The 57,671-nt window shown below is 37.7% G+C and carries 45 protein-coding genes (2 of these 45 cut by a window edge); 32 read left to right on the top strand and 13 right to left on the bottom strand.

Translation table 11 applies throughout. The features are described from left to right. The 5 genes from K322_RS0103890 to K322_RS18480 form a co-directional block, all read left to right on the top strand. Positions 1-1,185, top strand: partial view of a RagB/SusD family nutrient uptake outer membrane protein gene (locus tag K322_RS0103890; RefSeq protein ID WP_169714129.1) — the 3' portion only. 828 nt of this gene lie to the left of the window's left edge; 1,185 of the gene's 2,013 nt are visible here — the last part of the coding sequence; its start codon lies off the left edge, out of view; it ends in the stop codon at positions 1,183-1,185. 18 nt (positions 1,186-1,203) lie between these two features. Continuing rightward, positions 1,204-1,680, top strand: coding sequence for a DUF5018-related domain-containing protein (locus K322_RS0103885; RefSeq protein WP_051290620.1), 477 nt, complete (start codon positions 1,204-1,206; stop codon positions 1,678-1,680). Between the two features lie 67 nt (positions 1,681-1,747). Next, positions 1,748-2,878 (top strand): glycoside hydrolase family 43 protein, encoded by a 1,131-nt coding sequence (locus K322_RS0103880; protein ID WP_026625705.1) that lies wholly within the window; start codon positions 1,748-1,750, stop codon positions 2,876-2,878. 11 nt (positions 2,879-2,889) lie between these two features. After that, positions 2,890-4,269 carry a family 43 glycosylhydrolase gene (locus K322_RS0103875; protein ID WP_084158505.1) on the top strand — a complete coding sequence of 460 codons (1,380 nt, stop codon included), beginning with the start codon at positions 2,890-2,892 and terminating at the stop codon, positions 4,267-4,269. A gap of 27 nt (positions 4,270-4,296) precedes the next feature. Then, positions 4,297-6,186, top strand: coding sequence for an alpha-L-fucosidase (locus tag K322_RS18480; protein ID WP_051290619.1), 1,890 nt, complete (start codon positions 4,297-4,299; stop codon positions 6,184-6,186). A 959-nt stretch (positions 6,187-7,145) separates the two neighbouring features. Here K322_RS18480 and K322_RS0103865 read toward each other — a convergent pair. Then, positions 7,146-7,556, bottom strand: coding sequence for a Fur family transcriptional regulator (locus K322_RS0103865; protein ID WP_026625703.1), 411 nt, complete (start codon positions 7,554-7,556; stop codon positions 7,146-7,148). Positions 7,557-7,812: 256 nt separating this feature from the next. Here K322_RS0103865 and K322_RS21120 point away from each other — a divergent pair, with 256 nt between their 5' ends. The 3 genes from K322_RS21120 to K322_RS0103850 all read left to right on the top strand — a co-directional run bounded on the left by K322_RS21120 (position 7,813) and on the right by K322_RS0103850 (position 12,010). Next, on the top strand, positions 7,813-8,421 hold the full coding sequence (locus K322_RS21120; RefSeq protein WP_035331251.1) for a TetR/AcrR family transcriptional regulator: 609 nt from the start codon (positions 7,813-7,815) through the stop codon (positions 8,419-8,421). Positions 8,422-8,517: 96 nt separating this feature from the next. Continuing rightward, entirely contained in the window at positions 8,518-10,287 is a 1,770-nt protein-coding gene (locus K322_RS0103855; protein ID WP_026625701.1) for an ABC transporter ATP-binding protein, read from the top strand. Continuing rightward, on the top strand, positions 10,280-12,010 hold the full coding sequence (locus K322_RS0103850; RefSeq protein ID WP_026625700.1) for an ABC transporter ATP-binding protein: 1,731 nt from the start codon (positions 10,280-10,282) through the stop codon (positions 12,008-12,010). The genes K322_RS0103855 and K322_RS0103850 overlap by 8 nt, the downstream gene beginning before the upstream one ends. 48 nt (positions 12,011-12,058) lie before the next feature. Here the strand turns inward: K322_RS0103850 and K322_RS20125 are convergent, their stop codons facing one another. Further along, positions 12,059-13,063 carry a helix-turn-helix domain-containing protein gene (locus K322_RS20125; RefSeq protein ID WP_051290617.1) on the bottom strand — a complete coding sequence of 335 codons (1,005 nt, stop codon included), beginning with the start codon at positions 13,061-13,063 and terminating at the stop codon, positions 12,059-12,061. Positions 13,064-13,170: 107 nt separating this feature from the next. On the opposite strand from K322_RS20125, the gene K322_RS0103840 reads away from it, so the two are divergent. From K322_RS0103840 to K322_RS0103805, 7 genes are all read left to right on the top strand, one after another. Next, positions 13,171-15,324, top strand: coding sequence for a TonB-dependent receptor plug domain-containing protein (locus tag K322_RS0103840; protein WP_026625699.1), 2,154 nt, complete (start codon positions 13,171-13,173; stop codon positions 15,322-15,324). A gap of 28 nt (positions 15,325-15,352) precedes the next feature. Then, complete coding sequence (locus K322_RS0103835; protein ID WP_026625698.1) at positions 15,353-16,600, top strand: hypothetical protein; 1,248 nt, start codon at positions 15,353-15,355, stop codon at positions 16,598-16,600. Positions 16,601-16,845: 245 nt separating this feature from the next. Then, positions 16,846-17,157, top strand: coding sequence for a hypothetical protein (locus tag K322_RS0103830; RefSeq protein WP_157279380.1), 312 nt, complete (start codon positions 16,846-16,848; stop codon positions 17,155-17,157). Continuing rightward, positions 17,154-18,659, top strand: coding sequence for a PepSY-associated TM helix domain-containing protein (locus K322_RS18470; protein ID WP_051290616.1), 1,506 nt, complete (start codon positions 17,154-17,156; stop codon positions 18,657-18,659). The genes K322_RS0103830 and K322_RS18470 overlap by 4 nt, the downstream gene beginning before the upstream one ends. A 619-nt stretch (positions 18,660-19,278) precedes the next feature. Beyond that, positions 19,279-19,653: a hypothetical protein gene (locus K322_RS18460; protein WP_084158504.1), complete on the top strand. Its 375-nt coding sequence runs from the start codon at positions 19,279-19,281 to the stop codon at positions 19,651-19,653. Between the two features lie 164 nt (positions 19,654-19,817). Continuing rightward, entirely contained in the window at positions 19,818-20,165 is a 348-nt protein-coding gene (locus K322_RS18455) for a hypothetical protein (protein WP_051290615.1), read from the top strand. Continuing rightward, positions 20,140-20,715, top strand: a complete 576-nt coding sequence (locus K322_RS0103805) for an RNA polymerase sigma factor (RefSeq protein WP_026625695.1) — start codon at positions 20,140-20,142, stop codon at positions 20,713-20,715. Before K322_RS18455 ends, K322_RS0103805 begins: the two co-directional genes overlap by 26 nt. Positions 20,716-20,744: 29 nt before the next feature. Here K322_RS0103805 and K322_RS0103800 read toward each other — a convergent pair whose 3' ends face one another. The 8 genes from K322_RS0103800 to K322_RS0103760 all read right to left on the bottom strand — a co-directional run bounded on the left by K322_RS0103800 (position 20,745) and on the right by K322_RS0103760 (position 37,329). Beyond that, positions 20,745-21,608: a nitroreductase family protein gene (locus K322_RS0103800; RefSeq protein WP_307986723.1), complete on the bottom strand. Its 864-nt coding sequence runs from the start codon at positions 21,606-21,608 to the stop codon at positions 20,745-20,747. Between the two features lie 149 nt (positions 21,609-21,757). Then, the gene (locus K322_RS0103795; RefSeq protein WP_026625693.1) at positions 21,758-23,641 is read right to left on the bottom strand and encodes an arabinan endo-1,5-alpha-L-arabinosidase; all 1,884 of its coding nucleotides are present in this window, start codon (positions 23,639-23,641) and stop codon (positions 21,758-21,760) included. Between the two features lie 37 nt (positions 23,642-23,678). After that, positions 23,679-25,472, bottom strand: a complete 1,794-nt coding sequence (locus tag K322_RS0103790; RefSeq protein WP_026625692.1) for a RagB/SusD family nutrient uptake outer membrane protein — start codon at positions 25,470-25,472, stop codon at positions 23,679-23,681. Positions 25,473-25,511: 39 nt separating this feature from the next. Next, a complete protein-coding gene (locus K322_RS0103785; protein WP_026625691.1) occupies positions 25,512-28,745 on the bottom strand; it encodes a SusC/RagA family TonB-linked outer membrane protein in 3,234 nt (1,077 codons plus the stop codon). A gap of 18 nt (positions 28,746-28,763) precedes the next feature. Beyond that, a complete protein-coding gene (locus K322_RS0103780; protein ID WP_026625690.1) occupies positions 28,764-30,545 on the bottom strand; it encodes a RagB/SusD family nutrient uptake outer membrane protein in 1,782 nt (593 codons plus the stop codon). A 5-nt stretch (positions 30,546-30,550) separates the two neighbouring features. After that, positions 30,551-33,673, bottom strand: coding sequence for a SusC/RagA family TonB-linked outer membrane protein (locus K322_RS0103775; RefSeq protein WP_026625689.1), 3,123 nt, complete (start codon positions 33,671-33,673; stop codon positions 30,551-30,553). Between the two features lie 21 nt (positions 33,674-33,694). Then, positions 33,695-35,515, bottom strand: a complete 1,821-nt coding sequence (locus tag K322_RS18450; protein ID WP_084158503.1) for a LamG-like jellyroll fold domain-containing protein — start codon at positions 35,513-35,515, stop codon at positions 33,695-33,697. A 269-nt stretch (positions 35,516-35,784) separates the two neighbouring features. Continuing rightward, entirely contained in the window at positions 35,785-37,329 is a 1,545-nt protein-coding gene (locus tag K322_RS0103760; protein ID WP_084158502.1) for an alpha-N-arabinofuranosidase, read from the bottom strand. Between the two features lie 780 nt (positions 37,330-38,109). Between K322_RS0103760 and nifH the strand changes: the two genes are divergently transcribed. From nifH to K322_RS0103690, 14 genes are all read left to right on the top strand, one after another. After that, on the top strand, positions 38,110-38,934 hold the full coding sequence (gene nifH, locus K322_RS0103755; RefSeq protein ID WP_026625686.1) for a nitrogenase iron protein: 825 nt from the start codon (positions 38,110-38,112) through the stop codon (positions 38,932-38,934). Positions 38,935-38,978: 44 nt separating this feature from the next. Then, positions 38,979-39,296, top strand: a complete 318-nt coding sequence (locus K322_RS0103750; protein WP_026625685.1) for a P-II family nitrogen regulator — start codon at positions 38,979-38,981, stop codon at positions 39,294-39,296. A 14-nt stretch (positions 39,297-39,310) separates the two neighbouring features. Further along, complete coding sequence (locus K322_RS0103745) at positions 39,311-39,682, top strand: P-II family nitrogen regulator (RefSeq protein ID WP_026625684.1); 372 nt, start codon at positions 39,311-39,313, stop codon at positions 39,680-39,682. A 29-nt stretch (positions 39,683-39,711) separates the two neighbouring features. Next, a complete protein-coding gene (anfD, locus tag K322_RS0103740) occupies positions 39,712-41,325 on the top strand; it encodes a nitrogenase iron-iron protein, alpha chain (protein ID WP_026625683.1) in 1,614 nt (537 codons plus the stop codon). Positions 41,326-41,348: 23 nt separating this feature from the next. Next, entirely contained in the window at positions 41,349-41,705 is a 357-nt protein-coding gene (anfG, locus tag K322_RS0103735) for a Fe-only nitrogenase subunit delta (protein WP_026625682.1), read from the top strand. Positions 41,706-41,765: 60 nt separating this feature from the next. Beyond that, the gene (gene anfK, locus K322_RS0103730; RefSeq protein WP_026625681.1) at positions 41,766-43,157 is read left to right on the top strand and encodes a Fe-only nitrogenase subunit beta; all 1,392 of its coding nucleotides are present in this window, start codon (positions 41,766-41,768) and stop codon (positions 43,155-43,157) included. A gap of 26 nt (positions 43,158-43,183) precedes the next feature. Continuing rightward, positions 43,184-43,612 carry a HEPN domain-containing protein gene (locus tag K322_RS0103725; RefSeq protein WP_026625680.1) on the top strand — a complete coding sequence of 143 codons (429 nt, stop codon included), beginning with the start codon at positions 43,184-43,186 and terminating at the stop codon, positions 43,610-43,612. A 16-nt stretch (positions 43,613-43,628) separates the two neighbouring features. Next, positions 43,629-44,123, top strand: a complete 495-nt coding sequence (locus tag K322_RS0103720) for a pyridoxamine 5'-phosphate oxidase family protein (RefSeq protein ID WP_026625679.1) — start codon at positions 43,629-43,631, stop codon at positions 44,121-44,123. An 85-nt stretch (positions 44,124-44,208) separates the two neighbouring features. Further along, positions 44,209-44,853, top strand: a complete 645-nt coding sequence (locus K322_RS20115) for a Fe-only nitrogenase accessory AnfO family protein (protein ID WP_026625678.1) — start codon at positions 44,209-44,211, stop codon at positions 44,851-44,853. 79 nt (positions 44,854-44,932) lie between these two features. After that, positions 44,933-46,195, top strand: a complete 1,263-nt coding sequence (gene nifB / locus K322_RS0103710) for a nitrogenase cofactor biosynthesis protein NifB (RefSeq protein ID WP_035331247.1) — start codon at positions 44,933-44,935, stop codon at positions 46,193-46,195. A 99-nt stretch (positions 46,196-46,294) separates the two neighbouring features. After that, positions 46,295-47,476: a homocitrate synthase/isopropylmalate synthase family protein gene (locus K322_RS18440; protein WP_051290613.1), complete on the top strand. Its 1,182-nt coding sequence runs from the start codon at positions 46,295-46,297 to the stop codon at positions 47,474-47,476. Positions 47,477-47,554: 78 nt separating this feature from the next. Further along, on the top strand, positions 47,555-49,117 hold the full coding sequence (locus tag K322_RS0103700; protein ID WP_035331245.1) for a sigma-54 interaction domain-containing protein: 1,563 nt from the start codon (positions 47,555-47,557) through the stop codon (positions 49,115-49,117). 52 nt (positions 49,118-49,169) lie between these two features. Beyond that, positions 49,170-50,078, top strand: coding sequence for a helix-turn-helix domain-containing protein (locus tag K322_RS0103695; RefSeq protein WP_221406993.1), 909 nt, complete (start codon positions 49,170-49,172; stop codon positions 50,076-50,078). A gap of 83 nt (positions 50,079-50,161) precedes the next feature. After that, positions 50,162-51,148 (top strand): aldo/keto reductase, encoded by a 987-nt coding sequence (locus K322_RS0103690; RefSeq protein ID WP_026625674.1) that lies wholly within the window; start codon positions 50,162-50,164, stop codon positions 51,146-51,148. A 47-nt stretch (positions 51,149-51,195) separates the two neighbouring features. Here K322_RS0103690 and K322_RS0103685 read toward each other — a convergent pair whose 3' ends face one another. The 3 genes from K322_RS0103685 to K322_RS0103675 are packed head-to-tail and all read right to left on the bottom strand — an operon-like array spanning position 51,196 to position 54,920. Further along, positions 51,196-53,277 (bottom strand): LTA synthase family protein, encoded by a 2,082-nt coding sequence (locus K322_RS0103685; protein ID WP_246037496.1) that lies wholly within the window; start codon positions 53,275-53,277, stop codon positions 51,196-51,198. Between the two features lie 13 nt (positions 53,278-53,290). Next, the gene (locus K322_RS18435) at positions 53,291-54,169 is read right to left on the bottom strand and encodes a diacylglycerol/lipid kinase family protein (RefSeq protein ID WP_035331281.1); all 879 of its coding nucleotides are present in this window, start codon (positions 54,167-54,169) and stop codon (positions 53,291-53,293) included. A gap of 46 nt (positions 54,170-54,215) precedes the next feature. Then, the gene (locus K322_RS0103675) at positions 54,216-54,920 is read right to left on the bottom strand and encodes a phosphatase PAP2 family protein (protein WP_026625672.1); all 705 of its coding nucleotides are present in this window, start codon (positions 54,918-54,920) and stop codon (positions 54,216-54,218) included. A gap of 415 nt (positions 54,921-55,335) precedes the next feature. On the opposite strand from K322_RS0103675, the gene K322_RS0103670 reads away from it, so the two are divergent. The 3 genes in view from K322_RS0103670 to K322_RS0103660 are tightly spaced (at most 7 nt apart) and all read left to right on the top strand, a layout consistent with a single transcriptional unit that may run on beyond the window. Further along, positions 55,336-55,755, top strand: a complete 420-nt coding sequence (locus tag K322_RS0103670; protein WP_026625671.1) for an EamA family transporter — start codon at positions 55,336-55,338, stop codon at positions 55,753-55,755. Between the two features lie 7 nt (positions 55,756-55,762). Next, entirely contained in the window at positions 55,763-56,437 is a 675-nt protein-coding gene (locus K322_RS0103665; protein ID WP_026625670.1) for a response regulator transcription factor, read from the top strand. Beyond that, on the top strand, positions 56,425-57,671 hold the 5' portion of the coding sequence (locus K322_RS0103660) for a sensor histidine kinase (RefSeq protein ID WP_026625669.1). Its footprint extends 61 nt past the window's final position; only the first 1,247 of its 1,308 coding nucleotides appear in the window; the start codon lies at positions 56,425-56,427; the stop codon falls past the right edge of the window. Before K322_RS0103665 ends, K322_RS0103660 begins: the two co-directional genes overlap by 13 nt.

Below are 57,671 nucleotides of genomic sequence, written 5' to 3'. Positions count from 1 at the left end.
GTTTCCGGTTCAGAGAATTTTCGTAAAATGTGCTGTGACTACGATTATGCTCCAACTTGTCCCGAAAATATATTTAGTATACAGAGAAGCGAGCTATATACAAGAACCGATAGTAAATATGTGCATATACATAGATTGTTGGTAAAAGCATGGACTTCAGCTTTGAATGATGGCGTGACTATTAATACTTCTTTCCAGTCGTTAGACAAAGGGTATAAAATAGTGAATGACGCCCAGGCTCAGATACAACCAGACCCGGCAATGATCGAAAAAGCATATTATATAGTCGATTCGGATGGTAAGGCGAAGCGTTTTGAAGAGTCGAAACTATTTGCTGATAATATTGATATTGTAACAGAAAAAGACCGAAAAGATATAACTCGGACAAAACGGAAGTTGAAAGCTAATTCGTCCTATACCTCTATTTCCGATTTACTTTATAAAAACCGGGATAAACGCTTTTATGCAACTTTTATCTATGATGGCGGAGAGTTTTTAGGAAATACGATCTATTTTCGGACAGGAGGAAATTACCATCGGGATTCGTATACTCCATCATCTCAAGGTCGCGAATTCGGATCTCAAACCGGAATATTATATCAAAAAAAGATCCCTCAATACAGGGATATGCCGAGTAATTCGCCGATTAATGTTACATATCCGATTTTTCGTTTAGGACGCTGTTACTTAAATGCTGCAGAAGCTTATCTCAGTTTAGGTAATGAAACCAAAGCCAAAGAATATATAAACAAAACTAGAGTCCAACATGGAGGGCTTCCGGCGTTAACATCCGAATCAGGCGGAGAACTGAAAATGATTTATCTGGATGAGAGAGCAGCTGAGCTGAATTTAGAAAACGATCGTTACTTTACACTGCTTCGTACTGGACTGTCGTGGGGGACTACAGATCCTGCAACAGGATATCCGACAGGGGCTAAAGGTGGAATTATTCCCGAATTGAATAGAGGAGATAATCCTACGAAGAAACTAGAGATCGAAGTCCCGGGTAATTATATGGTCGAAGCGGATTTTATGAAGCCGAATGCCTATTACTACCGCGAATTGCCTACTCCCCAAAGTGATCATAACTTTATATTCACAGCAAAGAAAAGATATCTGTTACCTGTGCCGCAAAGTGAGCTCGATCAGAATCCTAATTTATGGCAAAATGATAATTGGAAATAATATTTTATAAAGAATAAAATGATGAAGAAATTTTTATACTTAATAATAGGAACATTATTGGGGACTGCATTATTCAGCTCTTGTCTGAACTCGGACATCGATGAATCGGAATACTCTGTCGAATGTGAAGTTTCCAATATAGAATTTGAGCACAGATGGGCTGTTGAATCTAATGTAGAAGGCATATACACCTTATACTTTAAAGGTCTGGATATTACTAAAGTAATCAATACCGAAAAGCTTGAAGTGTTATTGAATATAACTGTACCTGGTACAAGCGGAAATTTTACCTCAGAGATAAGAGATGAGGTAAGTCTTTCTAAAATAGCCTGTATGCTGACTGTATCTCGTGGAGCTAAGGTTACTCCTCTAAATGGTGCCCCGGTTTTAGGTACATTGGGAGACTATTCGGGAAAAACATATACTTATCGTGTGACATCCGCATCTGGCAATTACAAAGATTGGACTATTGTAATAAGCAGTTTTATAAAGTGATAATTTAAATAATAAAGCAGCTCAGGCAGGATCCTAGTCCTGCCTGAGTTATAAATACAAAATTATTATGAATATCAAAATGTATTGCTCTATTTTCTTATTAATCTTTAGTTTAGTCTTAAGGGCACAAGTTATCAAATATATAGATTTTCATCCCGGAAAACTTTGGTTTGACACAAATGCTGACATAATAAATGCTCATGGTGGAGGAATACTCTTTTACGAAGGAACATACTATTGGTTTGGAGAACACAAAGGACAATTCTCTAACAATGCATTGGTGGGAGTTACTTGTTATTCATCAAAAGATCTGTATAACTGGTCATTTGAAAAGATAGCTTTACCTGTCTCGGATAATCCAGACAGCCCCATCGTAAAAGATTGTATTATAGAAAGACCTAAAGTAATTTATAATAAGAAGACAAATAAATTCTTGATGTATTTTCATCTTGAACTGAAAGATCAAGGTTATAATTCAGCTCATGTCGGTATTGCAATAAGTGATACGCCAACCGGGCCATACACACTTGTTCGTAATAGTCGAGTAAACGCCGGGATATGGCCTGAAAACCTTTCATATGATCAGCAAAAAGAAAATGAGGAGGACAAAGAAATATTGAAAAAGGCGTGGACTCCGGAATGGTTACAAGCAGTTGAGACGGGGCTTTTTGTCCGGAAAAATTTTAAAGAAGGTCAGATGAGTCGCGATATGACTTTATTTGTTGACGATAACGATAAGGCATATCACATTTATTCTTCCGAAGACAACGGAGCTCTGCATATAGCAGAACTTACTGATGATTACTTGCAATATACAGGTAAATATATTCGAATATTTCCGGGCAAATACAACGAAGCTCCAGCCGTTTTCAAAAAGGACGGAACATATTGGATGATAACTTCGGGTTGTACAGGTTGGAAACCCAATGAGGCCAGAATGTTCTCTTCTACATCAATATGGGGCCCATGGACTCAGCATAATAGTCCCTGTCAAGGAGATGATTCAGCATTTACATTTCATTCTCAAAGCACATATGTATTACCTGTTGCAGGAGAATCAGACCGGTTTATATTTATGGGAGACCGGTGGAATCCGCAAAATCCAATTGACGGAAGATATATATGGTTACCTGTAAAATTTGAAGATGGATTACCTGTACTGAAATGGAGAGACAAGTGGAACCTACCAGATTATTAATATTTAAAAATATGAGATGTATTTATTTGATATTGCTCGCATCTGTATTTTTTCAGGCTTGCATTAGTGAAACAATTCCGAAAGCGCACATTGAACTTAATAACCCGATTATCCCGGGATATTTTGCCGATCCTTCAATTGTTGAATATGAGGGCAAATTTTTCATATATGCTACAGTTGATCCGTGGGGTGCTGAATTTTTGGGTTGTTGGGTATCTGAGGACTTTCAGAATTGGACTTTTCATAAACTAAATTGGCCGACTAAGGCGGCATGTACATCTGAAAAATCAAACCATAATAATGTGTGGGCTCCCTCTGTTATCAGAAAAGGAAATACTTTTTATATGTATGTTTCAGTAGGATCGGAAGTTTGGTGTGGAAAAGCCGATCATCCTCTGGGGCCATGGAAGAATATCTTAGACAATAAGCCAATGATACTATTCGACACCAGCCTCTATTATCATGTTATAGATGCAGAGGCTTACATTGGCTCCAATGGTAAAGCATATCTCTATTGGGGATCCGGCTGGGAATGGGTTAATGGCCATTGTTTCGTCGCTGAACTCAACGAAGACATGTCTTCAGTCAAAACAGAACCTAAAGAAATAACTCCAAGTCATTACTTCGAAGCTCCTTTTATGGTAAAACACAATGGAAAATATTTTCTAACTTATTCTCAAGGAAAAACCATTGATAAAACCTATGAGGTACGTTATGCAATAGGGGATAATCCATTAGGTCCATTTATTGAAGCCGATAACAGTCCGATACTCAAAACAAATGACAGCCTGCAAGTATATGGTCCCGGACATCATACAATATTCGATTACAAAGAGAAGCATTATATTTTGTATCATCGACATAGCTTGCCGTTTGTTACAGGTACAGCCTTAAGGCAAATTTGTATCAACGAATTAGCGTATGATGACACAACCCTTTTAATTAAGAACATTTCCCCGGCCCTTACTGTATCCTTTCCTAATCTGGTAAAGGAAGAAATAGAATACATCAAACCAAAACTTATTACAGCGAGTAGTGAACAAAACAAATACTTGTCGGTGAAAAATATCATAGATGACAATAATGCAACCCGATGGGAACCTTCTTCGAGAGACAATCTTACTACTATTATATGCAGTTTTGAAGATAATACTCATTTTGGTTCCATGAAGATAAAATTTGAATACCCATGGAAGGATTATTTTATAAAAATAGAATCTTCGACAGATGAAAAAAACTGGAAGCTGGTTTCTGACTATAGCGAATATGGAATATCAGGATCACCTGTTTCTATACCGATAAATGATTCGGCAACCTTTATCAGAATTACTTTTAATAAATGGGATAATAAAAATAAACCTTCTATATGGAAATTATCTTTTATCAAATGACTTATTTAAAACTGAAATTAAAATAATATGACGCAAAAACTAAAACTAAGTGTATTTTTATTGTTTATTTCCATAACAATATCTGCACAAAATCTAACACCTTTCTCCTTTGATGAACCACAGAATTGGGTCGTGAAAAAAGGAAAAGCTGAGGTTGTTGAACAAGGAGCATATAAAGGCAAAGCTTTGAAATTATCGCCTAATACCAATCTTGTTTTATCCTTTCCGGTACAATCGGCTTCCCGTTACAATCTGACGGTCTGGATGCGAACAGAAAGCGGTGCGGATGATATGACTGTACAAACGTCCAACTTAGGCAAAAATAATATAAGTATAACGACAGCTCTCGCTACCTGGACTAAATTTGAACGTATACTTAATATCACAACCAACCAAAACACTGTAGACCTTGGTGTTATATTCGGTAATTCCCAAGGAAATACTTTCGCATGGATCGATGAAGTAAGTATTCAGCGTATAGGTGATTATAAAGAGATTACTTATACAGGCATACCTAATGCCCTGAAAAGGGAAGTTAAATCTGATTTGGGAATAGAAATGCAACCTGACGAGAAAATACAATGGATGCTTGATGATAAAATAGGTATGTTTATTCACTGGGGACTTTATGCCGGACCTGCAAAAGGAGAATGGTATATGGAAAACCAAGGTGTTGATCCCGAAGAATACCGAAAATTAGCTTACCCTATATCTGGAGACTTATATTTCGATGCGAAAGATTTTGATGCTCAGAAGTTGGTGGATTTAGCGAAACGAATCGGAGCCAGATACATGAGTCTGACTACCCAGCATCATGATGGATATGCATTATTTGAAAGTAAATACATAAATGCTTTTACAGCTAAACAGACTCATAATCGTGATTTTGTAAAAGAGTACGTAGAAGCCTGTCGTGAAGGCGGACTGAAAGTCGGTCTTTATAAGACCCTCATCAATTGGCGTTTCCCCGGATACTATGATGTAACCGGAACCGATTGTAAACCCAATAAATTTGGCTATACTACAGCCTCTTGGCATAAAGAAAATGCCCGTTTAATGAAAGAAGAACTTTACTGCCAGACCAAAGAATTAATGACAAAGTACGGAAAAATAGATCAATTATTCTGGGACGGAGGTTGGTTAGGGCAACAGGGATCGGATGCTGATGGAGCATACTTTTGGGAATCGGGAAAATATATGCGAAACGATAATCAATGGCCTGTAAATCCTTATTTTCAGGATGTAGAAGAGAGTACCGACAAGCCCTTAGGTTTGATGGGAATTGTACGTAAATACCAACCTGACATCGTAAGTAATATACGTAGTGGATGGGTCGGCGACTACACTAATGAAGAAGGAGGTGGTGCTGTGAAAGGTGAAATAAGAGGTGGTGTTGTAGAGAAATGTTTTACATTAGCCCCCGGATGGGGATATACAAAGATGGCTGAGGACTCCTCCAAAATTATGTCATTGAGTGCAATTAAGCGGATTTTTGCCGATTGTATAGTGCGTAATATGTGTTTCCTTGTAAATGTTGGGCCTGATAGACATGGCAATATTCCTGAAAATTATGAAAAGCGTCTTTTGGATTTTGGAGATTGGGTTAATAATACATCTGGAGCAGTCTATGGAACACGGGGTGGTCCTTGGCAACCGGTAGATGGGCAGTATGGATTCTGCTATAAGGATAATGTTATTTATGTTTACTTCTTAGGAGAATACACCAGAGATTCATTTACAATGCCTCCGGTCAATAAAGGAATGAAGGTTCTTAAGGCTTATAACGTTTATACGAAAGAAAATATTAATACCAGCCGCAAGGATCAGAATATTATATTAAATGGTATCAATCCTATTCAAGGAGATTTGACTATAATTGCTGTAGAATTGAATAAGAATGTAAGACCCGAAATATAAAGAAAGAATGAAGTTTTTATTGTCTCTATATATGTTACTTCAAGTATGATTGAAGCAGAATAATTTAGGATTCTATTAGGAGGAGAGGTGTCTGTATTGAATTGCGAATGGTGATGATCTTATTAAGAAGATGGTTTTGGGAGGGTATTGAATTGGTTTAGTATACTTCAATAATCTGTACTGTAAAATTCAATAAATCCGATATGCAACGTATAAATCAGTCAAAATTCAATCATTAAAATATATTCTCTTATAGGTATACACTAAAAAAACATGAAGAAACTCCCTAAGATAAACTTTTAGGGAGTCTTTTTCATTCCCACACTTAACTATTATCAGTCATCAAGATGTGGATATTGGAAAGTTAATAGCTACAGATTCCACAAAAAACAAAAAAATGCAGTCGTCTAATTTCTGGTCCTCTATATCTGTCGAAGTTCTTTTTTAATTGGATAATATCCATTTCCGCCACATAGATATTCGGTCTCCAGAGATTATCAGATCTGCTATCAAGTGCAATGATGTTGTTTTCCCTCAACCCGACGAACCACTAACAAGTAAATACTCTTTCCTCTCGCATATAACGTTTGGAGATATAAAGGTATGATCCTTATTATAAAAACATTGAATCTCCTCTACAGCTAAGCTTTTTGCCAGATCTAATAAAATTTTCAACAAATGCAATCATTTTCCATAAATGAAACAATAACACAATTGTATTCATATTGTATTCATATCACATTTGCAACCTGATTTATTTTTAATTAAAAATATGCATTATGGAATCAGTCAAAGAAATATTACTCAAGAATAACTAAAAAGAACTATCAGCTCATATCGCTAATTTGAGTGAATCCAATGTAAAAAAATCAAATAGAGATGAGTATAATCAGGATTTTCCTATTCCTTCTGGAAAAAATTACGTCTTAAGATCCGAATATATTAAATTGTATTCGGATTTATTTTTTAAAACAATCAGGACATATACCCTCAAGCAAAATTTGAGCTGATTCAACTTGATATCCTGAAGGTAAAAGTAGATTTTCATCTAATAGAGAAAAATCTAAACAAGTAACTTTATCACAATGAGTGCAATGAAAATACGGATGTACCTTTGATAAAACAAACTGGCTGCTTAAGGCATATTTTACTGTAGTGTTGTTCAGTACAATATGATGTATCACTTTGGCTTCTTCTAATGTTTTCAGAGAGCGGTAAAAAGTGACACGATCGAATAAGTCTAAAAATACATCTTTGATTTCATTCTCAGTTACGACAGTGTCATCGCTTTCTATCAGTTTATCTATAATACATTTACGACAAACCGTTTTCTTGACGCTATGCTCTTTTAATATTTGTTCTGCATTCATATTTATTCTTTTTACAAAAAAAGCCTCGTATTAACTTGCTGGATGAAGAAGAGATATAACTTATTAGATTTTATGACAGAATATTGGGACGGGAAATATATAGGTTTATTGATTCCTTCCTGAAATTATTATCTGAATGAATTATGTAATATTTCTAGGTATTCAAATAAGTTAAAATACCAAGAAATGGTGATTGTACTATTTCGTTCATAGTTGTTATTTTGGATTCAATTAATGAACATTGTTCTCTATTGAAATGAGGGTATTAAAAGACGATAAATATAGATCTATACTACGAGCCGCCCGAAAGGAGTTTATACTAAGAGGCTTTAAAGATGCATCCATGCGTACTATTGCAAAGGATGCAAATGTAGGATTGAGCAATATTTATAACTATTTCAAGAATAAAGATGAAATATTTCTTGAAATTGTATCACCTGCCAGAGATGATTTGTTTGCTTTTGTAAAAGACAAACATACAGAAAAGTATATAGACTTCAATTTTATGTCTACCCGTGCTTATCAGGAAGAAACTGTGGATGTGTATATACAATTGCTGATAAAGTATAAGGAAGAAATCCGGCTTTTACTTTTTTACTCGCAAGGTTCAACAATGGAAAATTTTAGGGAAACTCTTACCGAGTATCTTACCGACGTTTCGAATAATCACAAAGCAATAGTGAAGAACTATTATCCGCAAGTACAGGAGGTTTCGTCTTTTTTTACTCATACCCTATGTGCATTTATGGTGAGTATTGTAGGTGAAATTGTAACGCACGATATGGAAAAACATAAGATCAGGGAATTTTTCAGAGAATACTTTCGGTTTCAGATTGCCGGATGGCGCGAATTAACAGGAATATAAAGGGAGGCTAACGATGGCCTCCCTTCTTTTTTGAACAAAATAGAACATTGTTCGCTATTGATTAAACTTAACTTAGTAAATATATAATATGATCGTATGAATACATTAAAAAAATTACAACATTACATGGGGAGCCGGAAGATACTTCTTCCTATCTCCATGGTGCTTTCAGCATTCAGTGCATTGGCGGGTATGCTGCCTTTTATTTTTATTTGGCTTATAGCCAAAAATCTTTTGGAAACGAGAGGTATTTCAGGGGAAGATGTGACAATTTATGCATGGTGGGCTGCCGGATCAGCCGCCGGAAGTGTTATTCTATACTTTGCTGCTCTGATGTCATCGCATCTTGCAGCATTCAGAGTAGAGTCTAACATACGGAGTGAAGCTATGCGAAAAGTGATAAAAATGCCACTTGGATTCTTTGATAGCAATACCAGTGGCCGTATCCGAAAGATAATAGATGACAATGCAAGTATTACTCATGGTTTTCTGGCGCATCAGCTGCCAGATCTTGCTGCTACAATAATAATTCCGGTTGTGGCTATTATCTTTATTTTCATTTTCGACTGGCAGCTTGGAATCGCATGTGTGATACCCATTATAATTTCTTTTATGCTTATGACATCTATGATGGGTTGCAAATCCCAGCAATTCATGAAAAGCTATATGACTTCGCTCGAAGAAATGAACACCGAAGCAGTAGAGTATGTAAGAGGAATTCCAGTGGTCAAAGTCTTTCAGCAGACAATTTACTCGTTTAAGAATTTTCATCAGGCAATTATGAGTTACAATCAGATGGTATATAGTTATACTATTATGTGGAAGCATCCGATGTCAATATATACAGTTATTATCAACGGATTTGTTTTCTTTTTGGCGCCGATATCTATTTTATTGATTGGTTATTCAGGTGACTATACTACTATTTTACTCAACTTCTTCTTGTATGTGTTGGTAACTCCTGTTTTTTCTCAAAGTATAATGAAAAGTATGTATTTGGAGCAGGCTTTTGAACAAACGAACGAAGCAATGGAACGACTTGATAACCTGACATCTTTTGCGTCTCTACCTATTTCAGTCAATCCGAAAAAAATGGGAAAATACGATATCGCATTTAATAAAGTTTCATTCACTTATCCCGATGCTAAGCAAACAGCTGTCGATGAGATAAATTTTGTTATCTCCGAAGGCAAAACAGTAGCTTTGGTTGGAGCTTCGGGGAGCGGGAAAACAACCATTGCCCGCCTTATTCCTCGTTTTTGGGATGCGGCTGAAGGTCAAGTATCCATCGGAGGAATCGATGTAAAAGATATTACTCCAGAAGATTTGATGGATAAAATATCTTTTCTGTTTCAGAATACAAAACTTTTCAAAACCACTCTGTTCGACAATATCCGATATGGTAATCCGGATGCTACAATGGATGAGGTAAACCAAGCTGTGGACATGGCTCAATGTCGGGAGATAATAGACAAACAACCTTTAGGACTACAAACGAAAATAGGAGTAGAGGGGACTTACCTGTCAGGAGGAGAGCAGCAACGTATTGTTTTAGCTCGGGCGCTATTGAAAAATGCTCCAATTGTAGTATTGGACGAGGCAATGGCCTTTGCTGATCCTGAGAATGAACACTTGATACATAGGGCATTGAAAGAATTGACAAGAGGAAAAACTGTATTAATAATTGCTCATCGCTTGACCAGCATTGTTGATGCTGATCAGATTCTTGTTATTGATAATGGACAAATAGCAGAGCAAGGCACACATAAAGATTTACTGGATAAACAAGGAATATATTTAAAAATGTGGAACGAATACCAACAATCAGTTCGTTGGACAATAGGAAAGGAAACATACAATGCTTGAAATAATAAAACGACGTTTTGCTCTATCAACCAAAGGGGCTAAAGATTTTTGTAAGGGAGTATTTTTTACGACACTGTTGGATATAGCATTGATGCTGCCTGCTGTATTTACTTTTGTTTTTCTCGAAGATTACCTTCGACCTATACTCAATTCATCGGACAGTGTAATACATGGAATAACTTATTATATTGCAGTAGCTCTTACTTTTATGCTGGTCATGTATATTATAGCTCTTTGGCAATATCAAAGCACTTTTACCTGTGTATACGAAGAGAGTGCTAACCGCCGCATATCATTAGCCGAAAAATTAAGAAAACTTCCATTGGCTTTCTTTGGCGAAAAGAATTTATCAGATCTGACATCGACTATTATGGACGATTGTACAGATTTGGAGCATACATTCTCTCATGCTGTGCCACAACTCTTTGCATCTATAATCAGTATTATACTTATTGCTATCGGAATGTTTTTCTACAATTGGCAATTGTCTTTGGCTCTATTTTGGGTTGTACCATTAGCCTTTGCCATTCTATTTATATCAAAAAAGAAAATGCGAAAAGATTTCCGAGATAGCTATTTGCATAAGCGGAATGTAAGCGAACATATACAAGAAGGCTTGGAAGCGGTTCAGGAAATAAAATCCTACAATAAGGAAGAAGATTATCTCAGAAATTTAAATGAGAAAATCAATAAATATGAGCAGACACAAACAGAAGGCGAATTGATGACAGGAGTACTTGTAAACGGAGCACAAAGCCTATTGAAACTGGGACTAGCCAGTGTTATTATTGTTGGTGCTAAGTTATTGGCAACAGGGGATGTCGATTTGTTTGCGTATCTTATTTTTATGGTAATAGGGTCACGGGTATATGGTCCAGTCTCGGAAGTGTTTAACAATCTGGCAGCTTTGTTTTATCTTGACATCCGCATTAATAGGATGAATGAAATGGAAGCATTGCCGATCCAACAGGGCGTGACAGATTTTAATCCATCCGATTATAATATTGAATTTAAAAATGTAGCTTTCTCTTATGAATCGGGTAAGCTGATATTGAAAGATATTTCTTTCACAGCGCGACAAGGTGAAATTACAGCATTGGTTGGTCCATCGGGTAGCGGCAAAAGCACAGCAGCCAAACTTGCAGCTCGTTTCTGGGACATTCAATCAGGCAAAATATTGCTAGGTAAACAAGATATTAGTCTTGTCGAACCCGAAACTCTATTAAAAAACTATTCAGTAGTTTTTCAAGATGTAGTTCTTTTCAATGCTTCCATAATGGACAATATCCGAATAGGGAGGCGAAGTGCGAGCGATGAAGACGTGATACAAGCAGCAGAGCTTGCCCAATGTGACGAGTTTATCCGAAAAATGCCACAAGGCTATCAAACTGTTATAGGAGAGAATGGAGAAACCTTATCGGGAGGAGAACGTCAGCGAGTATCTATTGCCCGTGCTTTGTTGAAGGATGCACCTGTTGTTTTACTGGATGAGGCTACAGCTTCACTCGACGTTGAGAATGAAACTAAAATACAAACTGCGATTTCATCTTTAGTAAGAAATAAAACGGTATTGATCATTGCTCACCGTATGCGAACCATTGCGAATGCAGATAAAATTGTGGTATTGGACAAAGGCGGTGTTGCTGAAATAGGTACACCCAAAGAATTGAAAGAACAAAATGGAATTTTTGCAAAAATGATAAAGATGCAAATAGAGAAATAGCTTACCATATAACTTAAGGAATTCGGATATTCGTTTTATTGATTAATTTCAAAAAAACTTCTTTAAATCACTAGGCAGGTATCCGAATTTTCGTTTAAATGCAGCTGTAAAATGTGCCGGATTTTTATATCCGATCATAAATGCAATCTCTGAAATTGTGTACTTTTCATCCAGAATAAGAGTTTTACTTCGCTCCATTCGTTGGTCAAACAAATATTTAAATACAGTTGTACCAAAAACCTCCTTGAATCCTTTCTTCAATTTAAAATCATTTATACCGGATAATCGAGCCAATTCAATCAGAGAGCAAGGATCATCAATCTTTTCCATGATAATTTCTCTGGCCTTGTATATCTTATTAATATCATCCTGTGACAATGATGAAATCGTTAAGGTTTTATGCGACATTTCTTTTACCTGTAAAACTACAAGCAAAATCAAATCATTGATTAGTGATTCTATTGCTATTTTTCGTAATACACCTGATAATTTCTGCGATGGAACGATTAATTCTTTCAGAATATTTCTCATCGGTAAACTAATCGTAGAGTTATTAATAAAAACAGTATTTTCTTTTTTCTGTAACTTTTCTCCAAACTCACCCAATACACTAAGGTCATTGTTCAGCAATCTAGTCAAAAAAGCAATAGACAATTCTATTTCGATGCATCTTCTACTTCCATTTTCGGGGAAGAATGAAAGTTTCCCATCTAATTCTTTAAAATAGAAAAAACTATATCGACCATTAAGGGTCTCCAAACAATCTCCATTATTTTGTACATAATGTTTATGCCCATCCAATTCAAAACAAATTTCCAGATGATCGCCATCTTGTTTAACATCCATTTCTATCGGGCCTTTATGCCTCACATCAATATAATCGATAGAAATTCCGTTAATTTTTATCTTTCTGAATATTCCTGATATATTATTTTCATTTAACGAACTGTTATACTCAACAAAAGAGTCTTCTATATGTTCTTTTATACTATAATCGTGCGGAATATTCTCTACTAAATACTCATCTTTATTATTATATTCCCGTTTCATCATTTTATATATTTTATGCAAATATAAAAAATCCGTTTGACGTTATTGATAATCCGTCTGACGATATCCCTCCCGCTTTTTGGAGGCTAACTTTACATACAAAAAAAAGAATGAGATTTCTTTTATTTGCTATGGTTTTTATTGTTACAGGTGGTGTGTATGCCCAAAATGACTCAGTCAAAAATGTCAATCTGAATGAAGTATCAGTAACAAGTGCTTCAAAATCTAAAATAATAGAACAGCAAGCGATTAAGACAACAGTTGTTGATGTTAAATCGGTCAGTGTACAAACAGCTAATCTATCGGAGCTTCTGAACCGGACAGTGGGATTAAGGGTACGACAAACAGGAGGGTTGGGCTCTAGTGTAAACTTAATGATGAATGGATTTGAAGGAAAAGCCATCAAATATTTTAAAGATGGTATTCCGATGGACTATTTAGGATCGGCTTTCAGCTTTTCCCTTGTTCCTATAAATCAAATCGACCGCATTGAAGTCTACAAAGGTGTTTTACCGACTGCTTTGGGTGCCGATGCGCTAGGCGGTGGTGTAAATATAGTAACCCGTCAGGATGGCTCTCCCCGAAATTTAGATATGTCTTATCAGTATGGCTCCTTTAACACCCACCGCATATCTTTGCGAACGTCTGTAACAGATGCTTCCGGTAAATATTTTATCGGAGGAGATTTCTTCTATAATCATTCGGATAACGACTATAAAGTATCTGTACCTATTGTGGATTCGGAAACGGCGGTAAGTCATCGCGAAAAACTGCCATTGTTCCATTATAGCTTTTCGAATGTATACGGTGAATTATTTGGGGGAATTCGTAATCAAAGGTGGGCAGATGAGTTACGTTTCGGTTTAACATATTTCAATATCGACAGAGATAATAACTATGGAGTAACCATGGATACCCCTTTCGGTAAAGTCACAAGTGGAGCGCATTCTGTAGTTCCGACCCTAAGATACCAAAAGAAATTGTTCGATAACCGACTCAAGTTCGACCAGTTTCTAGTATACAATACTTTACACTCAAATTATACCGATACAGTGAAAGGTGTTTACGATTGGTATGGCAATTTCACATCTGTGCCCTCCCGGAATGGAGAAGCAACTAATGATGGCAGCTTAACAAAGCTTCAATACGAAAACTTTATTTCGCGAACAAATGCTTCTTATCGGTTTCATCCATCGCACGAAGCTGAATTAAATATTGTATATTCTCAAATTACACGTACAGGTTCTAATCCGTTTGGCGACACCTATCCCCAATCCGGAGAAGATGTTTTGTCGACTCCTGCAAAATACGAAAAGCTAATCCTGGCTCTGGGCTTAAAATCTTTTTTCATGGAGGGAAAGCTAACTAACAATCTCTTACTAAAATATTTTAGTGCAAAGGGAAAAGGATATAGCGGGTCTTACGGGTCTGCTGAAGAGGGCTGGGATAAACAATCTACGGATCGTTTTGGAATAGGTGAAGCCCTTAAATATTCATTCTCAAATTATTCTTTCGTTCGACTTTCGGCTGAATCAACAGTTCGCTTACCCGAACAGTCTGATTTTTTCGGTGATGGATCTTTTATCGAAGCCAACTTCTTACTTAAGCCCGAACGCAGCTACAACATTAATTTAGGAGCATACTACTCTACTCCATCTTCGTTTACTGCCGATCTGAATTTATTCTATCGTCGGACATACGATCTTATTCTTTTGATCAATACCGGAGTTACGGGAAAGTATCAGAATGTAAATAAAGTAAAAGGACTGGGAATGGAATTCGATGCATCGTATACTTTTTTTCGCCGATTGAAGATCAACGGTAATTTCACTTATCAGGATTTTCGACTTTTCGGACAATCGGACGCTGCTTACGAAGGAGCCAGACTTCGTAATACCCCCTATTTTTTTGCAAATTTAGGCGCAAATATTTTCTTCAATAATGTATTAAGAAAGCAAGACCAGCTATCTGTTTACTGGAACTATGGTTTTGTTCGAGAATATTACCTGAATTATATTCCAAAAGAATATGAACCTGACGGATTTTTAGGCTTATGGGGAAAACCCGGTGTAAATGTCGATGCATTAATAATTCCTGATCAGAACTTACATAGTATAGGATGTACATGGCAATTGAATAGAGCAGGCACTTTAGCTCTAAGTTTTGAAATGAAAAATATTTTTGACGCTGCAATATATGATAACTACCGCATTCAGAATGCAGGACGCAGCGCTCATGTAAAAATAAGTTTTGCTATTAATTAACATTTTATTAATTTAAATAAATTCCATAATGCGTAAAAATTTAAAAATAAACTCATTACTTCTTCTTTTTTTAGCAGGAATATTCTTATCAGCTTGTTCTGATAATGACGACACTCCTGCGATAGAAGAAAACAGTACCAATTATTATGTTTTGCTAACCGGAGATATGACTGCATCTCCTTATGTTGGCTATGCAACCACTTATACAGAAATACCTTCGGGTAGCATTGATAATATCAAAACCGGATCACTGGCTATTCAAACCAATGGAATGAAGAGTGCCAGCAAATGGGTATTTAAACGCTCAAGCTTGGCAAGCCAAAGTAAAGACGATTTGATCAGATATTCTATTGATGCATCAGGAAACCTTGTTGAAGACGCAAGAATTTCTTCGGGACTTAATTCTAATTATTATATTTATAATGATACTCTCGGCTTTTATGTAGATGCCGATAGAAGTCTTTTAAAAATACAAAAATTTAATCCTTCTACAATGGCTCGTACAGGAGATGTAGATCTGAGCGATATTCGTGATACACAATATGGTTATCAGGATGTAGGAACATCTCTTATTACTGCAAAAGAAGGCAAGTTATATGTAGATATTTTCTCTAATACAGGCGAACAAAAAGGGAATTTTTTCACAAACACACCCTTAGGTTTTGTACAATTAGCTGTAGTTGATATTGCTACCGGAAAGTATGAAAAAACAATCCGTCGCGAAGGTATCAGCTATATCGGATATCCAGGAAATGAAAATCAGATGTGGAGTCTGGGAGATGATGGCGCATTGTACTTTTGTTCGCACGGCTTTGGTGCAACCGGAGCTATTAACGGATCGGCAATTGTACGAATCAAAAAAGGATCTAGTGATTTTGATAGTGATTGGATTATTAAAGCTGATGATTATACAAAAGGAACATCTTTTGGCACTGTTTGTGTAAAAGACAATAAATTATATACATTAATGAGCTCTCAGGCACTGGCTTTCACTTCTTTATTAACAGATGTATCGTATAGCTACTATTCGTTTGATAAAGAAAATATTGCTGGAGGTCCGACCAAAATATCAAATATCCCTTTAACAACTTATCCTTTCCAGTGTGCACAAGCTATAACTGCTATTGATGACAAAGTTTACTTTAGAGTTGTAAATAATTCAGATCAAAACGGTTATTATGTTCTGGGTGATAACAACACAGCTACACAAGCCTTCAATGTAGCTTCGGGTGGAGTAGTATGGGGATTTTGTAAACTTGTAGTAAAAGCTGATTAATAGCTGCTATCAGTTTACCATTCTGCATTTTAGCACATCAATATAATGAGGGTATTAAAGGTCTGTAATAATACAGACAACTGTTAATACCCTCATATCATTAACTCAAAGAGTAATTATAAATCATTTATAAAATAACAGACATGCATACAACAACTAAAATAATTTTTTACTGGTTATTAATCGGTATTTGTTTTATTCTACACAATTCGTTACATCAGTTCGAAATTTATTATGGAAAAAGCATGGATATTGTAGACGCCGGTGGTGTTCTTCCTTTGGGCATACATATATTTACAATATTAGTATCAATCTCACCTTTCATCCTATCGGTATTATTCTTGAATTTTTCATCAAAAGTGCTATCATGGAGCGCTTTAGTCTGGAGTATTTTATTCTTGTTACTAAATATTGCTCATATGATAGAGGCTATTGCCGTTGAAAAGCCTTTCAATCTTTCTCAGGTTGTTTTATTATCGTTAATTGTAATTACTAACATTTTGCTTACTCTAACTTTATGGAAGCATGCTAAAATAGCGAAAGAACAGGTAGTATGACTATTAAGGAATGGGCAAGCCACCAAAGTAAATGGTGGGGCAAGTGGCATCTTTATTTAGGATTAATTGCCGGATTGATAGTTTCGGTAGTCGGGATTACGGGTAGTATTCTTGTTTTTCAGGACGAAATCGATCAGAAAATGAATCCTGAGTTATTTACCGTTCAGGCAAACGGAACGTATAAAGACTATGGCGAAATTTTGCCTCTCGTAAAGAAACTTTATCCGGAACTGGGTGCCGAATCAATTATGATTAATAAAGGATCGGAGCATCCAACCTATCGAATTTTGAAGGATGGTTATAAAACAGAGGTATTTATTAACCCATATACAGGGGAAGTGCTTGATTCGCGCCCTCGTTTTGGTCGTTTTCTGGGTTCTGTGATGGATATCCATCGTTCACTGATGATCCCGGGTGTCGGACGTTATATTGTAGGAGCAGCTTCATTAATATTATTAATCTTATCTATTACTGGTATCCGATTATGGCTTCCTAAAAAGATAAAGCAGATAAAATCGTCTCTTACGGTAAAGTTTTCGTCTTCGTTTACTCAACAGAATCGCTCGTGGCACAATATTCTGGGAGTATTTACTTTTCCTGTAGTATCTATGCTTTCATTAAGCGGATGTGTTTTTGTGCTCAATATATTGATTTTACCTCTGATGTTTATGTTTGCAGGAAGTTCGCCTCAAATATTGATGAATATCTTTGGTGCAAAATCGAATTATTCGGTAGAGGCACAATCACTTCCACTCGCTAATATCTTAGATTCTTTTCAGGAGGTTGAACCCAATGCTACAGTCACAGCCATTATTTTTCCGAAGGATTCTACCGGGGCATATTTAATTAATGCGCAAAGTCCTTCGAAAATGGCTGAGGGGCGAAAGGTGCTTTCTACGGTTGATCAATATTCGGGTAAAATACTTTTCAATTCTGAAACTGATTTACCCAATGTGGTTCATGCTTATCTATCGTGGATACAACCTATCCATTATGGTTCGTTTGGAGGAATAATAACTCGCATATCGGCATTAATCGGGGGGTTGATTCCTCTCATATTAACCATCACCGGATTTTTTATTTGGTGGCCGAGATATACCGGTCGAAAAAAATATCTGGAAAAAAACAAAGATAAAGTATTCAAGAAAAATGAGGTACAAGAGCTTCTTAAAGTGAATGTATGGAAATTCTTTTCCGGTCAAATAAAGAAAGGTTTTGTATATGCTCTGTGGATTTTACCCATTACCTTCTTTTCAGGTGGATTGTATGGATTATTGGTTGGAATAGTTTGGCAGCCGGCCTGCTTCGCTGTTATATTTTGCAGCTTTTTAGCCACCATAAATTTCATAGTGGCTCTAATCGTACTCATTTTTAATCTTTTATTTTTAGTACCATTCAAAAAAGGAAAAAGATATATTTTGAAATATTTTGCTTGGTCGCTAGGTATTTTTATTATTTATTTAATCGCTTACTTAATATTCTCCCATATCTGTAAATTTTGATTAGATCTTCCAATGTATTCTTTCAGATAAGTTATACGTTCTATAATCTACTGATGATAATATTATGGGAAGATATGTCGATTGATATGAGCTAATAACATAAAGACACAAAATGAATTATCAGACAAAATAAAATGGGCTTTTGCTTCCGCTATTTTTACTGCAATTTGTTGGATTATAGGAGATATGTATGTTGCCGGATTTGAAGTAAATCCTGACGATTACCCTCTATTTTCGCTAAAATATACAGCAAATGTTGATATTAAGTTTGCAACATTAATGTTAGAAGGATCAACGCAAAGGCTGATGTTCGGTGCATTGATTACTGCTATGACTGCCCCTTTATATTTGCCGGGTATGTGGTTAATGTATCAGTTCTTTAAAGATAAGACCAAATGATATGCCTGGGGAACTTACTTTATATTGGTGGCAAGTATAGTATTATCACCATTAGTACATGCCAATTTCATGGTATTTCGGGTCAGAAAGAAGATCTTATTAATCGTTAAAATATATTTTTTTTGATCACACGTAAAATATTTTTAAGTCTCGGTTGTCTGCATTAATAGAGAGTGCACTCTGATAATTATTTAATAAAAACATTTAAACTTATAATAATATGATAACCAAAGATTTTTTTGGAAAAGGTTTCTTCGGAAACAAACATTTTGATGCTGATGACAGAAAAAAACTTATTGAAGAATGGGAAAAAATGCCGGACAATGAAAAACTAGAAATGGTCAATAAACGGATCACTGCATTCAAAGAAGGTAAAGATTGCGACAGAAATCCTTTTTCGGTTGAACATATTGATGCTCATTGCGAAGAATGGATGAGCAAAACACCTGAAGAAAAAGCAAAATTTGTTGAAGACCTGAAAAGTAAATTCGAAAAACGGCATGCAATGATGAAGGAACACTTTTTCCATCATGGATTCGAATCGGGTTTCGGATTTCACGGAAGAGGACACTTCCAAAATGAATCAGCTGAATAACAACAAATAAAAAAATCGGAAGGTTAGTTAAATTAGCCTTCCGATTTTCTATCAACTCAATAAAACAAGGTCGATCACCTATTTATCTATCAGTAAATAAGTTAATATACATCTTACACTCATTTACTATATATAATCATTAAATACTTTTCATTATTTATAATATGAAAGCTAGATTTCTTAAATTTTCATTAGGAGGAATATTAATTTTAGGAATTGCCGGACTGGTAGTTATGCTGCTGTGGAATTCGCTGATACCTTCTATATTCGGATTGACAGTCATTAATTATTGGCAAGCTTTAGGCTTATGGGTTCTTTCACGTATCCTTTTCGGAGGATTTGGAGGTAGAGGTGGCTTTTTTCATCACAGAGAGAATCCTATTCACAAACGCTGGAGACAAATGACTCCCGAACAGCGAAAAGAGTTTGTAGAAAAAAGAAGACGTTTCGGCATGATGAACAGGCAATTTTTTGATAGAGCAATGTATGAAGAATCAGGAAAAGACCAATAATCAAAATATCAATCAACTAATTTCCGAAAACGAACCTCAGTTAAAAGCTTTTATTCGAAAAAGAGTATCCAACAAAGCCGATGCAGAAGATATCCTTCAGGATGTTTTTCTTCAATTGGTAAAAACTGTAGATGAAACTCTTAATCCGATCGAACAGGTTTCAGCATGGCTATATCAAGTAACACGAAATACAATAATTAACAGAGGTAAGAAAAAAACAGAAGAAGAATTACCAATATATTCTACTAATGAAGGAGAAGAAGTATTACAGGACTTTGCTGAATTTTTATTCAACGAAGAATCCCCATCCCCCGAAACTGAATACATGCGTTCTTTGGTCTGGGATGAGCTTGAACTTGCCTTGTCAGAATTGCCTCCAGAACAAAAGGAAGCCTTTGAACTTATGGAGATAGACGGTTTATCAGCTAAAGAAGTTGCCGAAGCCACCGGTGTTTCAGTAAATACATTGCTGTCTCGTAAGCATTATGCCACTAAACATTTGCGTATACGACTCAAAGAACTCTATAACGAACTTTTATCAGACGAATAAACTTCATCTTTACACTTTGCATCTATATTTCAAGACAAAAAAGTAAGGTCTACCTCTTTACGCTCTGTATATTTCTGAAATTTGAAAGCGGGCATGGATAAAGCCATACCTGCATGTATTTTTCCCTCGATGTTCAATAATTGACTCAGTTTTCTCTTCTTATCAAGATCAATTCCTATACAAACATAACCTGTATAAAATTGGGATACACCTAAGCTTTCAGCCATAAGGGATGCATTCTGATAAGCCAGATTAGCATCCTGCCGTCCAAAGTTACTAGATGCCGGAGTATGAATAAATAAAACTGCTTTTGCATCATGTAATATAGCATCTATACCGCTGCGTTGCTTCGCTATTACAGCATTCAATTTCGGAACAGCACCTTTAGCCTCGGGTGATATAAATCCTAAAATAGGCTTGATAAGAGGGTTTGATATTTTTTTAACCGTAGATTCGAATGTGTTGATTGTAATCTCCGATATTTCTTTCAGTAAATCGGGATTGGTCACAACAGTAAAACACACTTCCTGACCATTGCTAGCGGTAGGAGCAAGATGGGCAGCATCTACAATCCGCCGTAAATATTCTTCGGGTACTGCTGACGAAAGAAATGCCCTGTTAGACCGACGGGCTTTAAGCAACTCCATTAACTGATCGGGATCTGGCAGAATGTCCCTTTTAAGGACATGAACTTTTTGAGCCGGAAATTCAGAATGAATGACAGAGTCTGTCGGACAAGCATCAACACAATGCCCGCAAGCAATACAAGTATGAACGTTTCTCCGTCCGATTTCATCTTTCGGATTTTCTTGCGTCAAAATATAAGCAGGGCATACCCTTACACATTTACCACACTTTATGCAGCTTTCTTTTTCAATATCTATGGTTATCATTTACTGATTCTCCCTTAAATGCAGTTTTTAGTCTTTCAGTTTCCATACAAATATAATAAGAACATTAAATAAAAAGTAAAAGAGCCGGCTTTTTAAAGTCGGCTCTTTTAATAAATATCATTTTTTTTTAGATCAAATACTTAACACTATCATTTACTTTTCTTTCCCCAATATGTTTTATTATTACTTCCATATCCGGCATACACAATGGTGTGAGTGCGGGGTACAGCCTCCCAGTCCACTTCTCTTTGTAAATACAACTCTACACCATTGACAGTCAGCACTTGGGTATCTGCATTATAGCTCCACGAAGCATCCTTCCATGTTCCAAGAGATACTTTATGGTCTGATGTCAGTGTCATCACAGACGATTCTTTTTGCTTGCCATAACTATATGACATATCTATATGCTCCCAATTACCGACCAATTCGTCTTCGGTTATAGCTACTTTCGGAACAGCTCCGTAACGCTCCGGCATAACCAACGGCCATCCGTCTTTCGTCCAACGCATACTTCGCACATGCCCAAGCATGATCGTATTATCAATACTTTCGGGAAGTCTTCCTTGCGATGAATAAAACCAATTACCTTTTCCATCATCAAATATAGCGCAATGCGAGATACCTACCCAACCATCACTGCCCGAAAATTTATAAGGATGTGTTACTACCGGAAGGATATCCCCTCCACCAGTAACATTTACTCCGTCTATACCCAGATAAGGACCGGTAATACTTTTCGAACGGGCTACTCTTGTATTGTAAGGAACACCCAATGCATCGTAAGCCATAAAGAGGTAATAATATCCGGTCTCGACATTGTAAACAACCTCCGGACCTTCACTCGCCTGCCAGCGATTACCAGCCCCACGGGTATATATCAGAGTGCCATATTCTTCGGGTGCCTTGCCCTCTGCCCATGGAACACTTAGTGTCTGTTTGGGCATACCTGTATCCGAATTGAGCTGCATCGCAACAATACCACTATGCCATGATCCATAGATCAGCCAATGTTCTCCTGCCGGAGTTACTATAAAAGACGGATCAATAGCATTCCACTTATAATAAGCATTAGCCCAATCTGTAGATGATATATTAAAATTGAGACCTTTATCCGAAGCGTTAGTTACTATATATCCTTTATCTACCCAGCCGTCATTATTCGAAGGATCGGAGTTTTCCATGAGCCCAATAAACGACCGCTCACCCCATGTGCCTTCACCATTCAATAAGCCGGGACACACAATCGAATAATACATCCGATACAATCCGCTTTTGACTTTACGTACACACGGAGCCCAATAACCGAAATCGCCTTCCCCGGTAGTAGCACTCAAGCCCATTTCTTTTCGTATTTCATTCAATTTCGGAACAACCCAACTGGGTAACGATTTCATAGTTCCGCCAAGATATTCCCAGTTTACAAGATCTTTCGATCTGCGCCCATGGAAATGCCCTCCGGCTGTATGGGCATTTCCATACGAAGCATCGGTCTGATACATATAGTAATATCCGTCATCTGCCAATACCACCGTAGGGTCATGCACATTAGATAAATTCCACTGACTGCGCATACTCCAAGCCGAAATACTCGCATAATTATCAAGATAAGTCGGTGCTTTATATTGAGCCAATTGTTCTTCCAATGTTCCTTGCCCCGTTGCTACTGCTATCTGAGGCGAATAAGCTACTCCTCCATTATATAAAACAACGAATGCACGGATATAATAAGTGGTATTCACAAGCAGACCATCAATAGTGGCAGCAAAGATTTTATCTCCATCAGCTACCACTGTGGCACTGTAAATATCAGGATTTTCGTTAGTACTATAACAAAATCCCCTTTTCGATAGTACTACATCATTTGCAACCTCCAATGTCGCCTTCAATTGTATCGAAGACGAAGTAGTATCGGAAGCTACTGGCGTTTCTATAGTCACCCCTAACTCCCCGAAATTTTTATCATCGTCACTACATGCCGCCGAAAGAACTATGCAGCCAATCAGCAAGCCAAACCATTTATAGAGTTTCATATATTTTCCTTTTAGATTTTTCTCCATTTGACATTATTTACTCAGCTGAAGTAGATAGTTCCCATCCCGGATTCTGTTTCAGATTCGGAGCCTTTTTAACTTCAGTTTCGGGTAAAGGGAAATAATAATTCTTCGGACTGTTAAATGCCCTTGTGGGGTGCTTTTGTGCCGATCCGTATGTATACACTGTAGAAGCATCAGGAGTAATGGTCACCCCATAAATATTATACACCTGTTTGTATCGGGGCAGGCTCTTTTCAGTGCTTACAGTTTGTCCCTGAAACAATTTCCAGCGACGCTCGTCAAAGAATCTATGATCTTCAAAACAAAATTCGATACGACGCTCGTTACGGATACGTTCCCGAAGCTGATCTTTAGTCATTCCCTTGTAAGCAGGCATCCCTACTCGGGCACGAACCTGATTTACATACTGATAAGCCTGATCTGGACCATATGCCTCATTGATAGCCTCGGCAGCATTAAGTAGAATTTCACCATAACGGAATATCGGACAGGCATGATTATAAGTTGAAGGACTCTTAAAGGACATATTATTCAAAAACTTCTTCGTATAATATCCGGTCAATGTTCCTCCATGCAGCTGCTGATAATCTAACCCATCTGGATAAGATATATCTACCTTACGCTGCTCTTCCTGCAAAGGGTCACCCCATGTAGAACCATGATGAAGGATAGTCTGCTCCAAACGGGGATCCCGGTTGGCATAGGGATTCTGATCGTTATAAGTCGGATCCTGATCTATCGGTAGTCCGTTTATGGTCTCATAACTATCCACCAGGTTTTGAGTCGGATTTGTACGTCCTGTAGAACTAGCCGTTCCACTAAATCCGCAAGGAGCAAGAAACAACTCAATCTGATATGTGTTCCAAACCGAACGGGTAAGAATATACTCATCATTATAATACGGAGTTGTAACAAAACACTCGTAATAGTTCTTACTCGAATTATTATCACTGGTCGTATACAATTTATATGGATCACTCTGGCTACTGTTCTTTGTTATAAATGCAAGTGCTGCCGTTGCTGCTTCCTGCCAGTAAGTAACATCATTGTTTGTATTATTCAAAGCCGAAGCTCTATATAATAAGGCTCTGGCTTTAAGAGCATAAGCTGTAGCTCCATTTACCCGTCCCCAATTTTCATCTTCATTGCTATAACGAAACGGCAGCTTATTTATGACCGAATCACATTCATTGGCAATCCATTTCAAGGCATCAGCACAATTTGTACGGGCCATATTCATACCTTCGGTATCACTCGGGTCAAATACAATGGGCTGACCGTTTTCATCATTGCCGATAATAGGCACATCTCCGAACCAGCAAGCAATATCGAAATGAAATATTGCTCGAAGTAGACGAGCTTCTGCTACATAACGCTCATACAGATGATTATCATCTCCTTCTTTCTCGGCATTACCAACCACCGTCTGTCTTGCATTTTTCATAAACTGATTGGCTGCCCGTATAGCTTTAAAATCATTTGGCCAGAAAGTCTTAGAGAAGGGGTGATCGGCAGCCGAATAACTATCGGTCAGCACACTGTGATAATAATGCACATCCCAAAACGACAGCGCATTGTCGGTCATACAATCACGTGATGCTGCTAAAAACTGACCATTAGTATATCCGGCAAAAGCATCCGGAAGATAAGTATAAACATTCGCCAGAAATCCACGTGTATTTTCATAACTGCTGAATACCTGCTCATCTGACAGTGATAGATCGACCTCTTTGTCGAGATAATCATTACACCCGGTACTTGCCCCCAACAACAGTATGGAAGCTATATATATTGCAATCTTTTTCATATTATGTTCCTTGTTTATTCATGAATTAAGGTCTCGATATTAGAAACTGATATTTACACCAAATGAGAATGAGCGGGTTTTAGGATACCACCAACAATAACTCATCGGTTTTTCAGGATCAAGTCCTTTCGGAAGATGGCTCCAGTTGCACAGGTTATATCCGCTAAAGTAGAAACGGCATTTGGTCAGATTAGCCTTAGCGATAAGTTTCTTAGGAAGAGAGTAACCTATTTCGATATTCCTCAACGATAGATAGTCACCGTTTACAATCCAGATATCATTCTGATAAGTACCTGTACTTCGGTCACTATCAATAGAATTGAATCCTCCGTATGTAGGACGGGGATATTTAGCATTAATATTACGTGGGTCGGTAGGATCATCGTTATAATATCCCCATGCCTTAGTAACCTCATGAGTTCCCATATTACTCCATCCCGAATAACTAAGCGAAGGAGAGAGAAATACGGAACGATTGAGATAAGCAGTAAGGATAGCACGTGCATCAAATCCGGCATATTCAAATCCGAAAGTTACAGAAGGGATAAGATCCGGAATTATAGTATAGCTGTCAGGGATCATATCGTTCGAATCTATCTGGCGGTCACCGTTCAAATCTTTAAAGACAGCCGTACCCAATTGTTGAGAACCGTTCGATGCAGTATTGTAAGGATATTTCTCAGGGTGATCTATGGCATCCTGCAAGCTTGTAGCAACCCTATTAGGATCGGCTGCCCATCTATCGAATTTATAAATGTTCCAACCTCCCACTCCATTAGAAAATGAACCTTCGTATAGTTCTGCAACAGAAGTATAATCACGAATACGTCCTCCGGTTTTACGCTGCCAAGATACATTGGGTTCGGTTTCGTCCATCTCTGTTATTTTATTTGTGTTGTAGGTAAGCATGCCCTCTACAAAATAATTGAATTTACCGATATTGCCATGATGTCCTAAAGTCAACTCAAAACCTTTGGATTCTACCTTTCCATAAGAATCCTGAGCAACCGAAACCCCTACTAAACTCGGAATAGTAGAACGATCTACCAGAATATTTGACCGCCATTCTTTAAATGCATCGAATGATCCGTAAAGTTTCTTATTCCAAAAATCAAAATCCAATCCCAAATTCAACATATCCGAGATTTCCCATTTATTATTATAACTACCGGCTAAACTTTCATATACGCCGCTGATACTCGAATTTGAAGTACCAAAGCTATATCCTGTTCCCGAACTGTATGTATTCTGATACGGATATCGATTAGCACCTGTGGTAGATTGTCCAGAATTGCCATAGGATGCTCTAAGTTTGAGCAAGCTTATATTTTTATTCTTCAACCAGGATTCTTCAGATGCAACCCAACCCACAGATGTTCCCCAGAAAGTTCCCCAACGACCATCAGGTGCAAAATTGTCGCATCCCATACGGGATATATTGCCCGAAAATATATACTTATTATCATAAATGTAAGTACCTTGTCCATTATACGACATATAGCGGTTAGACGACTGACCTGTATAATCTGAGTTCTCTATCAGATTGACTGTGTTCTGATATGTACGAAAAAAAGCACGGGCACTTATACTATTTTTTCCGAATGTATGATCGTACGATAATCCAGTATTGAAATTGACATTATAATAATTACTGCGTTCCACAGCAGAAGGATCGGACAATGCTGAAAATGAAGTCATACGTGTCAAGGTAAATCCTGAGGGATCGGTCACATCAGCATTAGCATAATCATAGGAATAAGAGTTAATACTATTGGTTTGTGTGGATTCGAATACATCATAAGAGTCGAAACTAACCATAGCATTTACCTTAATACCAGGGACTAATGCTCCTAAGTCTCCTGTAATATTGACTGTCGAATATAAATTGCGTCGACGATTCTTTTCCTGTCCCGACGAGGCAAGCAAACGTGCCGGATTGTTTGCTGTATTCGAGGAGTATATCTGCCCTCCCGGAGTATAAACGGGTTCCATTGGGTTTGCTTCTACTGCTCCAAAAGTAACTAAGCTGAATACACCGGTAGTCGGCTGAGTTATATTATCAATACGTCCACCCAAATCTAATGACACATTAAGGTACTTATTAACATCTATATCCAGATTCGAACGAAGATTGTAACGATTCAAAGCATGTTGGGTACTGTAACCATCGTTGTACTCTGTCCATTTATCATTCCACATGCCTTCTTGCCTCAGATAAGAAAACGATACATAATACTTAGCACGAGCATTTCCCCCACTAATCTGCATATTGGTTTTATACAAAGGAGCTGTTTCCCGATATAATTCGTCAAACCAGTTTGTATTAAAATATTTATACTGATCGATACCCGTCAGTTTTTCACCAGAAGACACTCTCCGGTACATTTCAATCTGTTTATCAGTATACATCGGTTCTAACCCATCCAAGTATCTAACCTGATTACGGGTCAATGCCATATTATAAGAATTCTGTGTTTCCATTTTATTGCTTAACATCTGGAAACCGACCTCCTGAGTAAAGTCTATCTTTGTTTTTCCAGCCTCACCACGCTTGGTAGTTACCAGAATAACGCCGTTGGCTCCACGCATACCATAAATAGCAGTCGCTGCAGCATCTTTCAGTATGGTAATGCTTTCTATAGGGAATGCATCAAGAAAAGAAAGGTCTCTTTCGACATTATCCACTATAATAAGCGGGCTGCGGGCATTCTTATTCATGGTGCGCAATCCTCTTATATACATAGCTGTTTCCGTCCATCCCGGTTCGCTCGACCATTCGTATGTTTCAACTCCGGTCACGGTGGAGGTCAAAGCATTTTGCAGTACAGTAATCGGGTGTTTCTGAAGCTCCTGCCCTGTTACTACAGAGGTGGACTCAGTCATAAACTTTCGGGGTTTACGACCAAAAGGTACAGGCATAGTATGCAGATATTCGTCCAGATCGGCCTCCATTGTGATTGTAAAATCGCTATCAAACTCGGCTATCCCTGTGGCATTTTTATAACCGATACAACTGACACATAATTCATCATCGGCTTTTACATTTTTCAGAAAGAAGAATCCGTTTTCATCCGAAAGAACAATACGGCTCTGTTCAGCAACATTCACGACAGCTCCGGCAATAGGCTTACCTTCGGCATCCAGAATGCGCCCTTTAAGCACTCCGGCCTCCTGAGCCCAGATATTGGAGCAAGCTAACATCAGAACTCCAACCAACAAATATTTTCCTTTTTGGGGCAATTTGCTTATTATGTTATATATACTTGTATACATATGTATTCTATTTAAGGATTACCAACCCGGATTATTTTCAATACCTGTTTTCCAAACTTCTCCTTCAGGTATAGGATAGAGGTACATCTTTTCGTCAAAAACCCTGCTCTGCGCTATTTTACGAGTAATAGTTCCGTCAGAACTTACATTTACTCCATAAATAGGACGTGCCAAAGCTTCTACTGCCACATTCCAGCGGCGAACATCCCATGCCCTGTGTTCTTCGAATGCAAACTCTATTGTACGCTCTTTATGTATAAAGTTTCTCATATTATCTTTAGAAGACGTGAGATCGTTGCGATTGGCTACACTTCCTGTAATACCTGCACGGAGACGTACCTGATCGAGCAAACCGTAAACTGTGGCATTAGGTCCCTGAGCTTCATTTAGTGCTTCGGCATAATTGAGTAATATTTCAGCATAACGGATAAATGTCCATAAACGGTATGCCGTCTGAGAATGCTCGGCACTTAAAATTGTTTCCGGAATATATTTCCGTACATAATAACCTGTAGGTGTAGCATTGGTATTACCCGTAGGATTATCACGCTGACCGAGAACCACATTTATTGTACCATTTCCCCATGCCACTCCATTATAAAGGACAGATGCCGATAAACGGGGATCGCGGTTTGCCCATGGCTTAGCATCACTGTATCCACTGGCTGTATTAACAACCGGAGTTGAGGTTCCACTGCCATATACCGGAGATCCTGTCGCATCATACTGAGAAAAAGGAGAAGACCCATCAGCCATATCATACATATCTACAAGATTCTGAGAGGGACACAGACCTCCGTTTCCTCCTTCTCCCACCGGAGTATCGTTTTGAATACTGCTCCAACCTACAACCACATCATTGCGGTAAAAAATAACTTCTTTATTATTACCCGAATAAGCAGTTCTTAATAAAGCATTTGTATAAGCTTCGTTCCCTAATGTATTTCCACTTCCGTCAGTTGCTGTAAATAAACTGAAGTTGCTGCCGTAATCATCAATAAAGCCTTTTGCGGCATCAGCAGCCTCCTGCCATGTAATACCCGAATCGGTACTATATCTGGGACTAGCCATATACAACATTATCCGTGAATAAAGGGCACGTGCCATAGGCTGACCTATACGCCCAGCCTGACTTGAGTTCCATGCGTTGGTATAAGAAAGTAAGCCGGGTTCGCACTCTTTCAGTTCTTTCAGAACAAAATCCACCACATACTCTTTCACTGTCGGACGGGTTGTATAATTGCTCAACAGATCACCATCCGGATCAAGGACTTCGGTGACTATAGGAATTGGACCATACCGGAGAAATAATTCCCAATAGAAAAATGCACGCAGAAAACGAGCTTCAGATGTATAATTTAATTTATCTTCTTTGTATTTACTGTCACTCAATGCCGGTTCTTTCGGCACGCTGTCTATACGGCTGATAATCATATTACACTTACGTATTCCACGGTAATAATGTTCCCATGTGCCGGTAAGCTCCGCTGCACCTGCGGATCCATAATAGTTTCCTATATTGAATGAAGACCGTACACCTCCAGTAGAATAACTTGTTTCTGCAAGATCCGTAGCTGCATCCAGCCATGAATTATTTATTCGGCAGGCTCCGTGACGTAAAAAGTTATAAGTATCATAATGAAATTCCACCATCAAATTCCAGTCACTGAACACCTCTTCTTCGGTAAGTTCGTTACTTGGCTGTTTATCCAAAAATCCGCCGAAAGCATCTTCACAGGAAGACATCGTGATACAAGTAATACTAAGGACAGATAGTATATATATAAATGTTTTCTTCATGTTTCTCAGAATTTAATATTTACACCAAAATTCACAGTCTTCATGATTGGATAACGGTTCGAACCGTTACTTTCGGGGTCAGTCAAACCATCCAAATCATCCCAGGTTATCAAATTATTACCATTGAAAAACAAACGGCAATCACTCATACCGACCTTTCGTGCCCAAGCAGACGGCAGACTATAACTCAGTTCTATATTCTTCAGACGGACAAATGCGCCGTTTTTCAAGAAGAAAGAGTTCTGCCTCTGATTATGATCTCCATAGCTATCATAGTGTAATAATGGATATTTAGCATTAGCAAGGTTATATGCTTCACTTTGTGAAGGATCCCAACGATCCAGATGATGTTCTTTCACTTTTCCACCACCGACAAAAGCATACATCGCTTCGGCATCATAGTAACGGCTAACATGGTTCACTCCTTGAAACATTATATTAAAGCCCCAGTTTTTCCAATTAAGCCCCAATGTAAAAGCATATATATTTTCGGGTATATCACTGTTTCCAATATATGTTTCGTCTCTTTCGTCAATAAATCCGTCCTTATTCATATCTCGGTATTTAAGGTCTCCGACCTTGACGCTACCAAAAGTAGAAACAGGCAAATTACCTCCGTCAATATCTGCTTGTGTCACAAAACCTTCTGAAACCAATCCGAAATATTGATTAATAGGGTGTCCTTCTCTTTTTCTGTAATCGGTTTTGGATGCTGGTTCGTCCATATCCAATATTTCATTTCTGGCATGAGAGTAAGTAACTCCGACTGAATAACTGAAGTCTTTGCCAATACGGTCGGCATATTTTAATTCGAGTTCATAACCGCTATTTTTGGTCTTACCTAAATTTCCGGCTGCCATCACAACACCCACCCATTGAGGTCTGGTAAGATATTCGGTTAATATATCGTTGCGTTTTTCATAAAACAAGTCAATATTTCCGTTCAAACGGTTTTTGAACAAACCAAATTCGAGTCCCAGATTATATTTATGAGCCCTTTCCCATGTTACCCCATAGTTAGGATACTGAGCTTCGTATATTCCACTCTGACCTGTGGTTCCGAAATAATAATCATTTGATACCTGCGACCATTTTTCTTCATATAAGAAACGCTGACGCACACCATTTACCTGATATATGTCATTACCAACCTGACCATAAGACGCTCTTATCTTGAGGTTATCAAGCCATTTTTGTGTATCCTTCATAAATGCTTCTTCCGTTATACGCCATCCTAAAGAGAAAGATGGAAAAAATCCGAACCTTTTTCCGCGCATAAAGTTTTCAGATCCATTATAACCGGCATTGAATTCGGCCAGATAACGCCCGTCATATCCATAGGTAACACGTCCGACCAAACCTTGATAACGCTGTGCGAGATCAGATTTGTAACGATAGTCGTTCTGCATATACAACATCATGGCTGTAACATCATGTTTACCAAAAGTTCGTGCATAGTTTAACTGACCTTCCAAATAAAGTTTATAGATAGATTCAAATGTATGCGAGTTAGACAGTTTCGTATCCGTATTAAACTGATTATAAGCATCAATAGATGTATAATTATCCCGATCGTTTAATTCATAAGTGGCAAATCCGGCAGAATAAAGGTTACGATGATAGTTCTCGTAATCGAAAGAAAGCATCGCTTTTCCGCTCAAGCCCTTAGTCAGCCAATCCATTTTATAATCTACTATAAAGTTGGTTTCATTAATTGTATTCACGGCTCGGAAATACCCACCATCGGCTAAAGCCGCTACAATATTTTTCTGGTATTGGGAGCTCCCTCCATAAAGAGTTTTAGTCGTTTCGCCGTTCTGTACAGTGTATGATACCGGAAAAAGCCATCCCGGAGTATGATTCATCTCATAGAATATTTCGCTATATGTATTTGACTCATTGGTATTCGAACCTTTACGTTCTTCAAAACGAGTTCCGAAGTTTACTGAAAACGTAAGATCTTTAGTCAGGAAGAAATCGGTATTCGCACGGAACGAATAACGCCGGTATTTAGGATTAGAGCTGTTGTTATATATATTATTGCTCAAATTACGGACAAGTGATGATTGATCGTAAAATTCTCCCGATGCATAATAACGCATACGCTTTGTTCCACCTCGTATGCTCACATTGTAACGTTGAGCCGGTGCACTTTTCTTCAGAACCTGATCGTACCAATCCACATTCGGATAAAGCATAGCATCAAGACCGCTCAACTCTCCGGCACTGGACTTACGATACATTTCGATATCACTTGCCGAAAATTGAGAAGGTAAACCATCATTAGACAAGGCTTCTTCGAGCAGCTTCACAGATTGATAAGAATTAAGATATGTGTCTTTGCGGGTGGGGCTTTGTATCTGCCAATTAGCTGTCAGGTTTACTTCAGGTTTCTGGTCTTTTCCTCTTTTTGTTGTGATCAGCATAACACCGTTCGCTCCACGCACACCGTATACCGCCGTGGCAGAAGCATCTTTCAGTACCGAAATAGTTTCGATATCATCAGGAGCAATCTGAGAGAAAGGACGTTCTATTCCATCTACCAAAATAAGAGGTTGAGCATCACCTGCAAAAGTCGCACGCCCACGAATATAAATCTGAGTATCATCAGCCCCTGGTGCTCCGGATGTCTGGGAGGTTACAACCCCGCTTATTTTTCCGGCAATAGCTTGAGATACATTTCCGCCGGGAGATTGCAGCAAATCTTTAGAAGTTACTTGAGATATGGCTCCGACTACACTCTCTTTTTTCTGAGCTCCGTAGCCAACTACTACCACTTCACCCAATAAAGCGGCATCTTCTTCCATAATGATTGTAAGAGAAGTTTTCCCTTTAGTACTTACTTCCTGTGATTTGAATCCTATGTATGAAACCTGCAAAACAGGATTGTCGCTACTGACATTGAGTGTGAAATTACCATTAAAGTCGGTGACTGTTCCATTGGTTGTATTTTTCTCTACAATACTGACACCAATAACCGTTTCGCCGGTAACATCTTTCACAACACCTTTCACCTGCTTAGACTGCCCCCATACGTTAGTCCCGATAAAAATCAGAAAAACCACAGGTAACAATCGGAAGAGTAAAGGACTCCCCGATGCCTTTGTTTTTGTTCGTTTGTTTTTCATATATGGTATTTTATGAATAGATTATTCTTCAGTATTAAAAAACGGATAATAAGCAACAGTACGCACATCTAAACTTGCAGCTTCTACTGTGAGGAATGTTCCGATATCTGTTGTTGATACGCCTTCGTAATAGAATGTATAATCGGGAAGTTGTACTCCGGCAGCTGTTGTTATTTTTGCAATTACATCTATTCGATTACTACTTCGCGTTATTATCAGCATACAGTATGCGCCCTTCATCTGTGTTTTATAGGAATCCCAATCGTAACTTGCTGATATATTAGATCCGTTATAATTAGTATCTCCCCAACCGAAAGCATCTGCTCGTAAGACAAAATATTCGGCATATCCGGTTTCTCCCCTATCTTTTCCATTAGTTACAACCAACAACCAATTATGATAATTCTGTGTTGCATTGTTATTATTGTAGAAAGTATATACAAAAGGAGAGGAGGTATTACCCGATATTTTTGAAAGACTTGAAAAATACGACCACCAGCCTGCACTATAATCTGCCGGACCTACTAAATAAGAACCAGTAGTATATGAATCTCCTACATAGGTAACTTTAGGATCGATAGCCAGATATGAACCTTCGCAGGTAAGGAAAGAACCAATCGTAGAAGTCATTTCTCCTTCGTAATAGAAACTATAATTATATACGGTTCCGCTTGTAGATGTTACAACAGCTTTCACATCGACACGGTTATTTGTTCGCTTGATAGTCAGATCAACATATGCACCTTTCATATCATTAGTGAAACTTCCATCATCGAAATTGAAATTATGAGTAATATTGTCTGCCTTATAATTGGCATCTCCCCAACCGTAACCATCGGCACGCAGTACGAAATATTCGGCATATCCGGTTTCTCCCCTATCTTTTCCATTAGTTAGAACCAATACCCAGTTACGGTAATTCGCTGTTCCATCGGTATAATTATAAAAACCATAGTGAGTAGTCTGGCTGCCTGCCATCGTCACCAAGTCGGAAAAAGCACTCCACCATGTGGTAGAATAATCTTCATTGCCTACAATGATATAATCACTCTCCTCTTCGCCGCCGCCTGTTGTTGGTACTTTTATCTGTATATCGGTAATTTGATTACGATAGATTGTCAGATCATCCAGCATCCATTCTTTTGTATCCGTATCCGAACCATACCCGATATACAGACTAGGAACAGACGCCATAAACTGAACAATTTTAGAAAAATCGAAATCTGTAACCTGTTTATCAATTTTTTTCTGCCCATCAACGTATATTGCATAACCATCGTCACGAACCATCATTGCTACATAATGCCATTCGCCGACACTCATCAGTCCTGTTTTGTATCCCGAGGGGTTATTATCCTCATATGTTCCATCTACACCATTATAGCTCAACCAGCCATTAGCCGTGATGAACAGATTCTGCGTACCATTTTCATTCTGAAAAGAAAAAAGCGAACCTTCCAAATCCTGTTCCGAACCTTCTTCGGTTTGAGCTGTCTGTTTTACCCAAAAGGTTAACGATACTCCATTCTGTACAGTTACACTATTTAGCGGATTATCAATACGAGCATATCCTCCATTCAGATGTAGTACCCGGCTAGCGAGTACCTCGTCATCTGTCTGAACAGGAATAGCACCGTTATTGTATGCATATAAGTTAAATACGGTAGGATCAAGATCGTCCTCGAATGAGTAACTAACCAATTTCTCTAGTTTCGGGTAAACCTGATTCCCTGCAGGAGAATCCATCTCACCCCAATCCTGACATGAACTGAGGATAAATGCTATCATACCTATAACAACACTATAGGATAATAGCCTTTGTTTTATTCTAAACAAAATCATAGTTTATTTAATAAAAGGTTGAAGTAACTTGCTGTTATTCTTTTAATGACATAAGGTTTCGATACTTTGTTTTTCTCTTTTTCAAACATAGCATCCTTTAGGATCGTATACATTATATGTCCGGTGTTTTGAAAAACCCTGTAGTATGGCTTATTCTAAATGCGTTTTTTCTGGTATCTTTTGTTTATCTTTTTGGTAATTGGTATTATTTAAGGTCTGCACCCGAAAACAAAGTCAATAATGTTTTCGGGCTGGCTATACTTTTTATTTTAATTAATCTCAACTGTCACAAGTGATTTCGCAGGTATTTTGAAGGTTAGTTTCCCATTTTTGGCAGTTGCTCCGTTGAATTCTTTTAGTGTTACAACATCTTTTTTGTCAAATGTATTATGACTTCCTGTTTCAGGAGCCGTAATTATATTTGCTCCAAGAAGACGAGTATCTTTCATTCCCCTTATATCACATTCAATATCAATATCTTTTTCAGGGTCTATATTCACGAATGAAATATGTACTTTGCCATCTTTATCTTTAGATGAGGAAACCGATATTTCTTTTATACTGCGGTTGAGCCTGCTATATTCACCGCTGTTGACAGTGGTAGGGAGCATTGTTGCATCCTGATGTACTTTATACATATCAAAAACATAGTAGGTAGGAGTCAAAAGCATCTTATCTCCTTCAGTAAGGAAAAGAGCCTGCAGTACATTAACCATTTGTGCTATGTTGGCGATTTTCACACGATCGGCATGGTCATGGAATATATTAAGGATAAGTCCGGCTAAAATAGCATCTCTCAAGGTATTCTGCTGATATAAAAAACCTGGATTAGTACCCTTTTCAACATTATACCATGCACCCCATTCGTCAACAATAAGTCCGATACGTTTACCCGGATCATATATATCCATTATAGAAGAATGACGGGTGATAAGATTATCCATACAAAGTCCGTTTTCGAGTACAGTAAAATAATCATCTTCGGTAAATCCGGTTGCATCGCCCTTATCTTCCCAACGGTGAGTAAAAGTATAGTTGTGTAAAGATACCCCGCTGACTAATCCCAACGGAATATTTTTCATCATGGTAGTCATCCAATGATAATCATCGACATTCGGACCACCCACTATTTTATATAATCTGTTATCTCCGTAATTCTTACAATATGTAGCATACCTGCGATAATGTTCAGCATAAGCTTCAGCAGACATATTACCTCCGCATCCCCAGTTTTCATTTCCTACCCCCCAGAATTTAACCTTCCAAGGTTTTTCACGCCCATTCTTTTTTCTGAGTTCCGACATAGGGCTTTCTCCATCCGAAGTAATATACTCTACCCACTTCGACATTTCTTCAACAGTGCCACTACCTACATTTCCGCATATATAAGGTTCAGTTCCCAGCACTTCGCAAAGATTCAGAAATTCGTGTGTTCCAAAGCTGTTATCTTCAACGACTCCCCCCCAATTGGTGTTTACCATTTTTGCCCTTTGTTCCCGAGGTCCAATACCGTCCATCCAATGATATTCATCGGCAAAACAACCTCCTGGCCAGCGCAAATTTGGAATTCTAATGTGTTTCAGAGCATCTATAATATCTTTACGAACCCCATTTATATTAGGTATAGGTGAATTCTCTCCAACCCAAAGACCTTCATAAATAGAGCGTCCCAAATGTTCTGAAAATTGTCCATAGATATTACGATCGATCTGATATTTCCCTTGATCCGCATTTACAATTACGGTAGTTTTTTGTTGAGCTAAGATCGTGGAACTGATAAATAAAGAGAGGCAAATTGATAATGTCTTCTTCATGATAAAATGATTTATTGGTAGATTCTTAAGGTCTTAGACCTTTTGTTAACTTTCGATGATTACTTGGTAAGGGGTTCTTATTATTTTACTCATCATTTACAATCAAACCGGAACTCTTCCCTTAATTGAATATTTTAGTTTTATTAACAAGATTTCTGACACGGATTTACACGAACAAATATTGTGTAAACTATATGAAATAGAATAAAGAATAAGATTTTCAGAATTGGATATCTATTCCTTCCATATACCCTTTTATTGATTAACAAAAGCAAAAGTAACTTTAGGAGCCTAAATAAAGGTGGACAAATTTCCATTTTAGGTGGACAAACATACCAATAAGTGTAAAAAATAACATTATTATCATATCTAATAGAAAAACCTTAAATATTATAATAAAGATTAATTTTTTCTCTCTGAAGTAAAAAGAATACATTCTAACCTTGACACACTTATACCTAGACAAAAACAAACAGGATAATAACCCCATAAAGGTTACAGATCTGATATAACCAGAGTAAATTATCCCTGAACATACAATAGTTCATTTTGGAACATTTTAACACAACAAAGTACCAATATGTTCATATAACACACTTAAACACAACAATAGAATCATACCTACAGAATAAAAAAACAAGCAAAAAGCACAAACACAAACACCTGATTAAAAACATCTTAAACTACAACCACATTCAACAAACATAACTAACTATTTGCTTATGGCATATTTGTTGGTTCATGAAAGTCAGTAATGGTACAAATTAAAAAACAGAAACTATGAAGAAGATTGCATTTTATGGAAAAGGAGGAATTGGAAAGTCTACGACACAACAAAACACAGCAGCAGCAATGGCATTCTTTCACAATCAAAAAGTATTTATACATGGTTGCGATCCAAAAGCAGATTCTACCCGTATGATTTTGGGAGGGATGAATCAAAAAACGATAATGGACACACTTCGTGATGATGGTGCAGAATTAGTTACTTCCGATAAGGTTATCAGCTCAGGATTCGGAGGAATTCGTTGCTGCGAATCAGGAGGTCCTGAACCTGGTGTAGGTTGTGCCGGACGAGGAGTTATTACAGCAATTGACCTAATGGAACATCAGGGAGCATATACCGAAGATCTCAACTATGTATTTTATGACGTATTGGGAGACGTAGTATGCGGAGGATTTGCGATGCCTATCCGAGACGGAAAAGCTCAGGAAGTATACATTGTATGCTCGGGCGAGATGATGGCTGTATATGCCGCAAATAACATCTGCAAAGGTTTGGTAAAATATGCAAAACAGAGCGGAGTAAGACTTGGCGGACTAGTATGCAACAGCCGTAAAGTAGATAAAGAAAGAGAATTTATCGAAGAATTTGCGGCTGCAATCGGAACTCAAATGATTCATTTCGTTCCTCGTGACAATATTGTTCAAAAAGCTGAATTCAACAAGAAAACAGTGATAGAATATGATGAAAACTGTAACCAGGCTCATGAGTACAGCGAATTAGCAAGAAAAATCATTGCTAATGAAAATTTTGTAATACCAAAACCTTTAACAATGCCTGAGCTGGAATCGATGGTTGTTAAATACGGAATCGCAGAATAACTAATGGGACTACCAATAATCAAAACCGCTAAATACTATTGAATATGAAAATGATTAGAGCAATTGTTCGTCCCGAAACAGCCGACAACGTAACGGAAGGATTAGCAGAATCCGGATACTATTCTATGACTAAAATGCCTGTTTTCGGGCGAGGTAAACAAAAAGGGCTTACAGTTGGCAACACCCATTATGACGAACTTCCGAAAACTCTCATTATCATCGTAGTAGATGATAAATCTGTAGATGAAGTTATAAAGATCATACAATACAAAGCCTATACAGGGAGTGAAGGTGATGGCAAAATATTTATTTCGCCGGTCGAACAGGTTCGCACCGTACGTACTGGATCGAATGAATTATAAGAAAACAGACGCTTATGAAAGAAATAATAGCAATCATCCGTCCCAGTAAAATGAATGCCACAAAAAAGAGTCTCGATGAATTAAATATACCTTCAGTTACAGCTATTCCTGTTTTTGGAAGAGGAAATCAACGAGGACTGAATCCTATTCTGAGTGGTATAGACATCAGTAAAGACGCATTGGTTAAAGGGCATGTAACAGGGATGAAATTTGTGCCAAAACGTATGCTGGTTATTGTGGCCAAAGATGAGGATATGGAGGTTATTGTAAACGCAATTATCAAATCCAATAAAACGGGTTATATCGGCGACGGCAAAATTTTCATCTGCCCTACAGATAATGCTTTAAGAGTACGGACCAAAGAAAGTGGCGACTCGGCTCTATAACCTTAGTATTAATTAATAAAATAAGAATCATGCCATATCATCAATTTAAATGTAGTGAATGTATCCCCGAACGTCTGCAACATGCTGTAGATAAAGGACCCGGGGAACAATTGACAGATGCTCTTCCGTTGGGATATCTGAACACGATTCCCGGAACAATATCCGAAAGAGGATGTGCCTACTGCGGAGCAAAGCATGTAATAGGAACCCCGATGAAAGATGTAATCCACATCAGCCACGGACCGGTCGGCTGCACCTATGATACATGGCAGACCAAAAGATACATCAGCGATGACGGAAACTTTCAGTTGAAATACACATTTGCATCAGATATGAAAGAAGCCCACATCGTTTTCGGTGCAGAAAAAATGCTCAAAAAAAATATCATTGAGGCTTTCAAAGCATTTCCTCATATCAAAAGAATGACTATTTACCAAACCTGTGCATCGGCTCTTATTGGTGATGATATCAATGCCATTGCCGATGAAGTAATGGAGGAAATGCCCGATGTAAAAGTGTTTGTATGCAACTCACCCGGATTTGCGGGTCCAAGTCAGTCAGGAGGTCACCATAAAATAAATCTGGCATGGCTGTCTCAGATGGTAGGTACTGTCGAACCGGAAATCTACAGCAAATATGTAGTCAATTATGTCGGAGAATACAATATTCAAGGTGATCAGGAAATAATGAAAGATTATCTCCACCGGATGGGAATACAGATATTATCGACTTTCACCGGAAACGGACGCTTCGATGATCTGAGAGGTATGCACAAAGCTCAGCTCAATGTATTGGAATGTGCCCGGTCAGCCGAATATATCTGCGATGAACTACGGGTAAGATACGGAATTCCACGTATGGATATAGATGGATTCGGTTTCGAAGCGATCTCTGACTCTTTACTTAAAATCGGATACTTCTTTGGTATAGAAGACAAAGCACGTGAGATTATAGCTGAGGAAACCGCCCGCTGGAAACCCGAACTAGATTGGTATGCCGCTCGACTGAAAGGATTGAAAGTATGTTTGTGGCCGGGGGGATCTAAATTATGGCACTGGGCTCACTCAATTCATAAAGAAATGGGGCTTGAAGTAGTTTCAGTATATACAAAATTCGGACATCAAGGCGATATGGAAAAGGGAATCTCTCGCTGCGAGCCCGGAGCATTAGCCATTGATGACCCTAACGAACTGGAAGGACTTGAAGCCATGTATGAGCTAAAACCTGATATTATTTTCACAGGTAAACGTCCGGGAGAAGTCGCTAAGAAAATACGAGTGCCTTACCTCAATGCTCATGGGTATCATAATGGACCATACAAAGGATACGAAGGATGGGTACGCTTTGCCAGAGATATTTACAATGCTGTATATTCACCTATACACAAGCTATCATTTCTCGACATCAGCAAAGATGAAATCCCGACAGATAAAGGTTTCGAAACGCAGCAACTATTATCTGACACAAAACTTAGTGATGAAGTTAAATCGTCAACTGAGTTAAGACAATGCACCAGCAAATATGACCCGATTCCCGATCTCAGAGAGAAAAATCCATATTTGTTTCCTCATCCCGAAACAGGCGAACTAAGAACAATTCCCATAGAGCAGCTAAGGAAAAACAAAGTTGTAGAAGTTGAATAACAAGTCATAAATAGAAAAAAATTATGGATAAAAAGACAGCTGAAGAGAAAATGGCTCAACTCGAATGGTACATCACAAAGCATTGCCTTTGGCAATACAATTCGCGAGGCTGGGACAGGGAGATACAAAACGAGCGTATTCTCACCAAAAGCCGTCAACTACTCTGCGGAGAAAATGCAAAAGAAGACGATTCTTATGCGGACAGGTATTACTGGAGCGAAGCCATGACTTTGGTCGAAGCATTCAAACGATATTTTCCGTGGCTAGAAGAAACCAGTAATGAAGACATTACTCTGATTATGCAATTACTTAAAGAGCAAATGGATTATACAATGATCAAAGGTTCACTGAATACAGAACTGGTAAAAGAGCAATATTAAGATACAGTAAGCCTTCAGTAGTAAGTATCTTAATTAAAAAAACTATAAAAGAAAAAAGGTATGAGTTGTGAATTAAAACCGAAAGACCGGGTTGGAGTAATCAATCCGATATTTACCTGTCAGCCGGCAGGAGCCCAATTTGCCAGTATCGGCATCAAAGATTGTATCGGAATTGTACATGGAGGTCAAGGCTGTGTTATGTTTGTCCGCCTTATTTTTTCACAGCATTTCAAAGAAAGTTTCGAATTGGCATCTTCATCTCTACACGAAGACGCTGCTGTATTCGGGGCTCTGCATCGAGTGGAACAAGGTGTAGATGTGCTTTTGATGCGCTATCCCCATGTAAAAGTTATCCCTATCATCACAACCTGCTCTACCGAAATTATAGGAGATGATATAGACGGTGTGGTATTGAAGCTGAACAACGGACTGTTGAAAGAAAAATATGCAGACAGAGAAGTGCACTTAATACCCATACATACACCCAGTTTCGTTGGAAGTATGATAAGCGGATACGATATAGCCGTAAAGGATTTTGTATCGTATTTTGCAAAAAAAGAAGATCATACAAACGGTAAGATCAATCTTATCACAGGCTGGGTAGATCCGGGAGATGTTACAGAACTAAAATCGTTGTTATCCGAAATGGATGTACAGGCTACAGTACTTTTTGAAATAGAAACGTTCGATTCGCCCCTTATGCCCGATGGCAATCATGTTTCACATGGCGAAACTACAATCAAAGATCTGCGTAGTACAGCAAATGCAATAGGCACTATTGCTTTAAATAAATACGAAGGTGCCAAAGCAGCCAAATACCTCGAACAGGAGTTTGATGTTCCATCCATTATCGGGCCAACACCCATTGGTATACGCAATACGGATACTTTTCTTCAGAATGTAAAGAAAATGACCGGAAAACCCATACCCGAATCACTTGTCAGAAAAAGAGGTATCGCTATTGATGCCATCGCCGATGTTTCTCATATGTTTTTGGCAGGAAAGAAAGTAGCTATATATGGCAGTGCCGATTTAGTTATAGGCTTAGCCGAATTTTGTATTGATCTTGAAATGGAACCTGTTCTTCTTCTTTTGGGCGACGATAACAGCGGATACAAAGATGATCCCCGTATCAAAGCATTGATAGAAGGAGTAACCTTTAATATGGAAATAATAACTAACGCTGACTTTTGGGAACTTGAAAACCGCATAAAAAACGAAGGTTTGGAATTAGACCTTATTCTGGGACATTCTAAAGGTCGATATATCGCCATAGACAACAATATTCCAATGGTTAGAGTTGGATTTCCGGTCTATGACCGAGCCGGACACTTCCGTCATCCTGTAGTAGGATACGCCGGAGCAACATGGCTGGCGGAGCAAATGGCAAATGCGATATTTACTGATATGGAATACAAACACAATAAAGAATGGGTGCTGAATGTATGGTAACCCTCCTATCGAAAAAATCATAAGCTATGATAAATGTCGAGTATGATTACAGTGTAGAATCTCTTTTCGAAAACGATTACAGGGATGCTCAGGCATATCACAAGCGGGCTTTGCAGTTTCGTGACAGTGGTCAGGCTTTCAGTTTGGTATTCAACATAGCATCTGTCGCTCTTGAAAGATATCTGGTTGCCATATGCGAATTATATGGAGAAGAACCGATGAACCACAACTTTATCTCTCTTATGATGGCTGTGGATAAACTGATCGACACTCCGAAAGAATTCAGCAAAGAAGTAAAGTCACTTGATCAGATATTCGGAATCTGTTTTCTCGAAGATTACTTTCACGGAACACCTACCCAAGAAGATGCAGAGAAAACTTTACGGTTATGCGACGAGGCCGGTAATCTTTTCGACAAAGAAAAAATCAAAGAGGTTAAAGAATCATTGATGTAAACAAAAATAAACAATTATGGAAGGAACTACAGCTGCACATCCGCATGGAACAATGAGGCGGAAAGAAAGGGAAATTACAGATAGAAAAGAGATTGACCAAATAATCTCTTTGGGCAAAGTCATGCACCTTGCCCTATCTGATAATAATTTACCATTTCTCATCCCCGTTTTCTATGCTTACGATGGCACTTCACTCTATTTTCATTCGGCCAAAGCAGGAACTAAGATTGATATCCTGAAAAGGAACAACAATGTATGCTTCGAGATATCTGTTGATAACGGAATAGTGGAAAGCGATATGGCATGCGACTTCGAAGCGAAACACCGCACAATCATAGGATTCGGCAAAGCTCAATTTGTTGAATCCGAAGATGATAAAATTGCTGTTCTGGATAGAATTGTATCTCAATTTACTGACAAAAAATTTGAGTATCCGAAAGGGAATCTCCATGCCACAGCCGTTATTCGTATAGATATCGAATCCATTAAAGGCAAAAAACACGGAGTTTAACTCAGGTCGTATCTATGTACTGACTCACGATGTAAATTCGGGGATGTCTTTGAATACGTTTTCTCTCACCTAACAGGAAAGAACTATGAAAATAGCAGCATTTGTGGATGCGGAAGGAAATACCTTACCATTCGATTCGAGCGGAATGATTTACATATATGAAATGAAAAACAGCGGGCAATGGCTCTGTGTATGTAAAGTACCTTTATATATAAACCGGAATATGAACCTGGTGGATATAAGGAAGAGTATTTATACTATAGCATCGGATTTGGCAGGATGTAAAGCATTCATTATCAAACTAAGTATGGGTATCTTTAATACCATATTCGAAGAAGAACTGCACATCCGTGTTTTTTCGGCTACAGGTTCTCCGCTTGCAGTTCTCGATCAGGTAAGAGAACTGGTCAGGACAGAAATTATCGAAGCTATAAAAAAGGCGGAACTTTGCAAACAGCAAAACAACGAGACCAGCCCAATAGCAGTAGGAGATTTATCAAAAGGCTGTTATCTGATAAATTTAGTGAAGGTACAAGAGAAAAATGAATCTATGAATTCGAAGGATATCCTGCTGCCGTTTTTTCAGAATAATAAATTTGTGGAACTTGAGATTATCTGCCTGCATACACCTAAATGGATAGAACGCGAGTTAGGCAATTTCAACTACAAAGTAAAAACCGAAATACGGAAAGACGGATTCTGCCATGCTTTCGTATATCCTGCCGGCTAATTTGTTACAGTACATGCTGTAATTAAAACCTAATTATACAACAAAAGCCTGGATACAAAACATTAAAATCAGACGAAAAATGAAAGACTTATCATTACATCCATGCTTTAATGAAGGAGCCAAGCACAAGTATGCACGGGTACATCTGCCTGTAGCTCCTAAATGCAATATACAATGCAATTACTGCAATCGCCGGTTCGATTGCTGCAATGAAAGCAGACCGGGAGTTACAAGTTCGGTTCTACTGCCCTTCCAGGCATCTCTTTATTTCAAAGACTTAAAACAGAAATTAGAAAACCTGAGTGTAGTCGGTATAGCAGGTCCAGGTGACCCATTTGCCAACCCGAACGAAACATTGACTACAATAGAATTGATAGCAAAAGAATTTCCTGATATGATATTCTGCCTTTCGAGCAACGGACTCGATCTGGCTCCTCATATCGATCGCATAGCCAGGCTTAATGTTTCACATGTTACTATCACGATCAACTCCTTAAATATCGAAACATTAGCTAAAATATATTCATGGATACGCTATGGGAACAAATACTACAAAGGATCAGGAGCAGCCCAACTATTATTGAATAAGCAATTGTTCTGCATCCGTAAATTAAAAGAAAAAGGGATTATCGTCAAGATAAATACTGTTGTCATACCCAGAATAAATGATCAGGATATTGAAGAACTCGCCCAAAAAGTTGCTGAAATGGGTGCAGATACAATGAACTGCATTCCGATGTATCCTACTGCGGGAACTGCATTTGAAAACATAGAAGAACCTTCGAGGGAAATGATGTCCCGAATCAGAACACAAATATCAAAATATATAAAACCAATGAAACATTGTGCACGCTGTCGTGCAGATGCCGCAGGACTTCTAGGACAAGATAACACAGCGGCAATGGATATGGTAAAGCAATATTCGACCTTAGCTGTGGATAAAGGCGGATATAAACCTTATGTTGCAGCAGCGACAAGTAACGGGCATCTGGTAGACTTGCATATAGGCGAAGCTGAAGAGTTATCTATATACGAAAAAACCAAGAATGGATATCGGTTTATTGAAAAAAGAAAAACTCCTGTGTCAGGAGACTGCTCCAATAAATGGATCGAACTATGTAACAGTGTATTAACCGACTGTCAGGCTATACTGGTTAGCGGATCAGGTAAAAAGCCGACAAGTACATTACAAAGCAACGGTATACGGGTTATTCAGATGAAAGGATTGATCGATACCGGACTTGATACTGTTTATAATCAGAGACCTCTTATCCCCATATACAAAGCAGGCCCTTTTGTATGTGGTGCAACCTGTAACGGAGACCAAAAAGGTTGCGGATAAATACAGAAAGAAAAGCGGAGACAAGAAAACAAATGAGAACAAAAGTTATACAGATGTATATCTTTTGTCCTTTAATCCTAGCAAAGAAAGGAGATAATAATGCGAGAACCTATATTACTGGATACAACACTAAGAGATGGTGAACAAACTCCGGGTGTGTATTTTACAAACAAAGAAAAACTTTATATCGCATCGGAATTGAGTGATATGGGAATCGAAATTATCGAAGCTGGTATACCTTCGATGGGTGAAGAAGAACGAAAAAATCTGAAAGCTCTAAAGAAACTGAACCTAAGCGCCGAGATTTTATCATGGAACCGACTTTTGCCCGAAGACATTACAGCATCATTCAAGGCAGGTATACAAACCATTCATATATCGGTTCCGACAAGTGATATAATGATAGAAAAAAAAATGGGTAAAAATAAAGATTGGATAATTCCTCAAATGGAAAAAGTATTCGATCTGACACTGAAAGAAGGAGCAGTTATATCTTTCGGTGCTGAAGACGCATCCCGCACAGACCCTGTTTTTCTAAAGAAAATATTTACTACGGCACAACAGCTGGGAGCCAAACGTGTCCGCTTTGCCGATACATTAGGTATAATGACTCCCTTACAGGTTAGTAAAGTTATAAAGTACTTATCTGCCCCTGATATTGTAATTGATTACCATGGGCATAACGATTTCGGTATGGCTACCGCCAATGCTTTAGCGGCATGGGAGTCGGGAGCCGATGTTATATCCTGCTCGGTTTTGGGCTTGGGTGAAAGAGCCGGAAATACGTCTTTGGAAGAATTTCTTTGCATCATGCAATATTTAGAAAATAAGATTGAAAACTTCGATTTTATAAGATTGAAAAAACTCTGCATTGATATTGCCGAATGGATCGGTTATCTGATTCCGGTGCAAAAACCCATTGTAGGAGATAAAATATTTGCCCACGAATCAGGAATACATGTAGACGGAATACTGAAAGAACCTTCGACATACGAACTATTACCACCCGAGCTTTTAGGAGGACATCGCGAATTTATACTCGGTAAGCATTCGGGACTGAAAGCGGTTAAATATTTTGCAAACAACGAGGGGTATGAAATCAGTGACAATCTCGTTGACGATTTTCTGAAAGATATGCGTTTTCAGATGGCACAAAGCAGAGGGGTAAACGCATCCCTTTTATTCCGAAGCTTTCTAACAAACCGCCTTAACAAAAGAACGCCAAAACAAACAGAATACCAACATTTAAACATAAATAAAACAAATAACACATTAAAATAACACTATAAAATATATTTTTAAGTAATTTTGATTCATATTTATTTAGGTTGAAAGATTTTTGAAATTAGGAGGATCGTTATGCTTTGTGAACGAATCAGGAGGAATTGTTACGTTGAAACAGATTTAACATTCCTTGTCAACATCAGTAATACAATAAGCCACAGCGAAGACTTATACAAAAGTCTCGAATCTGTACTAAAAGAGTTGTGCAAATTTCTGGATGCACAATACAGTATGATCACCATTATCGATAGAAACTACGACCGTATCATAATCAGTTCAGCATTTGGATTAACTGATGAGGAAAAGAGCAGGGGTGTTTATAAAATGGGAGAAGGTATTGTAGGTGAAGTAGTACAATCCGAAAAACCCGTTGTAATTAAAGACATATCTAAGAACTCCAAATTCCTCAATAAAACAGGAATCAAACATAAAGACGGACAGTTAATGGCATTTTTATGTGTTCCTATAATTATAAAAAACGAAATAACAGGAACATTAAGTATTCATAAGACGCACGCTGATATGGCGGATTTTTCGCCGGAAGTAAAATTTCTGAGTATTGTAGGAATGCTTATTGCTAAAAATGTTTCGATACGCCGCAAGCAGATTGAAGAGCTCGAAGAATTACGACGTGAAAACCAATGGTTAAGAACGGGAAAAACTTTCAAACCCGACAATATCGTCGGGAACTCATCGCTAATGAGAGACCTTTATGCACTTATCGAACGTGTTGCTCCAACAAACAGCACGGTAATGATAAGAGGCGAAAGCGGAGTCGGTAAAGAACTGATCGCTGAAGCCATACATAATAACAGCACGAGGAAGTCTAAACCTTTTATAAAGGTTAATTGTTCGGCATTACCCGAAAACCTGATCGAAAGTGAATTGTTCGGTCATGAAAAAGGAGCATTCACAGGAGCAAGCACCCAGCATATAGGACGTTTCGAAATGGCAAACGGCGGCACTATTTTTTTAGATGAAATAGGAGATGTTCCTCTCTCCATACAGGTCAAATTACTGAGAGTTCTGCAACAACGACAGATTGAACGAATAGGTGGCAATAAAACCATAAACGTAGACGTACGTATTATAACCGCTACAAACAAGAATCTCGAGGAGATGATCAAGACTAATTCTTTTCGGGAAGATTTTTATTACCGGATAAATGTTTTTCCTATTTATGTTCCGGCGTTACGTGAACGCTGTGCCGACATTCCAATTCTTACCGATCATTTCATTTCGAAACTGAATCAACGAAACGGTACAGATATAAAGCGGATAACCGGAGGTGCCTTAGACATGCTCATGATGTATTCGTGGCCGGGCAATATCAGAGAGCTTGAGAATGTTATAGAACGGGCTATGATACTTTCTACCGATAATGTAATACATTCGTACAACCTACCCCCTACTCTTCAAACGGGTGTATCATCCAATACGGTAAGTAAAGGGGCTCTGTTCAATGTACTGGAAAGAGTAGAAAAGCAGATGCTTATAGATACTCTCATACTTATGCAGGGAAATATAACAAAGTCAGCCGAACAGTTAGGTATAACACGCCGTATCATGGGGTTATTAGTAAATAAACACCAGATAGATATAAAGAAGTTCAAACACCTGTCTCATGAAAACAATTGAGATTTACAGAGCACAACACTAGAAAACAATTTGATATTTATAAATTTGCACTATGCAACAGATTCAGACCATCCATGATTTTTATAAAAGTCTTTCCGAGATAGCTGATATCCGGATCGATAGCGAAAGTGCAGGTTTATTCAATGTCTTTCCGCGCCGTTATTGCTCTCCTACGGCCTCATTTCATCGTCGCGATTTCTATAAAATTTCATTAATAACGAGAGGTACAGGCATTATACATTTTGCCAATGACGAATTTGTAATAGACCAGCCAGCATTATTCTTTTCCAATCCAATGGTAGCACATTCATGGGAACCGACATCCAATGAGCAGGAAGGATGGTTCTGTCTGTTTTCTGAAGAGTTTATACAATCATGGGATCATTCTTTTTCGGTGAAAGACTATCCGATGTTCCGGATAGGAGAAAACCCCGTAGTATTTCTTGATGACGAAGCTTTAAATGATGCAGCATATATCTTCAAAAAGATGGCTTTGGAAATGAATTCCAATTACATATATAAGTACAGTAAATTACGTAATTACTTACAAATTATAGTTCATGAGGCATTGAAACATTATCCGGAAATAGGGTTAAGAAATAAACAACTCGATGCAGCACATCGTATTACATATCGGTTTATGGAATTGCTCGAAAACCAATTTCCAATAGAAAACACCGATATGCCTCTTAGAATGCGAACCGTTCAGAATTTTGCGGAATGTCTTTCGGTACACGAAAATCATTTAAACAATGTAGTGAAAGAAGTTACCGGAAAGAATCCCTCTCAGCATATCGCATCCCGGATCACAGAGGAAGCGAAGGCTCTACTCAAAAATACCGATTGGACAATGTCTGAAATAGCTTACAGCCTGTTATTTGAATACCCGTCTCATTTCACAAGTTTTTTCAAAAAAAATGCTGGTATATCTCCAAAAGAGTACAGAAATAAAATTATTTGATTTTTATAAAAACACCTTTGATATATCTGCCCCAAGTCTTTATATATCGAATTAACTTTGCAATATCTAAAATTTATGAAGTTATGAAATACAGAGAATTAGGGAAAACAGGCGAACAAGTATCCGCTATAGGATTGGGATGTATGGGTATGTCTCATGTGTATGGAGAACGAAATGACGAAGAAAGCATCGCCACACTACACAAAGCATTGGATCTGGGTATAAATTTCTGGGACACTGCCGATTTTTACGGCAACGGCGAAAATGAAAAATTAATATCGACCGTTTTACAGCCAAATCGAGATAAAGTATTTATTGCCACAAAATTCGGATTCAAATACTCCGGAGAGAACCTTCTTGCAAGTACTTTCGATGGTTCTCCCAAATGGATGAAACAGGCAATAGAATTAAGTCTGAAACGATTAAAAACCGACTATATCGATCTTTACTACACCCATAGGGTAGATCCAAATGTTCCGATAGAAGAAACCGTAGGAGCGATGGCCGAACTGGTGAAAGAAGGAAAAGTTCGCTATATCGGATTATCTGAAGCATCACCGACTAGTATTCGCAAGGCAAATGCAGTTCATCCGATAGCTGCTTTACAAAGTGAATACTCTTTGTTAACCAGAGATGTTGAGGCTGAAATATATCCTCTAGTATCAGAACTCGGAATATCACTTATCCCCTACTCCCCGCTTGGAAGAGGAATGTTTACCGAAAATTTTGATGTAAGTACATTTAAGCCTGATGATATCAGGTTTCAGCTGCCCCGATTTCAGGGTGAACATCTGATTAACAACCAACGGTTAATGAAAGAATTGTCTGAGTTTGCACATGGAAAGAATATAAATCCGTCGCAATTAGCTCTTGCATGGATCTTGGCAAAAGGTGATAATATTATTCCAATACCGGGAACTAAAAAACGTAAATACCTTGAATTAAATGCTGTGGCAGTAGACGTTACATTAGACAAAAAAGATATTACGGAAATAGAATCTATCATAGCCAGATACCCTAATACTGGAGATCGCTATACTGCGGAATCCTTAAAGCTGGTAAATAATTAAGGTCTCTGATTGAAGAAAAGAAGCAGCCTGAAAGAATGTTCAGGCTGTCACTTTTTACCATAATCTACAGACTGATAATTAGCTACAGCTTGTTTTAATAAAATCGAATCAATTTTATTAACTGTTTTCATTTCAAACTGATAATTATCCGATGGCATCACCTTATACTGCTGCACTTTTTTTACCGGAGATAATATTGTGAGAATATTGTCTGTCCAGTAACCCAGATTTTGATAAGTGGCAACAAATGCTTTAGGCTTATATTCCGGCGAAAAGACATTCTTTCCATAGAATTTAGAATTATATGAAAAGTGAAGTAATCCGAAAACAGTTGGCATCAAGTCTATTTGAGATACTAACGCATTCACAACTTGAGGCTTGACAAAACCCGGAGCATAAATCAATGCAGGTATATGGTATTTATCGAGTGGAATTTCTGTTTTACCTGCACTTGACGCACAATGATCTGCCACTATTACAAAAACAGTATTATCAAACCACGACTGCTTGGGAGCTTCATCCATAAACTTACCAATTGCATAATCGGTATATTTCACTCCTCCATTCCTCGACTTGCTGTTTGAAGGAATGTCTATTCTCCCATCCGGATAGGTAAATGGACGGTGATTACTTACTGTCATAATATGCCCGAAAAAAGGTTTTCCTGTTTTTGCATCTTCAGTAAAAATCTTTATCGCTTTGCTATACATATCTTCGTCACAAACTCCCCAGATATTACTAAAAGAAATTTCATCTTGCGTAAAATTACTTTTGTCTATAACGATATATTCGTTGCCCGAAAAGAATGTGCCCATATTATCAAAGTAACTATCTCCTCCATACATAAACTGAACAGTATAGCCCTTATTCTTCAACACTTTCCCGATCGAAAAAAGATTGGAATTATCAGGACGCTTTATGATACTTTCGCCGGGACTCGGAGGAAGACACAAACTTAAGGCTTCTAAACCTCTCACCGTTCTGTTTCCTGCAGCATATAAATTATTAAAGACAAGACTCTGATTCATCAGTTTATCCAAATTGGGTGTCAAATTTTCTGTATTACCGTATTGTTTCAGAAAAGATGCACTTAAACTTTCAACTGTTATGAGAACGATATTCTTATGAATTTCAGGCAAAGAATCACGTATCTCTTGTAAATTATCGGAACCTTTACTCTTATATATATCATTAATTATATCCTCCGCACTTTTTTGGGGTATGGTTATATAGAAATCTGTATAACTTAATTCGCTATTAACAAATGCAAGACAAAATTTATAAGATCCGTTTGCTTGAAGTTCATTGACAAAAACGTTACTCCGATTCTGAAAACGGACATTCAGATTAAGCACAATGAAAGCAATACCTGTCAGAAGAAAATATACAAGGGATAACCCTGCTTTATATAGGGTTGAAGGGTATTTATTAAATAAACTCCGCTCTTTTCTAACCAACAAATAGGTGATGACACCCGATACTAAAAGTAAAACTGAAAACAGAGGGATAATAGGATATGACTCCATAATATTACCGATAACTTCATTTGTATAAACAAGATAATCGACAGCTATAAAATTATATCTGACACCAAATTCGTCCCAGAAGAAATACTCTCCGATAGCAATAAATAAAATACAGACGACATATACGTAAAATACAAAATAATAACAGATAGAACTCCAGGTTTTCCGTATCCGGGGAATAAAAAGCCTTAATCCGAAACTGATAAATTTATAAGCAAGCACTCCTTTTACAATCTTAGGAACAGCACTTCCGTACTCATCAAAAACAGTATTAAAAAAGAGAACATACCCCAAAGCAATACCTATCAGAGAAAAAAGCAGATATCCCCAGGGATAAGTATATTTCTTATCCGACATAAAACTAAGGCAGAGCCACATAAAAAAATAGCCAATAGTTATAATACATAGATCGTTTATAAATCCAAACAGAAAAATCTGTACCCATTCTAACAGAGAGAAATTAACAAGTGACTGCCCATTGGTTATCAACACAATACGTGTAACAAATCCGACTACAACATATAAGAGGGCTAATTTAAAAAAAGGCAATACATAAAACCGCCCCTTTTCCAGGCTTTGAGCATTCATCCAGTTACTTATCATATTTTTAGGGAATCTATGGGACCAATACATTAAGTCCTTTATGAATTATTTCGACATTGATATTTTTACTTGTATATATGGCATTTCCATCTAAATGCATCACTCCATCAGTTTCTCTTTCTATGGAGGCTGTACAGCAAATAAGCTCGTTCAACTTAGGATTATCATTTATCCGCTTAGTAAACATCTGCAAAGCGGCTCTAGGAATATCGACCGCTGATAAAGGATCTAAAATAGAAATATTCATTTTACCATCGCAGATATCAGCATTAGGTGCGATATACGCATTGTTTCCGTATTGGGAAGCATTTGCACAGGTAATAGTAAAGGCTTTACCATGAAAGTTTCCGGCAGAGGTTGTTACCCGATAACTCTCCGGCTTAAAGTTTCTGAATACATCTATCATATTCTTCGCATACATCATAATCCCCCGCTTCTTCTGGTTAAGGGATTTTTCACTTACTTCCGCATCATATCCAACCCCGCATGTACAGAAAAAAAGATTGCCGTTGGCTATGCCGTAATCTATTTGCTGCACTTTATTCTGTTTGAATATATCGATAGCCCTGGCTATATTCATAGATATATGCAGATGTCTGGCAAGTCCGTTACCCGACCCGTGAGGTATAATTCCCAAAACAGTATCCGTACCGACCAAAGCTCTTGCAACTTCATTTATTGTTCCATCTCCCCCTACTACTATTACATAACGGACGCTACGTTGTACAGACTCCAATGCAATTTCGGTAGCATGATGAGGATATTCCGTATAGAAAAAGTGAAAGTCATATTCGCGGCTTAACTTTTTCAAACATTTTATTACATAGTCTTTTGATTTAGTTCCCGAGGTTGGGTTTATTATCACATTTATCGAACTTTCGGAATGTTTCATTGCTTGAATTTTAAGGTCACAGACCTATTTAACTAAGAGTTTACTTCTACCAGACTTTCACATGAGAAAGAAAAACAATCAGCCACTCACTGAAAAAACAAAACAGAAAAATATAGCTGATAAAAACAATCGACATAAAAGTGACCTGATTTCCTGAATAAATGACTGAAGGAGAAGCCTCTTTTGTTTTGAATATCTTTTTAGTTGTAAGTACATATAATCTGAACACAGAATATCCTATAAGAGAACCGAATACAGCTCCTGCAAAAACATCCGAGATAAAATGAACACCTAAATAAATTCGGGAATAAGCCATAATCGCCGCCCAGATAAAAATAAATATAGTATATACTTTATTTTTGAAAACCAATGAAGTAAGCATTGCAAATCCAAATGCATTAGTAGCATGCCCCGACATGAAGCCATATTGTCCCCCCGTATATCCATACAGGGTTCTGACATGATCCATAATTACAGGATAGTGAGTTGGTCTGAGACGGGCAAACGTCGGTTTGACAAAACCCGAAGAAAACTGATCGCAACAGATAAATAATAATATAATTGCGATCAGAAGAGGCAGCCATTCTGTCCATTTCTTTTTATATACAAGCCGGAATATCAGAAAAGCAGCTATTGGAATCCATATCACAGAGCCGGAAAACAACCACATAACACAATCGGTAAAGTAAGTATGAGCACCATTGATCAGAAAAAATAAATCTGTTTCGTATGGCAAAATACGGTCTAGCATAATCGGTTTCTATTTTGTAATCGTGGTTCAAATATGGCAGTTCAATTTTGTAGGAATTTAGAATAATGACAGATCGGAATATTAAAAATGTTAAATTCTAAATTTCTCCAAAATCCGTTAGGTAACTTTAGGTTTTTAAATTTAAGGTCAGAAGTGTTTTCATGGATTAAGGGCACAGACCTATTTACTGCTTTAGCAAGTATCCTGAACCTGTCACAACTTGAAAATGTATCATTAAATACTTTCATTTACTTAAGACAGGTCTGTAACTGCTATATTTATCTATAAGTAAAACAGTGAATGAGAAATAAAGGTAACAGGTATAAAAGTGGGATTCCGATGTAACCTTTGTTACCTTTTAAATAAAAAAAGGTCAAGAAGAGTAGTTATAAGAAAAAACAAACAATTTCAGAATATGTGGAAATGGTATGCAATATTATCAGCTGTGTTTGCTGCATTAACGGCTATATTTGCAAAAATAGGAATCAAGAATGTAGATTCTAATGTGGCAACAGCTATCAGAACATGTGTAATATTATTTATAACATGGGGTATTGTACTGGCCGGAAACGAAATTGGATCGATAAAAACACTAACAAAGACCAACTGGATATTTTTAATCCTATCAGGAGCAGCAACGGGATTATCCTGGTTATTTTACTTCAAAGCATTACAGCTTGGCAATGCTTCGAAAGTAGCACCGATAGACAAAATGAGTGTCGTATTCACGATATTTCTTTCTTTCATTATATTGAAAGAACCTGTAAGTTGGAAAGTCATATTAGGAGCGTTATTAATAGCGGGAGGTTCGCTGGTGATATTAACAGATAAATGAATATACTATGAAAATACTGATCATCGAGGATGAAAAGGAATTATCTCAGAATATAAAGAAATACCTTTCTTCGGAAAACTATATCTGCGAACAGGCTTATAATTTTGAAGATGCTCTGGACAAAGTGTCTATATATAATTACGATTGCATTCTCTTAGACCTAAACCTTCCGGGAGGGGATGGCTTGAAAGTGCTGGAGGAAATAAAGAGACAGGGCGTCGACAGCGGTATCATTATTATTTCAGCCAGAGGTACACTCGATGACAGGCTTGAAGGTCTTAAAATAGGTGCAGATGATTATCTATCCAAGCCGTTTCCTCTATCGGAACTGAGTATGCGAATATACGCATTACTGAGGCGAAAACAGTTCTCGCACAGTAATACCCTCAAATCTAACAATATAAAAATAGATCTACTAGGAAAGAAGGTAATAGCAAACAATCAGGATATATTACTTACAAAATCGGAATATGAACTACTCTTGTATTTAGTAAGCAACAGCAACAAGGTTATTTCCAAGAATGCAATTGCCGAACATCTGTCGGGAGATATGGCTGATATGCTCGACAGCCAGAACTTTGTATATGCCCACATCAAGAATCTGAAAATAAAACTTGCCGATGCAGGTTGTGCCAATCATATTAAGAATATTTACGGAACAGGCTATCAATGGGAAGAGTAAAAAGTTTATTAAGAAAAAGCATGGGGCAGTTTACTATATCTACTGTCATTATATTAACATGCTGTTCGCCTTTGCTCTTTTTCGTCATGAAACATTTTTATGCCGAAGATCTTGACGAACTTATTATATTCAGAAGTGATGAATTTGTGGCAGATCATTTATCTTCTTTTACTATTGATGAGATTGATCACTGGAACAAGTATAATGAAGACATGCAGATATTCCCCTTATCCGCCATATCAGACATTAATATTACCGATTTACATCATTCTTTAAATCACGTCATTGAAAAACCATTCTATAATAAAGCAGAAGGTCACGAAGTAGACTATAGGGTTTATTATCAAAAAATACCGATACAAGGCGAACCTTATATTCTGATGTCGCGTATTGCCATGATTGAAGATGATGATCTGGCTAGAACTCTTGTAGGACAATATGGTATTTTATTTATAGTATTATTTGTATGTATGTTTGTTGTTCTGAGAGCTATATCTAAAAGATTATGGAGACCCTTTTATGATAGCTTGTCTAAAGTTGAAAATTTTGATATTGATAAAGGTAACACACCCCAATTCGAACAGACCGATACGATAGAATACAATCGGCTAAACACAATATTACATAACTTAATATCCAATAATCTAAAGGCATATAATCAGCAGAAAGAGTTCGTTCAGAATGCTTCTCACGAACTGCAGACACCTCTGGCTGTGTTTCAGAGTAAACTGGATGTCTTTTTACAAGAACCAAACTTATCGGAAGAGCAAGTCGAAACAATACATTCTTTATACGATATCCTTTCGCGTCTCACAAGGTTAAACAAAAATCTTCTTTTATTGGCTCGATTAGATAATAATCAATTTAAAGAAACCGAAGAGATAGATTTCAACAGACTTTTATACAAGCAACTCGGTAATCTTACGGATTTAGCCGAAAGCAATGGTATTGTAATATCTGCAGATATCGTAGGCCATACGATCTTATCAGCAAATAAAATACTATTGGAAAGCCTTATAAATAATCTTATTGTAAATGCAATCCGTCATAATACGGAAGCTGCGGATGCCAGGATTATCATTAGAGTTGATACTAATTCGTTTATTATAGAAAATACCGGAGAAAAGACAGCATTAGATACAGACAAAATATTCAGAAGATTTAGCCGAACTTCAGAAAACAAGAAAGGGAACGGTCTCGGATTATCTATCACATACCAAATCTGCAAATTACA

The sequence above is a fragment of the Indolivaga capnocytophagoides DSM 22835 genome, assembly GCF_000426485.1.
Classification (GTDB): domain Bacteria; phylum Bacteroidota; class Bacteroidia; order Bacteroidales; family Dysgonomonadaceae; genus Dysgonomonas_A; species Dysgonomonas_A capnocytophagoides.
This window is presented reverse-complemented; position numbering and strand designations above follow the sequence as displayed.

Coding starts and splice junctions, on each gene's coding strand:
- K322_RS0103885 (WP_051290620.1), top strand. CDS start 1,204: ATGATGAAGAAATTTTTATACTTAATAATAGGAACATTATTGGGGACT.
- K322_RS0103880 (WP_026625705.1), top strand. CDS start 1,748: ATGAATATCAAAATGTATTGCTCTATTTTCTTATTAATCTTTAGTTTA.
- K322_RS0103875 (WP_084158505.1), top strand. CDS start 2,890: ATGAGATGTATTTATTTGATATTGCTCGCATCTGTATTTTTTCAGGCT.
- K322_RS18480 (WP_051290619.1), top strand. CDS start 4,297: ATGACGCAAAAACTAAAACTAAGTGTATTTTTATTGTTTATTTCCATA.
- K322_RS0103865 (WP_026625703.1), bottom strand. CDS start 7,556: ATGAATGCAGAACAAATATTAAAAGAGCATAGCGTCAAGAAAACGGTT.
- K322_RS21120 (WP_035331251.1), top strand. CDS start 7,813: ATGAGGGTATTAAAAGACGATAAATATAGATCTATACTACGAGCCGCC.
- K322_RS0103855 (WP_026625701.1), top strand. CDS start 8,518: ATGAATACATTAAAAAAATTACAACATTACATGGGGAGCCGGAAGATA.
- K322_RS0103850 (WP_026625700.1), top strand. CDS start 10,280: ATGCTTGAAATAATAAAACGACGTTTTGCTCTATCAACCAAAGGGGCT.
- K322_RS20125 (WP_051290617.1), bottom strand. CDS start 13,063: ATGATGAAACGGGAATATAATAATAAAGATGAGTATTTAGTAGAGAAT.
- K322_RS0103840 (WP_026625699.1), top strand. CDS start 13,171: ATGAGATTTCTTTTATTTGCTATGGTTTTTATTGTTACAGGTGGTGTG.
- K322_RS0103835 (WP_026625698.1), top strand. CDS start 15,353: ATGCGTAAAAATTTAAAAATAAACTCATTACTTCTTCTTTTTTTAGCA.
- K322_RS0103830 (WP_157279380.1), top strand. CDS start 16,846: ATGGATATTGTAGACGCCGGTGGTGTTCTTCCTTTGGGCATACATATA.
- K322_RS18470 (WP_051290616.1), top strand. CDS start 17,154: ATGACTATTAAGGAATGGGCAAGCCACCAAAGTAAATGGTGGGGCAAG.
- K322_RS18460 (WP_084158504.1), top strand. CDS start 19,279: ATGATAACCAAAGATTTTTTTGGAAAAGGTTTCTTCGGAAACAAACAT.
- K322_RS18455 (WP_051290615.1), top strand. CDS start 19,818: ATGAAAGCTAGATTTCTTAAATTTTCATTAGGAGGAATATTAATTTTA.
- K322_RS0103805 (WP_026625695.1), top strand. CDS start 20,140: ATGAAGAATCAGGAAAAGACCAATAATCAAAATATCAATCAACTAATT.
- K322_RS0103800 (WP_307986723.1), bottom strand. CDS start 21,608: ATGATAACCATAGATATTGAAAAAGAAAGCTGCATAAAGTGTGGTAAA.
- K322_RS0103795 (WP_026625693.1), bottom strand. CDS start 23,641: ATGAAACTCTATAAATGGTTTGGCTTGCTGATTGGCTGCATAGTTCTT.
- K322_RS0103790 (WP_026625692.1), bottom strand. CDS start 25,472: ATGAAAAAGATTGCAATATATATAGCTTCCATACTGTTGTTGGGGGCA.
- K322_RS0103785 (WP_026625691.1), bottom strand. CDS start 28,745: ATGTATACAAGTATATATAACATAATAAGCAAATTGCCCCAAAAAGGA.
- K322_RS0103780 (WP_026625690.1), bottom strand. CDS start 30,545: ATGAAGAAAACATTTATATATATACTATCTGTCCTTAGTATTACTTGT.
- K322_RS0103775 (WP_026625689.1), bottom strand. CDS start 33,673: ATGAAAAACAAACGAACAAAAACAAAGGCATCGGGGAGTCCTTTACTC.
- K322_RS18450 (WP_084158503.1), bottom strand. CDS start 35,515: ATGATTTTGTTTAGAATAAAACAAAGGCTATTATCCTATAGTGTTGTT.
- K322_RS0103760 (WP_084158502.1), bottom strand. CDS start 37,329: ATGAAGAAGACATTATCAATTTGCCTCTCTTTATTTATCAGTTCCACG.
- nifH (WP_026625686.1), top strand. CDS start 38,110: ATGAAGAAGATTGCATTTTATGGAAAAGGAGGAATTGGAAAGTCTACG.
- K322_RS0103750 (WP_026625685.1), top strand. CDS start 38,979: ATGAAAATGATTAGAGCAATTGTTCGTCCCGAAACAGCCGACAACGTA.
- K322_RS0103745 (WP_026625684.1), top strand. CDS start 39,311: ATGAAAGAAATAATAGCAATCATCCGTCCCAGTAAAATGAATGCCACA.
- anfD (WP_026625683.1), top strand. CDS start 39,712: ATGCCATATCATCAATTTAAATGTAGTGAATGTATCCCCGAACGTCTG.
- anfG (WP_026625682.1), top strand. CDS start 41,349: ATGGATAAAAAGACAGCTGAAGAGAAAATGGCTCAACTCGAATGGTAC.
- anfK (WP_026625681.1), top strand. CDS start 41,766: ATGAGTTGTGAATTAAAACCGAAAGACCGGGTTGGAGTAATCAATCCG.
- K322_RS0103725 (WP_026625680.1), top strand. CDS start 43,184: ATGATAAATGTCGAGTATGATTACAGTGTAGAATCTCTTTTCGAAAAC.
- K322_RS0103720 (WP_026625679.1), top strand. CDS start 43,629: ATGGAAGGAACTACAGCTGCACATCCGCATGGAACAATGAGGCGGAAA.
- K322_RS20115 (WP_026625678.1), top strand. CDS start 44,209: ATGAAAATAGCAGCATTTGTGGATGCGGAAGGAAATACCTTACCATTC.
- nifB (WP_035331247.1), top strand. CDS start 44,933: ATGAAAGACTTATCATTACATCCATGCTTTAATGAAGGAGCCAAGCAC.
- K322_RS18440 (WP_051290613.1), top strand. CDS start 46,295: ATGCGAGAACCTATATTACTGGATACAACACTAAGAGATGGTGAACAA.
- K322_RS0103700 (WP_035331245.1), top strand. CDS start 47,555: ATGCTTTGTGAACGAATCAGGAGGAATTGTTACGTTGAAACAGATTTA.
- K322_RS0103695 (WP_221406993.1), top strand. CDS start 49,170: ATGCAACAGATTCAGACCATCCATGATTTTTATAAAAGTCTTTCCGAG.
- K322_RS0103690 (WP_026625674.1), top strand. CDS start 50,162: ATGAAATACAGAGAATTAGGGAAAACAGGCGAACAAGTATCCGCTATA.
- K322_RS0103685 (WP_246037496.1), bottom strand. CDS start 53,277: ATGATAAGTAACTGGATGAATGCTCAAAGCCTGGAAAAGGGGCGGTTT.
- K322_RS18435 (WP_035331281.1), bottom strand. CDS start 54,169: ATGAAACATTCCGAAAGTTCGATAAATGTGATAATAAACCCAACCTCG.
- K322_RS0103675 (WP_026625672.1), bottom strand. CDS start 54,920: ATGCTAGACCGTATTTTGCCATACGAAACAGATTTATTTTTTCTGATC.
- K322_RS0103670 (WP_026625671.1), top strand. CDS start 55,336: ATGTGGAAATGGTATGCAATATTATCAGCTGTGTTTGCTGCATTAACG.
- K322_RS0103665 (WP_026625670.1), top strand. CDS start 55,763: ATGAAAATACTGATCATCGAGGATGAAAAGGAATTATCTCAGAATATA.